General features: G+C 33.1%; 36 protein-coding genes (1 of these 36 running past the window's edge). 21 read left to right on the top strand and 15 right to left on the bottom strand.

Annotation, left to right across the window (positions count from 1 at the left end; all coding sequences use genetic code 11):
• From tyrS to G4D72_RS12695, 4 genes are all read right to left on the bottom strand, one after another.
• Positions 1 to 862, bottom strand: partial view of a tyrosine--tRNA ligase gene (tyrS, locus tag G4D72_RS12710; protein WP_166078107.1) — the 5' portion only. 437 nt of this gene lie to the left of the window's left edge; 862 of the gene's 1299 nt are visible here — the first part of the coding sequence; its start codon is at positions 860 to 862; its stop codon lies off the left edge, out of view.
• Positions 863 to 865: 3 nt separating this feature from the next.
• Positions 866 to 3286 carry an efflux RND transporter permease subunit gene (locus G4D72_RS12705; protein WP_166078106.1) on the bottom strand — a complete coding sequence of 807 codons (2421 nt, stop codon included), beginning with the start codon at positions 3284 to 3286 and terminating at the stop codon, positions 866 to 868.
• A gap of 125 nt (positions 3287 to 3411) precedes the next feature.
• Positions 3412 to 5643 (bottom strand): DUF5686 family protein, encoded by a 2232-nt coding sequence (locus tag G4D72_RS12700; RefSeq protein WP_166078105.1) that lies wholly within the window; start codon positions 5641 to 5643, stop codon positions 3412 to 3414.
• Between the two features lie 79 nt (positions 5644 to 5722).
• Positions 5723 to 6331: a superoxide dismutase gene (locus G4D72_RS12695; protein ID WP_166078104.1), complete on the bottom strand. Its 609-nt coding sequence runs from the start codon at positions 6329 to 6331 to the stop codon at positions 5723 to 5725.
• 499 nt (positions 6332 to 6830) lie between these two features.
• Between G4D72_RS12695 and G4D72_RS12690 the strand changes: the two genes are divergently transcribed.
• The 4 genes from G4D72_RS12690 to G4D72_RS12675 all read left to right on the top strand — a co-directional run bounded on the left by G4D72_RS12690 (position 6831) and on the right by G4D72_RS12675 (position 15589).
• Positions 6831 to 9974, top strand: a complete 3144-nt coding sequence (locus G4D72_RS12690; RefSeq protein ID WP_166078103.1) for a UvrD-helicase domain-containing protein — start codon at positions 6831 to 6833, stop codon at positions 9972 to 9974.
• Between the two features lie 26 nt (positions 9975 to 10000).
• Positions 10001 to 11194 carry a glycine C-acetyltransferase gene (gene kbl, locus G4D72_RS12685; protein WP_166078102.1) on the top strand — a complete coding sequence of 398 codons (1194 nt, stop codon included), beginning with the start codon at positions 10001 to 10003 and terminating at the stop codon, positions 11192 to 11194.
• A gap of 115 nt (positions 11195 to 11309) precedes the next feature.
• Positions 11310 to 12728: an OmpA family protein gene (locus G4D72_RS12680; protein ID WP_166078101.1), complete on the top strand. Its 1419-nt coding sequence runs from the start codon at positions 11310 to 11312 to the stop codon at positions 12726 to 12728.
• A gap of 68 nt (positions 12729 to 12796) precedes the next feature.
• Entirely contained in the window at positions 12797 to 15589 is a 2793-nt protein-coding gene (locus G4D72_RS12675; RefSeq protein ID WP_166078100.1) for a PD-(D/E)XK nuclease family protein, read from the top strand.
• 84 nt (positions 15590 to 15673) lie between these two features.
• Here G4D72_RS12675 and G4D72_RS12670 read toward each other — a convergent pair whose 3' ends face one another.
• Together G4D72_RS12670 and G4D72_RS12665 are read right to left on the bottom strand one after the other, a co-directional pair.
• Complete coding sequence (locus G4D72_RS12670; RefSeq protein ID WP_394367580.1) at positions 15674 to 16465, bottom strand: alpha/beta fold hydrolase; 792 nt, start codon at positions 16463 to 16465, stop codon at positions 15674 to 15676.
• 308 nt (positions 16466 to 16773) lie between these two features.
• Entirely contained in the window at positions 16774 to 18066 is a 1293-nt protein-coding gene (locus G4D72_RS12665; RefSeq protein ID WP_166078098.1) for an aminopeptidase P family protein, read from the bottom strand.
• 98 nt (positions 18067 to 18164) lie between these two features.
• Here G4D72_RS12665 and G4D72_RS12660 point away from each other — a divergent pair, with 98 nt between their 5' ends.
• The 6 genes from G4D72_RS12660 to G4D72_RS12635 all read left to right on the top strand — a co-directional run bounded on the left by G4D72_RS12660 (position 18165) and on the right by G4D72_RS12635 (position 26358).
• Positions 18165 to 20774, top strand: a complete 2610-nt coding sequence (locus G4D72_RS12660; RefSeq protein ID WP_166078097.1) for a VPS10 domain-containing protein — start codon at positions 18165 to 18167, stop codon at positions 20772 to 20774.
• Entirely contained in the window at positions 20771 to 21649 is an 879-nt protein-coding gene (locus G4D72_RS12655; protein WP_166078096.1) for a hypothetical protein, read from the top strand. Before G4D72_RS12660 ends, G4D72_RS12655 begins: the two co-directional genes overlap by 4 nt.
• A gap of 138 nt (positions 21650 to 21787) precedes the next feature.
• Positions 21788 to 22663: a succinate dehydrogenase cytochrome b subunit gene (locus G4D72_RS12650; protein WP_166078095.1), complete on the top strand. Its 876-nt coding sequence runs from the start codon at positions 21788 to 21790 to the stop codon at positions 22661 to 22663.
• Between the two features lie 7 nt (positions 22664 to 22670).
• Positions 22671 to 24680 carry a fumarate reductase/succinate dehydrogenase flavoprotein subunit gene (locus tag G4D72_RS12645; protein WP_166078094.1) on the top strand — a complete coding sequence of 670 codons (2010 nt, stop codon included), beginning with the start codon at positions 22671 to 22673 and terminating at the stop codon, positions 24678 to 24680.
• Between the two features lie 85 nt (positions 24681 to 24765).
• Entirely contained in the window at positions 24766 to 25527 is a 762-nt protein-coding gene (locus tag G4D72_RS12640) for a succinate dehydrogenase/fumarate reductase iron-sulfur subunit (RefSeq protein ID WP_166078093.1), read from the top strand.
• A 66-nt stretch (positions 25528 to 25593) separates the two neighbouring features.
• Complete coding sequence (locus tag G4D72_RS12635; RefSeq protein WP_166078092.1) at positions 25594 to 26358, top strand: nitrilase family protein; 765 nt, start codon at positions 25594 to 25596, stop codon at positions 26356 to 26358.
• Between the two features lie 9 nt (positions 26359 to 26367).
• Here G4D72_RS12635 and G4D72_RS12630 read toward each other — a convergent pair whose 3' ends face one another.
• Together G4D72_RS12630 and G4D72_RS12625 are read right to left on the bottom strand one after the other, a co-directional pair.
• Positions 26368 to 27966, bottom strand: coding sequence for an Ig-like domain-containing protein (locus G4D72_RS12630; RefSeq protein WP_166078091.1), 1599 nt, complete (start codon positions 27964 to 27966; stop codon positions 26368 to 26370).
• Positions 27967 to 28036: 70 nt separating this feature from the next.
• Complete coding sequence (locus G4D72_RS12625; protein WP_235922505.1) at positions 28037 to 28741, bottom strand: ComF family protein; 705 nt, start codon at positions 28739 to 28741, stop codon at positions 28037 to 28039.
• 40 nt (positions 28742 to 28781) lie between these two features.
• On the opposite strand from G4D72_RS12625, the gene G4D72_RS12620 reads away from it, so the two are divergent.
• Together G4D72_RS12620 and G4D72_RS12615 are read left to right on the top strand one after the other, a co-directional pair.
• Positions 28782 to 29597: a hypothetical protein gene (locus tag G4D72_RS12620; RefSeq protein ID WP_166078090.1), complete on the top strand. Its 816-nt coding sequence runs from the start codon at positions 28782 to 28784 to the stop codon at positions 29595 to 29597.
• 46 nt (positions 29598 to 29643) lie between these two features.
• On the top strand, positions 29644 to 31185 hold the full coding sequence (locus G4D72_RS12615) for a glycine--tRNA ligase (protein WP_166078089.1): 1542 nt from the start codon (positions 29644 to 29646) through the stop codon (positions 31183 to 31185).
• 78 nt (positions 31186 to 31263) lie between these two features.
• On the opposite strand, the gene G4D72_RS12610 is transcribed toward G4D72_RS12615, so the two are convergent.
• The 4 genes from G4D72_RS12610 to G4D72_RS12595 all read right to left on the bottom strand — a co-directional run bounded on the left by G4D72_RS12610 (position 31264) and on the right by G4D72_RS12595 (position 40049).
• Positions 31264 to 34158, bottom strand: a complete 2895-nt coding sequence (locus G4D72_RS12610) for an alpha-amylase family glycosyl hydrolase (protein ID WP_166078087.1) — start codon at positions 34156 to 34158, stop codon at positions 31264 to 31266.
• Between the two features lie 110 nt (positions 34159 to 34268).
• Positions 34269 to 35396: a SusE domain-containing protein gene (locus G4D72_RS12605; protein WP_166078086.1), complete on the bottom strand. Its 1128-nt coding sequence runs from the start codon at positions 35394 to 35396 to the stop codon at positions 34269 to 34271.
• A gap of 22 nt (positions 35397 to 35418) precedes the next feature.
• Complete coding sequence (locus tag G4D72_RS12600) at positions 35419 to 37014, bottom strand: RagB/SusD family nutrient uptake outer membrane protein (RefSeq protein WP_166078085.1); 1596 nt, start codon at positions 37012 to 37014, stop codon at positions 35419 to 35421.
• 11 nt (positions 37015 to 37025) lie between these two features.
• Positions 37026 to 40049 carry a SusC/RagA family TonB-linked outer membrane protein gene (locus G4D72_RS12595; RefSeq protein WP_166078084.1) on the bottom strand — a complete coding sequence of 1008 codons (3024 nt, stop codon included), beginning with the start codon at positions 40047 to 40049 and terminating at the stop codon, positions 37026 to 37028.
• 289 nt (positions 40050 to 40338) lie between these two features.
• On the opposite strand from G4D72_RS12595, the gene G4D72_RS12590 reads away from it, so the two are divergent.
• From G4D72_RS12590 to G4D72_RS12550, 9 genes are all read left to right on the top strand, one after another.
• Positions 40339 to 41358 carry a LacI family DNA-binding transcriptional regulator gene (locus G4D72_RS12590; protein WP_166078083.1) on the top strand — a complete coding sequence of 340 codons (1020 nt, stop codon included), beginning with the start codon at positions 40339 to 40341 and terminating at the stop codon, positions 41356 to 41358.
• A 208-nt stretch (positions 41359 to 41566) separates the two neighbouring features.
• Complete coding sequence (locus G4D72_RS12585; protein WP_166078082.1) at positions 41567 to 42973, top strand: MFS transporter; 1407 nt, start codon at positions 41567 to 41569, stop codon at positions 42971 to 42973.
• A gap of 10 nt (positions 42974 to 42983) precedes the next feature.
• Positions 42984 to 43640, top strand: coding sequence for a beta-phosphoglucomutase (gene pgmB, locus G4D72_RS12580; RefSeq protein ID WP_166078081.1), 657 nt, complete (start codon positions 42984 to 42986; stop codon positions 43638 to 43640).
• 75 nt (positions 43641 to 43715) lie between these two features.
• Positions 43716 to 46010: a glycoside hydrolase family 65 protein gene (locus G4D72_RS12575; protein WP_166078080.1), complete on the top strand. Its 2295-nt coding sequence runs from the start codon at positions 43716 to 43718 to the stop codon at positions 46008 to 46010.
• A 49-nt stretch (positions 46011 to 46059) separates the two neighbouring features.
• Positions 46060 to 48171, top strand: a complete 2112-nt coding sequence (locus tag G4D72_RS12570; RefSeq protein ID WP_166078079.1) for a glycoside hydrolase family 97 protein — start codon at positions 46060 to 46062, stop codon at positions 48169 to 48171.
• A 60-nt stretch (positions 48172 to 48231) separates the two neighbouring features.
• On the top strand, positions 48232 to 50067 hold the full coding sequence (locus tag G4D72_RS12565; RefSeq protein WP_166078078.1) for a glycoside hydrolase family 13 protein: 1836 nt from the start codon (positions 48232 to 48234) through the stop codon (positions 50065 to 50067).
• A gap of 64 nt (positions 50068 to 50131) precedes the next feature.
• Positions 50132 to 50998: an alpha/beta hydrolase gene (locus G4D72_RS12560; protein WP_235922504.1), complete on the top strand. Its 867-nt coding sequence runs from the start codon at positions 50132 to 50134 to the stop codon at positions 50996 to 50998.
• A gap of 3 nt (positions 50999 to 51001) precedes the next feature.
• The gene (locus tag G4D72_RS12555; protein WP_166078076.1) at positions 51002 to 52435 is read left to right on the top strand and encodes an alpha-amylase family glycosyl hydrolase; all 1434 of its coding nucleotides are present in this window, start codon (positions 51002 to 51004) and stop codon (positions 52433 to 52435) included.
• Positions 52436 to 52440: 5 nt separating this feature from the next.
• Positions 52441 to 52878: a retropepsin-like aspartic protease gene (locus G4D72_RS12550; protein ID WP_166078075.1), complete on the top strand. Its 438-nt coding sequence runs from the start codon at positions 52441 to 52443 to the stop codon at positions 52876 to 52878.
• On the opposite strand, the gene G4D72_RS12545 is transcribed toward G4D72_RS12550, so the two are convergent.
• From G4D72_RS12545 to G4D72_RS12535, 3 genes are all read right to left on the bottom strand, one after another.
• Positions 52841 to 54100 carry a TCR/Tet family MFS transporter gene (locus G4D72_RS12545; protein ID WP_166078074.1) on the bottom strand — a complete coding sequence of 420 codons (1260 nt, stop codon included), beginning with the start codon at positions 54098 to 54100 and terminating at the stop codon, positions 52841 to 52843. The two genes, G4D72_RS12550 and G4D72_RS12545, sit on opposite strands and share 38 nt — an antisense overlap.
• A gap of 72 nt (positions 54101 to 54172) precedes the next feature.
• Positions 54173 to 55189: a type I restriction enzyme HsdR N-terminal domain-containing protein gene (locus tag G4D72_RS12540; protein WP_166078073.1), complete on the bottom strand. Its 1017-nt coding sequence runs from the start codon at positions 55187 to 55189 to the stop codon at positions 54173 to 54175.
• A 167-nt stretch (positions 55190 to 55356) separates the two neighbouring features.
• Positions 55357 to 57671 (bottom strand): RCC1 domain-containing protein (locus G4D72_RS12535; protein ID WP_166078072.1); only part of this gene is annotated, 2315 nt, incomplete at its 5' end.

Below are 57671 nucleotides of genomic sequence, written 5' to 3'. Positions count from 1 at the left end.
AAGCATCAATGGTAGCTTTATCTAAGAATGTGAATATTTTAATGTATTTTTCAGCATCAACATCTGTAGTATTGAACCAAAATTGGTAAAATTCGTAGGGAGATGTTTTATCCGCATCCAACCAAATGTTTCCTTTTTCCGATTTTCCGAATTTCGAACCATCGGCTTTTGTAATTAATGGGCAAGTCATCGCAAACGCTTTTCCTTCCGTTTCAGAATCTACGTTCATTCTACGGATTAATTCTGTTCCGGTAGTGATATTTCCCCATTGGTCACTTCCACCCATTTGCAATTTACAATTATGGTGTTTGTGTAAATGATAAAAATCGTAGCCTTGAATTAATTGGTACGTGAACTCTGTAAAACTCATTCCTTCTCCTTCACCAGACAAACGTTTTTTTACAGAATCTTTACTCATCATGTAGTTTACGGTGATGCGTTTTCCTACTTCACGAACGAAATCAATAAATGAAAAATCTTTCATCCAATCGTAATTGTTCACTAAAACAGGCGCTTGTGCATCGGTAGCATTGAAATCTAAAAAGCGAGATAAAACACGTTTAATTCCTTCTACATTACGATTTAAAGTCGCTTCGTCTAATAAATTTCTTTCGTTTGATTTTCCAGATGGATCACCAATCATTCCTGTTGCACCGCCGACTAAAGCAAACGGCTTATGTCCGAATTTACGTAAGTGCATCAATAAAATGATCGGCACTAAACTTCCAATATGTAACGAATCTGAAGTTGGGTCAAATCCAATATAAACGGCTGTTGGTTCTTTTACAAGTTGTTCTTCAGTTCCTGGCATAGCATCATGAACTAAGCCTCTCCATTGTAATTCTTCAATTAAATTCTTCATGTTTTATTTCTTTATTTCTTCAACCACAGCGTCTGGGTCGTCATCATTTTCTAAAATATCTATTCTTGGTTCTTTCAATTCTTGTTCGTTAGCTAAACTTCTGTTTAATGATAAAACCAAACTTGGTAATAAAATTAAATTGGTTAACATTCCGAATAATAACGTGATAGAAACCAAGCCACCTAAAGCAACAGTTCCACCGAAATCCGATAAAGTAAATACCGAAAAGCCGAACAATAATACAAAAGAAGTATAAAACATACTTGGTCCTTCTTCGTTTAAGGTTGCGAAAATTGATTTTCTTATTTTCCAGTTATTTCGAACTAATTCTTGTCGATATTGCGCTAAGAATCGAATCGTATCATCTACGGAAAGTCCGAATGCAATTCCGAAAACTAATATCGTGGAAGGCTTAATTGGAATACCTAAATACCCCATTAATCCTGCCGTAGCTAAAAGTGGTAATAAATTCGGAATCAACGCTACAAAAATCATTTTTACCGAACGGAATAAGAAAAAGATTAAAGCACCTGTTAGTGCTAATGCAAAAATTAGCGATTCAATTAAGTTTTCTAATAAATAACTTGTTCCTTTTTGAAACAACAAGGCTTTACCTGTAATGGTTACTGTAAAACGTTCTTTCGGGAATAATTTATTGATTCGGTCATTTAATTTTTCTTCCACTTTTACCATTTCATCTGTGCTGACTTCTCTCATAAACGTTGAGATTCTTGCATATTGCCCAGTTGAATCAACGTAACTTTTTAGTGGATTGTTTTTACTGTCTTTCGACGAATTTTTCAAATAAGGTAAAATGAAAGCTTGTTCTTGTGAATTGGGTAAATCGTAAAAAGATGGATTTCCGTTATAATACGCTTGTTTCGAAAATTTAACTAAATTGACGATTGAAACTGGTTTTGAAAGTTCTGGAATCGCTTCAATTTCCGATTGTAATTCTTCCATTTTCTTTAATGTGGAAATTTTCATCACCCCTTTTTTACGTTTGGTGTCGATTAAAATCTCAACAGGTAAAACGCCTTTAAATTCTTTTTCGAAAAAACGAATGTCTTCAAAAAAAGCATTGTTTTTAGGCATGTCTTCCAAAATACTTCCCGAAATATTGATTTTATAAACTCCAATAATTCCAATGATTAAAATAGCAACTGCTACCGAATATACGCGAACATTGTGGAATTTTACTTGGTCGATGATCCAATTTTTGAAGTTCACTAAATAACCTCGTTCTAAGTGTTCCAAATGTTTTTCTTTTGGAAGCGGCATAAAACTGAAAAAAATCGGAATTACAAATAAACTCAACACAAAAAGCGCCATGATGTTTATAGAAGTGACGATTCCAAATTCCTGAAGCAGTTTGTTATCGGTAATGATAAACGTAGCAAAACCAACAGCTGTGGTTACATTGGTAATAAATGTCGCCGTTCCTACTTTCGTTAAAACACGTTGTAAACCTTTCGCTCGGTTACCATGCGCGCGTGTTTCTTGGTGGTATTTATTGGTTAAGAAAATACAATTCGGAATTCCGATAATGACAATCAGCGAAGGAACTAAAGCGGTTAAAACCGTAATTTCGTAGCGTAACATTCCTAAAAATCCAAAAGACCACATCACACCAATCATCACGACGAAAAGCGCCATCATTGTCGTACGGAACGAACGGAAAAAGAAGTAAAAAATTAGAGAAGTAACCAATAATGTAGCACCAATAAATAAGCCGATTTCACTAATAATGGCTTTGGCGTTTAAGGTTCTAATGTAAGGCATTCCCGAAACTTTAAGATCGGTTTTGGCACTTTTTTTAAACTCGTCAATAGCAGGAATTAGTTTATTTAAAACGAATTCTTTTCTTTCCGGTTTGTTTACAATGTCTTTTTTAAGATAAATTACACTTCTAACGATACCACTTTTTTTGTTAAACAATAAGCTTTCGTAAAAAGGCATTTTGTTTAATAAATCTTGTTTTTTTGAAGTTAAATAAGCAGCATCTGCGACTTTATTTTTATCGATAAATGGTTGAACTTGAAAGGTTTTTAAGGAATCGTTTTTGACTAAATTCTGAATTTCATTAAACGATAAAACACCATCTACTTCTTTGTTTTTGGCAATAGAAGCCATCATGTTGTTCCAAGCTTTAAATGTTTCTGGTTTAAAAACATCGGAACTTTTAACCGCAAAAATGATTACATTGCCTTCTTCTCCAAATTTCTTTAAAAAATCGGTGTAAGCAATATTGTCTTTATGGTCGTTAGGTAATAAATTGGCTTCAGTTTGTGTAAAACGGATGTATTTCCATTGCGTCCCCATAAAAACGGTGAAAAGCAAAATAAACAACAGCACCCAATGTCTGTTTCTTAAAAGCGTACGCGATACAAAATTCCAAAAACTGGTGTTTAACCACTTCGTCATACTATAAATTTAGGATGCAAAGGTAAGAATTATGGTGAAATATAGGCGAAGTTTGAGTTAAAAGATGGGAATTACGTAAATTTTTTTTAGCCTGTATATTAGATGAAATTGAATTAGAAATCAAATTAAATCCCCAAATTCAAGGTAAAAGATAATTTAATCGCAATATTTCTATCGAATGTAGGTAATTGATAAGGTCCATAGCGGTAATACGTAGATAACCCGAAACCTTTGAAGATGTTTTGCAATTCAAAACCGCTCTCGTAAAATCCTTTTTCCATGGTTTTAAAAACTATGCCTTGATGGTTTTCAGGATGTAAAAAATCACCAAAAGCGACTTTGCTTCCCAAGACTAAAGTAGGTTTGATGCTTTTTGAAATTTGAAATTTATTAAAATAGTGCTTCAATTGAAAAAACGAATACTTGTCTGAGAAAAATTCGTTAAAATACATCGTTTCAAAAGAGGTTTTATTGGCAAATGTAACCCGACTTAAAATAGCTTCTTTATCTAAATTATTAGGTGCCACACTATACAAATGTGAAAGCGGTGTGTTGCCAATGCTTATTCCACCTTGTAGTAAAAAAGTAGTTTTTTGACCCGATAAATGTTTTTTCTCTTGATATATTCGGGCATCAATTTTGGTGAATTCGATGTTGTCGCTAACTAAATTCGGAAAAGCGTGTGAGAGTTGCAACACGAACTTTGGAAACCCTTTTTCGACTTCTAAAATTTCCTGTGGTGCTTTTAAAAACGTACTATTCGGCGACCATTCGAAACTTAATGAAGCTAAGGTTAAATTATATACTTTATAGCTTTCATTTGGTTTTATAAATGTATACTCAAATAACGGATCAATTCTGGAACGTGTAATTTTAAGTAAAGTTTCAATTTTAGAAATGAATTTCGATTCTACATTTATTTCATACGATTGATGGTTGTAAAAAGTAGACACATTAAACGGTCGTGGATCGATAAGTTTATAGCGTCTGTTATCGGCCAAAAGGGCAATATCTGCAAACTCGGTTAAGTCATCTGTAAATGAACCAGAAACCCAAGTGTCGGTGTTTTTTGAAAGTCGGAATGCACTCCCAAATTGACTTTTAAACACACCGTCTTTTGTGCCATACGCACCATAACCAAACAATTTAAAATAGGGTGAAAGTCGGTCATTAGTTTGAAGTCCAACACCCAATCGGAAGCCTTCATAATTATTAAATTTAAAAAGATCACGGGCACGTACATCTATAAATCCGAAAGGAATTTGGCCGTTAATTAATTTTTTTCCAAAGTAAATTTTCTTTTCAATTTTTGTTGCTGTAACCAAACTGTCTAGCGTTTGATAGGTGTTTTGCGAACGATTGTCTAAGGTGTCATTCGCAATGGTAGTAAAAAAAACAGGGTTTGTTTTCGTGGCACTTTTATCAATATGAATTTGATAAAGTTGTTTGTTTGCTTTTTCAGTAAAGTTGTAATTGGTAAAATCTCGATCAATTTTTACGTATAAATCATTCGAATAATCATACTTTTTGGAAGAAGAATTCGTCATGTTTTCAAACTGAATGGTTTCTCCTAAAAAATCGATATTGTGCTTGCCTTTTCCTTTTGTAACTAATAAAGTTTGTGAAACAGGAAACCACGATTTTCCGTTATTAAACCAATTAAACACGGTTTCTGTTTTGATGTTGATGATGCTGTTTATCAAAAAAGTACTTTTGGTAATAGAAAAGGTTTGCATATTTACCGTTACAAAACCTTTTAACTTGTTTTTTCTAACATTCTTTTTCGATTCGAAATGCAATACAATTTCTTTTCCTTTTTCGGATGCAAGTGTATCTGTAATTTTAAAATTATATTTAGTAAAACCTTCTGTTGTAAATGGGTTTGGAAAAGTAAACTGTAAAATTTTTAAATTGTTTTTACTTAAGTCGAATGGCAGAAATTCTTGTCCTAGTAACTCATAAACGGGTTGTTTTAATCCAGCCATTTTTAGTCCGATAATATTTTCTTTTTTCTTTCCTTTAGTATAAGAAATGGTGGAAACTTTTTCGGTTTGATAAACGTGTTGTTTTGTGATTAATTTTTTGAATTTGTAAGAAGAAGAATCAAGCGTGAATCTTGTTTTTTTTCTGTTTTTAAAAAGGGTATCGATTTTTGCAGAAATTGCATCAGGTGAGGCAGAAATTATAGATTTTTCGTAAAAAGAATAACTAAAATCTATAGCTTTTAATTTGTTGTTATTTTGAATTCGGATAATATTATTAACAAGTTTTTGTGTGTTTTCGTCTTGTTTTATAGTTTTTCTTTGCGCCAAAGCACCAAAAGAACAAAAAAACAACATCCAAAACAATATCCTCATAAACTAGTAAATTAGTAGCAAATATACAGATAAAAAAAAAGCGCCCAATTACTTGAACGCTTTAATTTTATTTTTAAAATTATTTCGCTTCGTTGAAACGTCTTGTTACTTCATCCCAGTTAATTACGTTGAAAAAAGCTTCTACGTAATCTGGTCTTCTGTTTTGGTAGTTTAAGTAATACGCGTGTTCCCAAACGTCTAAACCTAAAATAGGTGCACCACCACAACCAATTCCTGGCATTAATGGATTGTCTTGGTTAGCTGAAGAACAAACTTCCACTTTTCCACCTTTTTGCACGCAAAGCCAAGCCCATCCAGAACCGAAACGTGTGGCAGCCGCTTTGGCAAATTCTGCTTTAAAAGCATCAAATGAACCATACGCAGCGTCAATTGCAGCAGCTAATTCACCAGTTGGTAAACCACCACCGTTTGGCGACATCACTGTCCAAAATAAATTGTGGTTGTAAAATCCACCACCATTATTTCTAACTGGCATGTTGTTCATGTCTAAATTAGCCATCATAGCTTCAATAGATTGGTTTTCTAAATCTGTTCCTGCAATGGCAGCATTTAAATTAGTAGTGTAAGCATTATGATGTTTCGTATGGTGAATTTCCATAGTTCTCGCATCAATATGTGGTTCTAATGCATCATATGCATAAGGTAATTGTGGTAATTCAAAAGCCATGATATATATTTTTAAATGATTAATTATAATTTTCAAATTTATAACTTTAACTTTGAAAATAAAAATTTAGACCGTTAATTAAAACACAATAGAGCAGTGCAAAATAAACTGTAAAGTTGTGGTAAAAATAAACTCATAGTCACATAGAATTTTTTGATGGAAGTGGAGACGCTTCGTTTTAAATAGTTCGCAATAGAATTGTAGTTAAAAAAATCCGTGTAAATCTGTGAAATTCGCGGCTAAAAAAAACAAACACATAGGCACATAGAATTTTTTGATGGAAGTGGAGACGTTTCACTTTAAATAGTTCACAATAGAATTGTAGTTAAAAAATCCGTGTAAATCTGTGAAATTCGCGGCTAAAAAAAATAAACACATAGGCACATAGAATTTTTTGATGGAAGTGGAGACGTTTCACTTTAAATAGTTCACAATAGAATTGTAGTTAAAAAATCCGTGTAAATCTGTGAAATTCGCGGCTAAAAAAATAAACTAAAATATGGCATTTCAACTCTATAACGCTTCAGCAGGTTCAGGAAAAACGTATACGTTAACAAAAGAATATTTAAAAATTTTGTTAGTCGCACCTTCTAACGATGCGTATAAAAAAATTCTAGCGATTACGTTTACCAACAAAGCGGTAGAAGAAATGAAAAGCCGAATTGTAGAAAGTTTAATTGCTTTTACTGAAGAGGAAGTTTCGGAAAAAACCGCCGATTTTATGCAAGAAATTGCTTCGGAAATTAAGCTCGATGTACATTCAATAAAACTCAAATCGAGAAAAATTTTAAAGAATTTAATTCATAATTACGCGGCTTTTGACATTTCTACTATTGATAAATTCACGCATAGAATCATCAGAACGTTTACACACGATTTAAATTTGCCTACGAATTTTGATGTCACACTAGATACGGATGAATTGCTAAAAAACGCCATTGATGTTGTAGTAGCGAAAGCTGGTGAAGACGAACAACTGACCAATATTTTAATCAATTTTGCTAAAAACAAAACCGACGACGACAAAAGTTGGGACGTGACTTTAGATTTATACGAAGTTTCAAAACTGATTTTAAACGAAGAACATTTTTTCAATTTTGGAAAATTAAGTGATAAATCGGTGGAGGATTTTTCTAAAATTGCCGAAAAAATCAAGTTGAAAATTGAAAATAATAAGCAAAAAGTTAAAGAAAATGCTAAAAAAATCTTAGACGATTTTACCACAAATAATTTAACCAAAGACGATTTTGATCGTGGGACTTTTTACAATCACATTGTGAATTTGTTTCATGAAAAAGCAACGGATTACGATTTTGTAAACGACAGAGAAATCACCGTTCCGAAAAAGTCGAAAAATTTAGAAGTTGTAGAAAGTTTTACGGCTTCTTGGAAACAGAAATTAAGTAGTGTTTACAGTGCTCAAAACGAAAATGCTTTATTCGATTTGATCATTAAAAATATGATTCCGTTATCGTTAATTAACCTAATTTATCAAGAATATAAGCAGTTACAAGCAGATCAGAATGTGCTATCGATTTCCGATTTCAATACGATCATTCACAATGAAATTAAAGACCAACCCGCACCATTTATATATGAGCGTTTGGGCGACAGATACCGTCATTATTTTATTGATGAATTTCAGGATACGTCGCAATTGCAATGGGAAAATTTTATTCCTTTAATTGATAATGCTTTGGCAAGTGAAGATTTAGACGGTACAAAAGGTTCACTAATGATTGTGGGTGATCCGAAGCAATCGATTTACAGATGGCGTGGTGGAAAAGCCGAACAATTTATCGATTTAAGTAACGACGAAAATCCGTTTTCAAACAAAGACAAACGGGTTAAAAATCTACCAAAAAATTACAGAAGTTATTCGGAAGTAATTGACTTTAATAATCAATTTTTCCAATTTCTTTCAGGCGAATTTACCAATGAAGCCTATCAAAAATTATATCAAGAAACCGCCAATCAAGAAGTCAACTCGAAAAAAGGCGGATTGGTTTCTGTGAGTTTTTTAAATGACGATATTGAGATAAACGATGAAATTGCCGATGATGAAAATATTACGGAAAAAGACAAGCAATATTTATCGAAAACTTTAGAGATTATTCAAAATTCTATTGCGAATGGATTTGAATATTCTGACATAGTTTTGCTTACGAGAAAAACTAGAAATGGTGTTTTGTTGGCGAATTTTTTAACCGAAAATAACATTCCTATTATTTCATCAGAAACCTTGCTGATTCAGAATGCTTCGGAAGTGAAATTCATTATTAATTTTTTGGAATATTTAGATAGCGCGAACAACCAAGAATCGAAAATAAATTGGTTGTATTTTGTTGCGAAAGAAAAAGTTTCAAAAGAAGCGATTCATCAGTTTATTTCTGAAACAAAAGATGTAACAGAAACCGATTTAGAAAAATATTTAGCCGATTTTGGTTGTGTAATTTCTTTCGAAAATTGTAGAAAAAAATCATTGTACGAAGCGGTTGAAAATATCGTTCATGTCTTTTTAAAAGAAAAAACCACGATTTCTTATGTGCAATATTTCCTCGATTTGGTTTTAGAACGAAATGTAAAATATCAAACTAGTATTGCCGATTTCTTAGAGTATTGGAAGAAAATCGGATTCAAACAAAGTATTCCTTCGCCAGAAGGAGAAAAAGCGATCCGAATTATGACCATTCATAAATCGAAAGGTTTAGAATTTCCTGTGGTAATTTATCCGTTTGCCGATGACAGTTTAACTCCGAGAAGCAACAATATTTGGATTCCAATGGATGATGAATCGGTTGATATGCCGCAAGCTTTGGTAAAAAACACGAAAGTTCTGGAAAAATACAACGACACCACCAACGAAATTTATCAAACCAAATCGCAAGAAGAAATTTTAGATACGATAAATGTTTTATATGTGGCATTAACCCGTGCCGAAGAACAATTACATATAATAAGTAGTTATGGAATAACAGGAAAAGGAGTTTTGTCTTCCAAAAAAACTTTGGCAACTTATTTTATTAATTTCTTAGAACAAAATGCTAATTTCTCTCTAGAGCAAAAAGACTATGTGTTTGGAAGTCCGAAAAGAGTTTCACAACCGAAATTATTTACACAAAATAAGGCTGAAATTCAAGCTGTAGCCAATGCTTTGGATTTTTCTTCCATTAAAATTGCGAAAAAAGAAGCCTTAATGTGGGGAACATTACAACAAGATGCGATTGAATTCGGAACTATTTTGCATCAGATTTTATCTTACATTATTACTGCAACCGATTTGGAATTTGCGCTAACAAAAAGTTTAGATGAAGGTTTAATTCAACATTCGCAAAAAACCATTTTCGAAGAAAAAATCAAGCAAATTATCCATCATCCTGAATTGGAAGATTTCTTTAATCCGAAGTATTCTGTTTTTACAGAACACAATATCATTTCGCCAAATGAAATCAATTTAAAACCCGACAGATTAGTAATTCATAATAAAGAAGCTTTTTTAATTGATTATAAAACAGGTGCTCCAGAAGAAAAACACAAAATTCAGGTTGAAAATTATGCACGTGTTATTGAAAAAATGGAGGTAAAAGTGGTTAAAAAAGTACTCCTATATATAGGAGAAGAATTAAATATTATACATTTGTAAAAAAATACAACTAACGATACCTTATTATGTACGGAAAAATTCAAGAGCATTTGCAAAATGAGTTAAATGCGATTCAACAAAACGGATTATATAAAAAAGAAAGAATTATTACTTCACCACAAGGTGCGGAGATAATTGTAAACGGAGAAACAGTTTTAAATTTCTGTGCGAACAATTATTTAGGATTGTCTTCTCATCCAGAAGTAGTACAAGCAGCAAAAGACGCTTTAGATTCTCATGGTTTCGGAATGTCATCTGTGCGTTTCATTTGTGGAACGCAAGATATTCACAAACAATTAGAAGCAGAGATTGCAGATTTCTACGGAACAGAAGATACTATTTTATATGCGACAGCTTTTGATGCCAATGGTGGGGTTTTCGAACCTTTATTAGGAGAAGAAGATTGTATCATTTCAGACAGTTTAAATCATGCTTCCATTATTGATGGGGTGCGTTTGTGTAAAGCAGCGCGTTATCGTTATGAGAATAATAATATGGAGCAGTTAGAAGAGCAATTAATTAAAGCTACAGAAGCGGGTCATCGTTTTAAGTTAATTGTAACCGATGGTGTTTTTTCAATGGACGGATTAGTAGCGCCTTTAGATAAGATTTGCGATTTAGCTGATAAGTACGATGCTTTAGTTATGGTAGACGAATGTCACGCTGCTGGTTTTATCGGTGCAACGGGTAAAGGAACGATGGAAGCAAAAGGCGTTATGGGTCGAGTAGATATTATTACAGGAACTTTAGGTAAAGCCTTGGGTGGTGCGATGGGTGGTTATACTACAGCTAAAAAAGAAATTATTGAAATTTTACGTCAGCGTTCGCGTCCGTACTTGTTTTCTAATTCTTTATCGCCAGCCATAGTTGGTGCTTCTTTAAAAGTATTTGAATTGTTAAAAAAAGACAACTCTTTGAGAGATCAGTTAGAATGGAATACCAATTATTTTAAAGAAGGATTGAGAAAAGCCGGTTTAGATTTTATTGATGGCGATTCAGCAATTGTACCTGTAATGTTATATGATGCAAAATTGTCTCAAGTAATGGCAGATGAATTGTTAAAATTAGGCATATATGTTATAGGTTTCTTTTTCCCAGTTGTTCCTAAAGAAAAAGCAAGAATTAGAGTGCAATTATCTGCTGCTCATACAAAAGAACATTTAGATAAAGCCATAGAAGCCTTTACAACAGTCGGAAAAAAACTAAATATTATTCAGTAAATTAGTAGTATTTAACTTTTAATTAGGAAAAAAAGCACAAAAGTTTTGTGAATTACAAAAAACATATTACTTTTGTTCGTATTATAACGCATTGTAATTAAATTAAATAAAAAGTATGAAACATCTTAACAAACTATTTGCTGGGGCGTTAATGTTAGCTGGTTTCGCAGCTAATGCTCAAGACAGCACAAACCCATGGGCAGTATCTTTCGGAGTTAACGCAGTTGACACAAAGATAAGCATGAAAGGAAATGACCACCTTAGATTCGAACAACTTTATGATGTTAAAGGTAACTTCAACATTGAGCCTTCAGTATCGTATGTAAATGTAACAAGAAATGTTGGAGGAAACTTCAGTTTTGGTTTAACTGGATCATTCAACAAAATTTCTAAATGGGTAAATTTAGCGAATGACGCTTCTGGAAACAGAACTTACAACACAGATGTTGTTGTTAATCCTGGTGATTTAAACTATTATGGAATTGATGGAGCTATTAACTATAGTTTTAAAAGTTTATTAAAATCAAAATGGTTTGACCCAAGTTTACACTTAGGTGGAGGTTATACTTTCTTCGGAGATGCTTCTGCTGGAACTGTTAACGGTGGATGGGGATTAAACCTATGGTTTGCTAAAAATGTTGCCTTATCATTAGGGTCTACTTTAAAATATGGTTTTGACGACAATAGAGTAGCAAACATTGATGTTCCAACACATATTTATCACCACGCAGGTTTAAAATTCCAATTTGGAGCTAAAGATAAAGACGGAGACGGAATTATCGACAAAGAAGATTCTTGTCCAGATGTTGCAGGTTTAGCTCAATTCCAAGGTTGTCCAGATTCAGATGGAGACGGAATCCAAGATTCAGCTGATGCTTGTCCAAATGAGGCAGGTTTAGAAGCTTTCCAAGGTTGTCCTGACACAGATGGAGATGGTGTTGCTGATAAAGATGACGCTTGTATCGACATCCCAGGTTTACCAGTTTTAGCTGGATGTCCTGATGCTGATGGTGATGGTGTTGCTGATAAAGACGATGCTTGTCCTACTATCAAAGGAGAAAAAGCTAACAAAGGTTGTCCATGGCCAGATACTGACGGTGACAAAGTTTTAGATAAAGACGATAAATGTCCTACTGTAGCTGGAACTGTTGCTAACAACGGATGTCCTGAAGTTTCTGACGAAACAATGAAAAAATTAAATGATTATGCAAAAACAATTTTATTTGATTCTGCTAAATCTACATTCCAACAACAAACTTACCCAGTATTACAAGCTATGGTTGCTATCTTAAAAGAGTACCCAACTGCTAAGTTTGCTTTAGAAGGTCATACAGATTCTGACGGTAAAGATGCTATGAACTTACAATTATCTAAAGATAGAGCTGCTGCTGTAAGAACTTATTTAGTTGATAATGGTATTGGAGCTGACAGATTAACTTCTGAAGGTTATGGAGAAACTAAACCAGTTGCTTCTAACAAAACTAAAGCTGGAAAAGCACAAAACAGAAGAGTAGAAGTTAAATTAGTAAAATAATTTTTCTCTTATATAATATTTAAAAAAAGGTCTCAATTTATTGAGGCCTTTTTTTTATCTTTATTGCCATGGATACATCTTTCTTATCTAAACTGGCAACAGAATTATTAAGTAATAATTCGGCATCTTTATTTGGAACAAACATCGTTTTGCCTAATAAAAGAGCTAAACTCTTTTTAATTGAAGAATTAAAAAAACAAGCATCAGCAACCTTTTTAGCACCTCAGATAATTAGCATTGAAACTCTAATTGAAGATATTGCACAACTTAGAGCGCTAGATCCTATCGAACTTTTATTTGAGTTTTATATTGTTTATTTAGAATTAACTGAAAAAAATAAACAACAAGATTTTGAAAAATTTTCAAGTTGGGCAGTTACTTTAATTCAAGATTTTAATGAAATTGATAGGTATTTAGTCAATCAAAATGAACTGTTCTCTTATTTGTTAGATATTGAACGTATCAAACATTGGACTCCAAATTTAAATAATCAAACTAAGCTAGTAGAAAATCATTTAGAGTTTTGGAAATTATTACCCGAATATTACGAAAAATTCACGCAACATCTTCTGAATAAAAAAGTTGGTTATCAAGGATTACTTTATCGAAAATCAGCTGAAAATATCATTGATTTTACAAAAAAAATTGAAAATAAAACTTTCGTTTTTGCGGGTTTCAATGCGTTAAATAATGCAGAAGAAACCATCATTAAATATTTATTAGAAACTAAAAAAGCGTCTGTTTTTTGGGATATTGATGCCGTATTTTTACGAGATGAATTTCACGATGCGGGTTTGTTTTTACGAAGAATAAAAAATTCGTGGAAACATTTTGAATCGCACCCTTTTAATTGGGTAATGACCGAGTTTTCCAAAGAAAAAAACATTGAAGTTATTGGAACGCCAAAATCAATCGGACAAGCTAAGATTGCGGGTAAAATTATTGAAAAAATTGCATTAGAAAATCCTTCTTTGCAGAACACTGCTGTAGTGTTAAGTGAAGAAAACATCTTAATTCCATTACTGAATTCTTTACCTGTTGAGGTAGAAAATTTAAACATCACAATGGGTTATCCAAGCAAGAATAATCCTGCACAAATATTGGTTTACAAACTTTTTAATTTGCACTTGAATGCACAAAATAGAAATCAAAAGCAAATTGTTTTCTATTACAAAGAAGTACTTGAAATTTTAAACAATCCTTTAGTGGTTTCAAGTGTCAATGCAAATGATGTAGTTAAAATCATAAAGAATTCTAATTTAACTTTCATTACAAGTAACCGATTAGCCGATTTATTTTCAAAATATAATTTACAAGAAAACAAATTAGTTACACTTTTGTTTTTTGATTGGAACGTTTCAGTAGCAGAAGTTTTAGAGAAATTAAAAGCAATTCTAATTTATATAAAAGAACATTTAAGTAATCAAAACGAGCAGGATAAAGTTACGAAAGCCTTTGTTTTTTCCATTTATAACATAATTATAAAAATCACTAACTATTACGAATCGTATCAAAATATTGAAAACTTAGAAGTTCTATTTTCTATTTATAAACAAGTAATTGATCAAGCGCAAGTTTCTTTTGAAGGCGAACCCTTACAAGGTTTGCAAATAATGGGAATTTTGGAAAGTCGTGTCTTAGATTTCGAAAATGTAATCATTACGTCACTAAACGAAGGAAAATTACCTGGCGGAAAATCAAATTCTTCTTTCATACCTCACGATGTGAAATTAGAAAAAGGTTTGCCTACATATAAAGAGCGCGATGCCATTTTTACCTATCACTTTTACCGTTTGTTACAACGAGCCAAAAATATTTACTTGCTGTACAACACGCATTCGGAAGGAATTGACGCTGGTGAAAAAAGCCGTTTCATTACACAACTAGAAATTGAACATTTACCAAATCATCATTTTAAAAAAACGTTTTATAACGCTATAAAACCAGATACCATTTATCAACCGATTGAGATTGTAAAAACTCAACCAATTTTAGACAGACTAAAAGAAATTGCTACAATTAAAGGATTTTCACCTTCCGCATTGACGAATTATTTGCGAAATCCTATTCAGTTTTATTACCAACGTATTTTAGGAGTTCGTGAAAATGAAGAGGTAGAGGAAAACGTAGCGGCAAATACTTTAGGTACGATCATTCACGAAGTGTTGGAACAAATGTATCAACCTTTTGAAGCCACAAATATTCAAGTAAAAACATCTGATATAGAGGTGATGATTCAGAATATTGAAACGTTTACACTACATAAATTTGTAGAAGTTTACAAAGAAGGAGAAATTAAAAAAGGGAAAAACCTTATCGCTTTCGAAGTGGCAAAACGTAATATTTATAATTTCTTAGTTCAAGAAAAACTAAGTATTGAAAACGGTGATGAGCTCTTTATTTTGTCTCTAGAAAAAGAACATTCTACAGAAATTTCACATCAAAATTTACCATTTCCAATTAAAATTGCTGGAAAAGTAGATCGAATTGAATTGAGAAATAACATCATTCGAATCATCGATTATAAAACGGGAAAAGTAGAGGCGAACAAATTAAAAATCAACACTTTTGAAGGCTTAACGCTAGATTTGGCTCACGATAAAATCATACAATTGTTGTGTTATGCTTTGATGTTTGACAAAGAGGAATCGAAAGGAAATTATAGTGTAGAAGTGGGGATTTTTTCGTTTAAAAACATGAAAAGCGGATTTTTACCTTTTACGTTTAAAATTGGGAACGGCAAAAACGCGATAAATGAAACACTTATTACGTCAGAATTTTTGAATAGTTTTACTGAAGAATTGGTCGTTTTAGTGCAAGAAATTTTAAACCCTGAGATTTCATTTAAAGAAGTAATTTAACTTTACCGCAAAGACGCAAAGTGAATCGCGAAGTTCGCAAAGTTTTTTTAAAGTTAAAGTGTAATTTTTTTGCGCTCCTTGCGGTTAACCTTTTAAAAAACCAACCAAAACCTTCTCCAATTCGGCTTGATTTTCAAGGTGACTCATATGTCCGTCATTGAAAGTCACTAGTTCAACATTAGTACCTTCAATTTGTGCTACATTTTCGTCATAATTTAAAACGGGATCTTTTTTTCCTAAGATTAGCAGGATAGGATACGGTGCGAAATGCAACAACACTTCACGGTCTTTTCGCAATTTCATGCCTTCTTGTGCGGCAATAATTCCTTGTAAAGGCGTTTTTAATGCTTCTTCACGAACCCATTCAATTTGTGGGGTTAATTTTTCTCGGTTTTCTTCTGAAAATAAATTAGCAATACTCATTCGAACAGCCGCCACATAATTTTGTTTTACCGCTTTTATCGCACGAGTTCTATTTGCAATTCGTTCCTCGCTATCGGCACGAGAAGTCGAATTTAACAACACCAAACCTTTCATGAATTCTGGATACAATTCCGCAAAAGCCAACGCGACATAACCACCCATCGAATGTCCAACAAAAACCGCTTTTCTGATTTTTAATTCCGATAAAACTTGATGAACCGCATCAGCCATATCGTCCATCGTGTGCACATAACCCAAACAATCGGTTTGTCCATGACCCAACAAATCTATACAAATTACACGATTTTTTTGAGCCAAAACGGGTGCTAAATAGTTCCACATCGTACTGTTTTCCAAAAAACCATGTAACAAAACTACCGTGTTGCCTTTTCCAGCATCGGAATAAGCAATTTTAGTGTTTTTGTAATGGGTATGTTTGTAATTGTTCAAAATTCGTTGTTCGTTGTTGAAACTTATTTGCAAAAGTATGATTTAACCGCAAAGCACACAAAGATTTTCGCTAAGTTCGCTAAGTTTTTACGATTCGTTTTTTCATTCCAATGTAATCACAAAGCCGCTTTCAACAAAAAAAATTTTCCAGTAAAATTGTAAAAAAATCCTAACACTTTAGTTTTTAAACACACTGATTTAAGAAATTTTAATAATTAATAAAATTTCTCCAATCTGCGTTCAAAAAAAAAACGGCTCACTTTCGCAAACCGCCTTTTAAACTTATAACCTTTTAAACTCTTAAACTAAATTTAAGAATTCATTATCGATTCAATTTCATCTGCTTCAATTGGAATGTTTTTCATTAAGTTGAAAGGTGCTCCAGTAGGTTGAATCACTACATCGTCTTCTAAACGGATTCCAAAACCTTCCGCTGGAATGTAAATGCCTGGTTCTACAGTGAAAACCATGTTGGCTTGCATTGGTTCGTGTAATAAACCGTAATCGTGCGTATCTAAACCTAAATGGTGCGACGTTCCGTGCATGAAATATTTTTTATAAGCTGGCCATTCCGGATTTTCATTCTGAACATCTGCTTTGTCGATTAAGCCTAAACCTAATAATTCTGAAGTCATAATTTTACCAACTTCTACATGATATTGTTTCCATAAGGTTCCTGGAACTAACATTTTTGTCGCTTCGTTTTTCACATTCAAAACGGCATTATAAACCGCTTTTTGTCTGTCAGTGAAACGTCCTGATACTGGAATCATACGAGTTAAATCTGATGAATAATTGGCATATTCTGCTCCAACATCTAACAAAATTAAATCACCAGCATTACAAGCTTGGTTGTTTTCTATATAATGTAAAACATTAGCATTATTTCCAGATGCAATAATAGGAGTGTAAGCAAAACCTTTAGAACGGTTGCGTAAAAATTCGTGTGCTAATTCGGCTTCTATTTCATATTCTGTCACGCCAGGTTTCACGAACTTTAATAACCTACGAACCCCTTTTTCTGTTATATTACAGGCATTTTGAATTAAATCTAACTCAATTTGATCTTTCACGGAGCGTAAACGTTGTAAAATTGGATTCGATTTTTCGACTTTATGTGCTGGATATTCGTTTTTCCACCATTTGATAAAACGGTCTTCACGAGTTTCTGTTTCAACTGCTGCTCTGTAATGTTCGTTGGTGTTTATGTACATCGTGTCGGCGTACATCATAACCTCTTTCAATACTTTATGAAAATCTTGTAACCAATATACGGATTTGATTCCAGCTACTTCAAAAGCGCGTTCTTTTGTTAATTTTTCACCTTCCCAAATGGCAATGTGCTCATTCGTTTCTTTTAAAAATAAAATTTCTTTCAAATGCTCGTAAGGTGCATCCGGAAACAATAATAATATACTTTCTTCTTGATCAACACCAGATAAATAGAAAATATCTCTGTGTTGTGCAAAGGGTAAAGTACTATCTGCTGAAACGGGGTAAATATCATTCGAATTAAAAACCGCTACTCCGTTTGGCTTCATTTTCGCCATAAAGTTTTTACGATTTTTAATAAAAAGTTCGCTCTTAATTGGTAAGTATTTCATTAGAATTGATTTTTAAATAACAGAATTCAAAAATAATAACTTTCAAACGAATACATATCAAAATTTTCTTTTAATTTTGAACAAACCAATTTATAAAAATGAAAAAAATCGTCTATTTAGTTTCTCTTTTGAGTTCTGTTATTTCTTTTTCACAAGATAATACATTTCAAGCTGTAACATTTCAAAATATCGGACCCACAATTATGAGTGGTCGGGTGGTTGATTTAGCTGTAAACGAAAATAATCCAACAGAATTTTATACAGCTTATGCAACTGGTGGTTTATGGTATACTAACAATAACGGGACAAGTTTTGAGTCGGTTATGGATGCTGCTCCCACTCAAAATATAGGTTGCGTTGCGGTCGATTGGAAATCAGGTTTAATTTTGGTTGGAACCGGTGAAGTGAATTCTTCTCGTTCTTCTTATGCTGGAATTGGCGTTTTAAAATCAACAGACAAAGGAAAAACTTGGACAAATATTGGCTTGCCAGATAGTCATCATATCTCTAAAATATGGGTTAACCCAAATAATAATGATGAAATTGTGGTTGGCGTTTTAGGTCATTTGTATTCGAAAAATGAAGAACGTGGTGTATTTAAAACTACAAATGGTGGAAAAACATGGTCAAAAACCTTATACATTAATAACGAAACAGGTATCATCGATTTGAGTTTTGCGCCAAATAATCCGAAAATTATGTTTGCTGCGGCTTGGGAACGCGAACGAAAAGCTTATGATTTTAAAGGCAATGGGATAGGTTCGGGGATTTATAAAAGTGAAGATGCAGGAACAACTTGGACCAAAATTGACAGCAATTCAGGATTTCCAGTAAATAGTGGAATTGGAAGAATTGGGTTATCCTCGTTTAACGAAAACATTGCTTACGCGATTGTAGACAATCAGAACATGCGACCAAATGCAAAAAGTGCCAAATCATCAGATGCGAATACAAATTTATTTGAGACTGAAGTGATTGGCGCTGAAATCTATAAAACGATTGATGCAGGAAAAACATGGAAAAAAACTCATACTAAATTCATCGATGACGCTTTTTACTCTTATGGGTATTATTTTGCTGATATCACAGTTGACGAATCGAATGAAAACAGCTTATATATTTCAGCAGTTCCCTTGCTTTTTTCAAATGATGGAGGAAAATCATTTAATGTTATCAGTAAAGATAACGTTCACGCTGATCATCACGTATGTTGGGTCAATCCTAAAAATCCAAACCACGTTATTAATGGAAATGATGGTGGTGTAAACATTACGTTCGATAATGGCAAACACTGGATAAAATGTAACAACCAAGCGGTAGGTCAATTTTACGCCATTAATGTAGATAATAAAGAAAATTATGAAGTATACGGTGGCTTACAAGATAATGGGGTTTGGGCTGGTCCAAATAATTACGTGCATAATGTAGATTGGTTACAAGATGGAAAATATCCATACGAATTTTTAAGCGGTGGCGATGGGATGCAAGTTCAAATAGATACAAGAACAAATGATTTAGTTTATGCCGGTTCTCAATTTGGTAATTACACAAAAATTGATAGAAAATCGGGAAAAAGAACTTACATAACACCAAGAGCAGATAAAAAAGAAGCACCTTATCGTTTCAATTGGCAAACACCTATTTTATTATCTTCTCATAATCAAGACATCATTTATTTTGGGGGTCAATATGTGTTTCGTTCTATGAATCAAGGAAAAGATTGGGAGAAAATTTCAGATGATTTAACAAATGGAAAAGTAGAAGGTAATGTGCCTTTCGGAACCATAACTTCTATAGCTGAAAGTAAATTCAAATTCGGACAATTGGTAGTTGGAACGGATGATGGGAATATTCATGTTACGAATACTAGTGGTACAACTTGGACGAAAATTTCTGCTGCATTACCACAAGGATTATGGGTGTCCCGTGTGCGATTTTCGAACTTTAAAAAAGACAGAATTTATATCACATTAAACGGTTATAGAAATGATAATTTCACAACTTATGTTTATGTGTCTGAAGATTTAGGTACAACTTGGAAAGCGTTAACAGAAAATTTCAATCAGAATGCTGCGAATGTAATTTTAGAAGATACTGAAAACGAAAATATATTATATTTAGGAACCGATAATGGTTTGTTTATTTCTATTGATAGAGGTACTACTTGGCAAGATTTTTCAACAGAAATTCCGAATGTTGCGGTTCATGATTTAGTAATTCAAAACAGAGAAAGAGATTTAATTGTTGGAACCCACGGTCGTTCATTATATAAAGTAAATGTTGCGAATATTCAACAAATCAATGAAACGGTAAATACGAAAGGAATAGCATTATTCAAAATTGATGAGCTTTTTTATTCTAAAAATTGGGGAAGTAAAAATTACAATTGGGGTAGTGAAAGTGTGCCGAATATAGAACTTTGGTATTATTTAAAAGAGGTTTCTAATGTGGCGATTACGATAAAAAATAGCGATGGTGTTGTGGTATTAAATCGTCAAATTAAAGCAGAAAAAGGAATGCAAAAAATCGATTACGATTTAAGTATCGATGAAAAAACAAAAACAGCAATTGAAAAGAAAGATTCGAAAGTAAAAATCAATCTTGCTGCCAATTCAATGTATTATTTACCTGTAGGAAAATATACCGTTGAGCTAGAGGCTAATGGGAAAAAAGAAACCCAAACTTTACTAATAAAAGAGAGAAAATGAGAATAAAACTTTTTGCATTAGTAGCGTTTTCAATCTTAAATTTTTCATGTACTGATGAAGATGATACTCAAATTGTAGTAGAAGAGCCACAATTAATTATAAAATTCAAGTTCGATCCTACTCAAATCAGATTAAATAATTTAGGACAACCTTCTACAGTTTCAGCTGGAAATGCGGCTCAATCGCCAATGTTTAACAGTATTAGTGCTCATTATTTAGAGTTCACCCCAAATGCCTTAACGCAAGTTGGACAAGGTGCAGTTTTATATTCTGGACCCTCAACAACTTTAGGTGGTGCGAATGCGATTGATTTCAGTCAGGCTATTGTTGTGGGTGAAGGTGAAGCGTTTTTATCCATTCCTTTAAAAAATCTTCCTCAAGGAAGTTATGAATATGTAAGAGTTTCTTTATCCTACCAAAATTATAACATCAATGTTAGAGCAAGTGGAACAGATTACGTAGGAACAATAGCTAGTTTTGTAGGATATAACAATTACATCACTACCCATACTGTAAGTGGAAATCCGTTTGTAGTAAACGATGATAAATTACAAGGATATTGGGCATTTGCGATTCCTTCTGTTGGGTATACAACATCAGGTCAATCCACAGGTGTAACAACCGTTCCAAACCCAATTGCTGCAACCTCTCCAATTCCTTCTGGTTCGTGTTTAGTTACTGGAAAATTCGCCAATAATTTTGTTGTTACGGGAAATGAAACAAAGAATGTTGAAGTGCAGTTATCCTTGTCAATTAACAACAGTTTTGAGTGGCATGAAGTTAATGTTGACGGAAAATTCGAGCCAGCAGCAGGTGAAAATGTTGTTGATATGGGTTTAAGAGGTTTGATTCCAAGTTTTAGGGTTATAAATTAATACATAAACCGCTGATATTCAACAAAAGTTAAACTCATTTAAAATCATTATAAATTATCTTTCAAAGGTTGTAAGTGTTACTTATAACCTTTATTTTTGCTATCATTATTCAAACTCTAATTAACTTTAACTATAATTATGGCAAAATCAGCATTTTTAAAGTCATCAATTGCAAAAAAATATTGGATGGCACTTACTGGATTGTTCTTATGTTTGTTTTTAGTTGGGCATTTATTAGGTAACTTACAATTGTTAATGGGCAACAACACAGAAGCCGCTTTACAATTTAACAAGTATGCTTTGTTTATGACGACTAATCCAGCAGTAAAATTACTTTCTTACTTAACTTACATTTCAATTATTTTCCATGCTGTTGATGGGATTTATTTAGCAATTCAAAACAAAAAAGCTCGTCCGGTTGCTTATGCGATGAGTAATCCATCAAAAAACAGTAGTTTTTCTTCAAGAAACATGGCGGTTTTAGGAACAGTAGTTTTAATTTTTATCGCTACTCACATGGTAAATTTTTGGTATAAAATGAAATTTACAGATCAAATTCCATTACAAACTATTTCTGTGGATAACGGTATGGGTGGTAAGCAAGAATTTATCATTACAGCCGATTATGGTCAGAGTAAATTTATGCCAAAAGAACAATTGGATGGTAAAAATTTAGTGCAAGTAGGCAATAAAATTTATATCACCAAACCAATTAAAGTTGAGTTCGCAGAAGGGTATAAAGATTTACATAAGGTAACTTATGAGTTTTTCAAAAGTAAAGCAAAGTTATTTAATGTTATCCCAAATGAAGGGTTAGTATTTACTTTGTTTTATGTATTGTCTATGGCGTTTTTAGGGTTCCATTTATGGCATGGTTTTCAAAGTGCCTTTCAATCTTTAGGGATTAATGGTAAGTTTACACCAGCTATTAAAGTTTTCGGAAAAGCATTTTCTGTTATAGTTCCTATACTGTTTGCTATTATTCCAATTTACATTCACTTTATTTCAAAATAAAAAACATATGGCATTAGATTCTAAAATTCCTCAAGGTCATATTTCAGAAAAATGGACCAACCATAAGAATAATCTTAAATTAGTTGCTCCAAATAATAGACCAAAAATCGATGTAATCGTTGTAGGAACAGGTTTAGCTGGTGCTTCGGCAGCTGCTTCTCTTGGAGAAATGGGTTACAACGTAAAAGCATTTTGTTTTCAAGATTCACCACGTAGAGCACACTCAATTGCAGCTCAAGGTGGGATAAATGCGGCTAAAAACTATCAGAATGATGGTGACAGTACGTATAGATTATTTTACGATACCATAAAAGGTGGAGATTACCGTGCACGTGAAGCTAACGTTCACCGTTTAGCTGAAGTGTCTTCTAATATTATCGACCAATGTGTGGCTCAAGGTGTTCCTTTTGCTAGAGATTATGGTGGATTATTAGATAACCGTTCGTTTGGTGGAACGCAAGTACAACGTACTTTTTACGCTGCTGGACAAACTGGTCAACAATTATTATTAGGTGCTTATTCTGCCTTATCTAGACAAATTGGTTTAGGAAATGTAAAAATGTACAACCGTCACGAAATGCTAGATATTGTAAAAGTTGATGGAAAAGCGCGTGGTATTATTGCTCGTAATTTAATTACAGGAGAGTTAGAACGTCATTCAGCTCATGCCGTTATTATAGCATCTGGAGGATATGGAAATGTATATTTCTTATCTACTAATGCGATGGGAAGTAACGTAACTGCTTCATGGAAAGTACACAAAAAAGGAGCGCATTTTGCAAATCCATGTTTTGTACAAATTCACCCAACTTGTATTCCAGTTCATGGAACTAACCAAGCGAAATTAACATTAATGTCAGAATCATTACGTAATTCAGGTCGTATTTGGGTTCCAGCGAAAAAAGAAGATGCAGAAGCGATTAGAGCAGGAAAATTAAAACCTACTCAAATTGCAGAAGAAGATAGAGATTATTTCTTAGAAAGAAAATACCCAGCTTTTGGAAACTTAGTACCACGTGATGTGGCTTCTCGTGCAGCGAAAGATGTATGTGATGCAGGTCATGGTATTGAGGCAAATGACACTAATGAAGGAGTTTATCTAGATTTTGCCTCTGAAATTATTACAAAAGGAAAACAAGCAGCCTTCACACAAGGTGATCATAATCCATCTGATGCTAAAATTCAAGAATTAGGTAAAAAATGGGTAGAATCTAAATATGGAAACCTTTTCACGATGTATGAAAAAATTACAGATGAAAATCCATATGAAACACCTATGAAAATTTATCCAGCCGTTCACTACACTATGGGTGGAGTTTGGGTAGACTACAACTTAATGTCATCTATTCCAGGATGTTTCGTAGCTGGTGAGGCCAACTTCTCAGATCACGGAGCTAACCGTTTAGGTGCTTCTGCTTTAATGCAAGGTTTAGCAGATGGATATTTCGTATTGCCTTACACGGTTTCTAATTATTTAGCGGACGAAATTAGAACAGGTAAAATTTCAACAGATACTCCAGAATTTGTGGAAGCTGAAAATGCAGTTCGTCAATCGATTGAACAATTGATTAATAATAAAGGTACCAAATCTGTAGATTATTTCCACAAGAAATTAGGTTTAATTATGTGGAATAAAGTAGGAATGGCTAGAAACGAGAAAGGATTAACAGAAGCTATTGAAGAAATCGGACAATTAAGAGAAGATTTCTATGCAGATGTTCGTGTTCCTGGTGCGGCTAATGAATTAAATCAAGAATTAGAAAAAGCACTTCGTGTAGCTGATTTTATTGAATTGGGACAATTAATGGCTAAAGATGCTTTATTACGTAAAGAATCTTGTGGTGGACACTTCCGTGAAGAATATCAAGATGCTGAAGGAGAAACACTTCGTGATGACGAAAACTTCGCTTATGTAGCTGCTTGGGAATACAATGGAAGTGATGCAAGTAAATCAGTGCTTCATAAAGAAGAATTGAAATATGAGTTCATCAAAATTGCAGCTAGAAACTATAAATAAAATAAGTAATTAGTTATAGTGAATAGTAATTAGAATTTACACTAATCGCTTCTTACTTGTCACTTATCACTTTAAAAATAAAATTATGAGTGCTAAAAAAAATATAAATATCAACCTTAAAATCTGGCGTCAAAAAAATGCTAGTACGAAAGGTAAAATGGAAACATACAAATTAGATAATGTTTCTACAGACAGTTCTTTTTTAGAAATGTTAGACCAATTGAATGAGCAATTAATCAATAACCAACAAGAGCCAGTTGCTTTTGATCACGACTGTCGTGAAGGTATTTGTGGAATGTGTTCATTATATATTAATGGTCGTGCACATGGTCCGGATACAGGAACTACAACTTGTCAATTACACATGCGTAAATTTAAAGATGGAGAAACTATTTTTATTGAGCCATGGAGAAGTAAAGCGTTTCCTGTTGTAAAAGATTTAATGGTTGACAGAAGTGCTTTCGATAGAATTCAACAAGCTGGTGGTTTCGTTTCAGTAAATACTTCAGGTCGTACTATTGATGCTAATGCTACACCAATAAGAAAAGAAGATGCAGATAAAGCTTTTATGGCTGCTGCATGTATTGGATGTGGTGCATGTGTGGCTACTTGTAAAAATGGTTCAGCGATGTTATTTGTTGGAGCAAAAGTATCTCAATATGCATTATTACCACAAGGTAAAGTAGAAGCTACAGAAAGAGTATTAAATATGGTACGCCAAATGGATGAAGAAGGTTTCGGAAACTGTACTAATACTGGTGCTTGTGAAGTAGAATGTCCGAAAGGAATTTCTTTAGAAAACATTGCTCGTATGAACAGAGAATATTTAAAAGCAAGTGTGTTGTAAAACCACTTCACATAAATTTAAAAAAACGCATTCATTTTTGAATGCGTTTTTTTTATATTTACAATTATGAAAACAGCACTTATTCAAACCGATATTGTTTGGGAAAATCCATCTGAAAACAGAAAAATTTTAGAAGAAAAAATTGATGATCTAATAGAAAATGTCGATTTAATTATTCTACCAGAAATGTTTACTACGGGCTTTACCATGCATCCAGAAGTAGTGGCGGAAACTATGGAAGGTGAAACTTTATTATGGCTTAAAGAAATAGCAGCAACTAAAAACTGTGCCATTACAGGTAGTTTAGTAGTTGCAGAAAATGAAAATTATTATAACAGAATGGTTTTTGTTTTTCCAAATGGAGCAACTCAACATTATGATAAAAAGCACTTGTTTACTTTAGCAGGTGAAGATCAGGTTTACACTTCTGGAAAGGAAAAAGTAATCGTAAATTATATGGGTTGGAAAATTTGCTTACAGGTTTGTTATGATTTAAGATTTCCAGTTTTTTCCAGAAATACAGAAAATTACGACCTACTTATTTATGTAGCCAGTTGGCCAAAAGTCAGAACAAATGCCTGGGATATTTTACTAAAAGCAAGAGCGGTTGAAAATTTATCTTATGCCATAGGTGTGAACCGAATTGGAACAGATAACAACAATTTAGAATATATAGGACATTCGCAACTTATTGACGAGTTGGGGAATTATATGATTGAACCCACAGAAAAAGAAGGTGTTTTTATTGCTTATTTAGACAAAAGCAAAATGTTGGAAACTAGAAATAAATTGAACTTTCTAAACGATAAAGATACTTTTAATTTTGTTTAAATTTCAAAATCAATCCAACTCTAATTCTTGGTCTACATCCCAATTGGCACGAACTCCAATTAATGCAGGAAAATATATCATGGTTTCGGGTTGTGTTTTAGTTTTGAAATTTCCAGTATCCCAAATTTTATTTTTGTTGTCATCATAGAACAAACGCACCTGATAATTGCTAGGTTGAATGCCTTCGAAATAAATTTCAGTTTCTTTTGTAGCGTATTTTTCATTAATTATATCGCCAGAACTGTTTAAAATTTGTAATACATATGGGAATTTTTTTATGTTCTTTAGTCGTAATTTCAAGTTACCAAAATCACTTAATTCCCCTTTAGTAAATTCAAATTTTAAGCTATCGTTTTGCGTGTCGTAAATGTCTTCAATGGCGTCAGGTAATAGTTCAACGATGTATTTTTCGTTTTCTTCTTGTTTAAAGTCGAAGGTTATTAATTGTTCAAAATCGTCAGTGGTTATTTTAAAAGGAACCGAAGAACTGTCTTTTTTTCTCAAAAATATTTTTTCTGAATTTATTTTTTTTACGGGTGTGGTAGCAACTAGTGATAATTTCTCATCAAAATTAAATTTCTTATTAGGAAAAAGAGTAATATTTAAAGAGTCGGCTACTTTTAATTTTTTTAATTTAACAGTGTATTCTTTTGCGTAATTATCAGATTTCACAATCACATTCAAAGAATCTTTAGCATCATTTGGAACAAAAACTTGTAAAGTATCCGATTTTCTATTCTCAGATTTCGCAAATCTAAGCGGTGTTTCTATATTATTTTTCTTAGTGTAAATTTGAATGTTTTTCACATCTCCTTCATAACCTAGAAATAATTTATTATTACTTTCTAATGTAGGAGAATACGTTTTAATATCGTTTTTTTCAGAAAATAATTTTAAAGTAAACGTGCTATCGGTCGGTATTTTAATTTTTTCTTTTTTGAAAGCAATCTTTTCCGATTTTGATTGATAATTGTAATTGTTGTTTTTGTCTTTTAGTGCTACTAAATAATACTCGCCTTCTTTTATGTTTTCAATCTTAAAAGCTGTGTTTTTTTCTAAAGTATTGGTAATATAAATGGGTTTCTTTTTATATACTAAAGAGTCGTTATAAGTAGCAGCGTCGTACAACATCACGGTAACAAATTCATCAGTTTTTACATCGAAAGCATCTTTTATGTTTCCAGAAATTTGTAATGAATCGACAAAAGTTCCTGTAGAAAACACATATTTAAATTGCGAATACGGAATGCCTTCATTATAATCTGTAATACTTTGTCCGAAATTGAAACTGTAAGTTGTATTGGGTTTTAAATCTTCATTTAAAGTAATTGAAATAAATTTACTAGCGCTTCCTTGTGGAACAATAGTTGGACTTTTTTCCATTGGTGGAGAAATAATCAACTGTTTGTTTATGTCTTTTACTTTAATATATTCACTAAAGTCGATTTTTATTTTATTGCCTGCAAAATTTGTTTGATAATTTTTCGGATTGCTTTTTACAATTACTGGAGCAATACTGTCTTTTGGTCCGCCAGTGATGGTTCCTCTTTTAGCGCAACTGATAAAAAATACAGAAATTATTATTAAAATTAAGCCGAATTTTTTCATGAATTGGTATCTGTTTTAGGATTGCAAAGTAACAATTATATTCAGTTGCATCATAATATTTAAATAAATTTTATGATTGTGAATAGGCAATAGTTAAAATACTGATTTTAGTATCTTTAATCTTTAAAATTTCTCTTGCGCAGGCTTCTATAGTTGCTCCAGTAGTAAAAACATCATCGATAAGTAAAAGATGTTTGCCTTCAATTTTTTCAGGATGTTGAATTGAAAAAACATCTTTATTTTGTGCCAACCTATTTTCTTTTGTTTTGTCTGTAACCGATTTTAAATTTTTAGTTTTGATTAATACTTTTTCTAAAGTTTCAATTTTTGTGTTTTCTTCAATTGCCTTGCAGAAAGTTAGTACCTGATTATATCCGCGTTCTTGTAGTCTTTTTTGATGTAAGGGAACAGGGATGATGTAATCTATTTTATCTAAAATCGTATTTTTTTCATTTTCATTACAATACAAATTACCCAAAAAAGTTCCTACTTCTTGCCTGTTTTTATATTTTAAATTGTGAATTAAGTTTTGTGTAATGCCTTTTTTGTTAAAGTAGAGTAGTGATGCTGCAGATTCATAAGGTAGCAAACCATAAAATTTTTTGTCAATTTCAGTGCTTTCAATTTGATGATGTTGTGTAAATGGTAATTGGTGTAAGCATTTCGTGCAAATTACAGATTCGTTTTTTAGTAATAACGCATCACAACCGTTACAGAAATTCGGGAAAAGCACATTTAACAGATTTTTTTGTATTTCATCGAATATTTTTACCATCTCATAAACATTAACATATATTTAGGAAAAATAATAGAGTATGTCCTCAAACAGAAATCACACCTATAAACTAGCCATATTAGCCCTATCTATATTTCTTTTAATAATTCTTTTTAAAAGTTATAAAGATACTAAATCTTCAGAAGAACTGCAAGAAAACCTAAGGCAGGAAAGTTTGTTGACACAAAATCAGTTGTCTGAAATCATAGAAAAGTACGATTCTATATCTATGATTTATAACAATTATGAGGATAATTTCGCTACCATCAATACCAAGGTAAATTCTGACAAAAACACTAAGAAAGATTTAGATTTCAAAAACTTATCCGACCTAAATCAACAAATAGAAAATATTAAAGATTCTATCAATATATTAAAGGAAAGGTTACAAGAAATTGAGAAAATTAAATCATTAGTAAAACCTGCAGAGAAAAAAAACTTAATCGTGCCTGCCATTTCTTTCTCAAGTTCAAAGTTTGAAATAACCAATTTACAAGTGAAAGGTGTTAAGTTTTTAAATGAAAACGCCTCACCAAGTAAAGCAAAAGCGATTGAACAAATTAGAGTTTGTTTTACTATTGATAAAAATGAGTCAATTGCTAACGGTGAAAAAGAGCTGTTTGTTCAGGTTATTAATCCAAAGAACGATATTGTATCTGTAGAAGGTTTAGAATATGAAAAAAACAACACTATTTTAAGATATAGCAAATTAGCTAAATTTGATTACAGACAAAGAGTTACTGATGTTTGTAGTTATGTAGATTTAGAAAAAAATAAAACTTATAAAGGACGATATATAATTAACTTGTATTCTGGTACTACTAAAATTAGTTCTACTATTTTCAATTATAATTAATTAGAATTTCCTTTTGTAATTCCGTTGCTATTTTTACTTTTGCAGTATGGCAAAACAAGAAGACTTATTTAAGAATGTAGTTTCGCATGCAAAAGAATACGGATTTATTTTCCCTTCTAGCGAAATTTACGATGGTTTAAGTGCAGTATACGACTACGCACAAAACGGTGTAGAACTAAAAAAGAACATCAGAGATTATTGGTGGAAATCCATGGTGCAAATGCATGAAAATATTGTAGGTTTAGATGCCGCAATATTAATGCATCCAACCACTTGGAAAGCTTCAGGACACGTTGATGCGTTTAACGATCCATTAATCGATAATAAAGATTCTAAAAAAAGATATCGTGCAGATGTATTAATTGAGGATTATGCCGAAAAATTAAACATCAAAGCTCAGAAAGAAATCGAAAAAGCAAAAGCACGTTTCGGTGAGGCTTTTAATGAACAAGAATTTATTACCACTAATCCTAGAGTGGTAGAATACCTTTCCAAAAAGAACGAAATTTTAGCTAGAATGGCTAAAAGTTTAGACACAGGTGATTTAGACGATGTGAAGCTTTTAATTGAAGAATTAGAAATCGCGTGTCCAGATTCTGGTTCTCGTAATTGGACAGAAGTTCGTCAGTTTAACTTGATGTTTGGTACGAAATTAGGCGCTTCTGCAGATACAGCAATGGATTTGTATTTACGTCCAGAAACCGCTCAAGGTATTTTCGTTAACTTTTTAAATGTTCAGAAAACGGGTCGAATGAAAATTCCTTTTGGAATTGCTCAAACCGGAAAAGCCTTCAGAAATGAGATTGTAGCCAGACAATTTATTTTCCGTATGCGTGAATTTGAACAAATGGAAATGCAATTTTTCGTGAAACCAGGTGAAGAAATGAAATGGTACCATTACTGGAAAGAAACCCGATTAAAATGGCATGTTTCCTTAGGATTAGGTGCAGAAAATTATCGTTTCCACGACCACGAAAAATTAGCACATTATGCGAATGCAGCTGCAGATATCGAATTTAATTTTCCATTCGGATTTAAAGAATTAGAAGGAATTCACTCGCGTACTGATTTCGATTTAAAAGCTCACGAACAATTTTCTGGTAAGAAATTACAATATTTTGATACTGAAGAAAATAAAAATTATGTACCTTATGTTGTAGAAACTTCTGTTGGTTTAGACAGAATGTTTTTAGCCGTTTTTTCAAAAGCATTACAAGAGGAAACATTAGAAGATGGCTCAACAAGAACCGTTTTACGTTTGCCTTCCGTTTTAGCACCAACTAAAGCAGCAATCTTTCCATTAGTGAAAAAAGATGGCTTACCGGAAATTGCTAAAGAAATTATGGAAGAATTAAAATGGGATTTCAGCGTAGCTTATGATGAAAAAGATGCAGTAGGTCGCCGTTACAGAAGACAAGATGCCTTAGGAACACCATTTTGTATCACAGTAGATCACCAAACTGTAGAAGACAAAACAGTAACTATTCGTTATAGAGACACCATGTTACAAGAACGTGTAGCTATTGCCGATTTAAAAAACATAATTGATCAAGAAGTTTCAGTAAGAAACTGGTTAATGAAAATGTAATCATAAATCATGTAATAAAAAAACGCCAAACTTCATAAGTTTGGCGTTTTTGTTTTTGTAAATCTAATTTTAGATTAATTACTCTTTAATTAATTTTTTGCTTACCGATACATTATCTGCATTGGTGATTTTTACAATGTAAATGCCTTTTGATAAGTCAGAAATAGATATTTCTTTATTGGCAACACTGTTGTTTTCCGTTTTAATTAATTGTCCGGTTATAGAATATATTTCCACTTTTTTAGCATCTACAGAAAGCATGAAAGCATTAGAAGTTGGATTTGGATACAATTCTAATTGAGACAAGCTATTAAAACTTTCGTTTGATAAAACAGCTGAAGGTTGATTTCCAAAAATTCTAAATTCACCAGCAGGTATTGTTATTTGCATGTTTGTAGCACTTACCGTAGTAATAGAATTATCCATTAAATTATACCAATTTCCTGCATAAGGAAAATCTGCAGTAATGTTTTGTGAACTTGTATATAAGTTCGCTAATATTACCACATTTTTAAGTTGAGTAGGTAACAAAGAATTATCGAAAATATAAATACGTTGTTTTAAATTATCGTTACTTTCTGGACTAATCGCAAATTCACCATTAAAAACAGTTTCTTCTTTTTTAAGTTTAATAAATTTCGAATAATCTGCATAAACAGTACTTCTTGGAGTTGTAGTTAACCAATTCTCCGCCCATTGTGGTTGCAATTTAGTTGCTAATTTACAATCACCAGGTGTAGCATCAGTTTCGCTATTTACCACTCCATTTTCGCAAGAATAAATTGAATCATCCATGGCCAATTCTTGGAAATGCCATATCATTTTTGGACCAGGAATTAATATACTAACCGCACCTAAAGCCGACATTCTTTTTAAAGCATTTGCTTCGTTGTTTAAAACAGGATTAGTTCCAGTGTTGTTTCCAAACGTTTTAGCTTCATACATTAGGCGGTCTTTATCATGACTTTCAGCATATCCTAGTAATCTTTTTCCTGAGAAACCTCTACTTAGGTGGCTCATTCTAGAAATGTTACCTGTAGTATTAGAATAACCCATGGCTAATTCTTTGTATTGTGTGAACATTTCTCCCCACATCATAATTCCTTTTCCTTCACCTAATCGGTAATTTGCCCATTGTTGTTCTTCGAAGTCAGATCCTAAATGCTCAAAAATTACATAGTGATTTGGATCTACAGCCCAAGAGTTATCAGCATATAATCTTAATACATCTACTCGGTCAGCTTGGTACCCATTAGTACATGTTTCATTTGTTCCAGTACAATTTTGCGTAAATCCTTTTGTTAAATCCCATCGGAAACCATCAATTTTAAATTCAGTAATCCAATGTTTTATTGTTTTATTTACATATTCGCGAGTTAAAGCGCTGGTATGATTAAAATCTTCCCCAACACTATAACTGTGGCGTGCAGTAGTATTAAAATATGGATTGTCGGTATTTGGTGGTCCCCAACCATCTTGTACTCCGCCGCTTGTATCATTCATCCACATTCTAACCATAGGATTTCTACCAAATGCATGATTAAAAGCGATGTCTAAAATAACAGCGATTCCGTTTTGGTGGCATAAATCCACAAACTCTTTTAATTTATTTGAAGTACCATAATATTTATCTAATGCCATATGAAAAGAGGTATTATATCCCCAACTTTCATTTCCTTCATATTCCATCACAGGCATCAATTGTATTGCATTAATTCCTAAGTTTTTAAAGTAATCAATTTTATTTATTAAATCTTGGTAATTTCTATTCGCGTCAAAATCTCTCACCAAAACTTCATATACAACCAATTTATCTTTATTAGGTTTTGTGAAGTTAGTTACTTGCCAATTGTAAGGTGTTTGGCCAGTTTGTAAAACCGTTACTTCACGTTCTTGTCCGACTGGATATGCCGGCATTCCAGGATAAGAAGCAGCAGGAATTCCTCCATCGTCAAATGGTGAAAGCACTAAAGTAGAACATGGGTCAGCAGTTTTAACTAATGCCGGTGAATTTGTAGTTGGTGTTTGGTCTACCACCCAATATTGATAAGTATAAATTTGTCCAGGTGTTAATCCTGTTAATTCATACCAAAATTTTGTGCCAGTAGTATTTTTCTTCATAGCATAAGTGCTATTTGGTTGCCAATTATTAAAACTTCCTGCAACGTATATGAAATCTTTACCAGGAGCTTCAATTACTAAAGTGGCTTTAGTAGCATCTGATGTATTGTAATTAATTCCAATTTCTAATCCTGCAGGTAAAGCTTGTAGTACGGTTGTAGGATTAACAATTACATTAAATCTTTTAGTTAGTGTAGTTGCACCTTGAGTAGCAGATAATTCAAACTGTGTATTTGTAGTAATATTTGTTACAGTGAAAGCATAAGTTGTAGTTGTTTGTGACGCTGCGGGTAGAGTTACACCATTTGCTTTTAAGATGTAACTTGCAGTTCCATTGGTGTTGTTTGCAGAAATGGATACGTTTCCACCAGAGTTTTGTACAATATTAGAGTTTTGTGCTGGTGATACCAAATTAAAATTGAAAGCACCAACTTCTGATAAAATATCTTGAGATTTTTTATCTCCTGTTCCGTCTTTTGCTTTAACTAAAAATCCAATTCTACCTATACCAGTAAATCTGTTATAAAAGGCGTTTGGTGTTAAAGTCATTGTATAAGTGTCCGGTCCGGAATTGTAGGTAAATCTGTTCGTTTCGGATGAATTAGTCCAGGTACCATTGGTTGGACAATCTGCAATATTTGCATCATTATTATCAAAAGACCAAGCCCAAATATATAAAGCATTACCTGTAACACCCCATGCTGCTTCATTAACAGAAGATCCATTTATTGTTATGGTAATACTCTGATTGTCTTCAAAAACCGTTGGTGCAATGCTTGAAGTTACTGTTTGTTGTTGAGCAAACAAGAAACTTGTTAGAAAAAGCATACCAATTTGGGTTATTTTTTTCATAGGTTTATTTATTAATTTTTATGATTTTATGAAGGGAAATTCATGTGTTTATTAATTAAAAATTGAGCTATACCTAAATATAGCTCAATTTTAATTTTAGTTTTTTACAATTAGTCTACAGAAATTACTTTTGTTACTGTATTCACTTTGAATAATCTAATTCCAGTAGGACCAACATATCTGAAATTGCTATCACCATCCATTGCGTTGATTAATTCTGAATCTATTGTATATCCATCGTTAGCGAATGAAGGGTAGTTTCTATTTGGTGATCCCCAACTGTCACCACCATCATTTGCAGACCAAATTCTGAAAGTTTCATTATTTGTTAAGTTTACAGGAACCTCGTAAATACCATTTGAAACAACTGGTAATTCTGTTTCGTTACTTCCTGTCCATGACCATCCACCTGGAGTTGCAGCTCCAACCATCCAGTAAGAAACTGGTTCGATACCAGAGTTAACAGTGCTTTTTGCAATACCAATAGTTTTGTTAGTTTGATCAATTTTAATTCTATATGTATCTGGTGTACCAGTGAAATTAAAAGTTGAAGTTGGATCGTTTGAATCTGTTAAGACAGACACGATTTTGTAATTTTGTCCAGCGTAAAATGAAAAGTTTTTAACCGATCCTGTATTACCACTTGTGTCATAAATTCCAAATTTTCCATTAACAAAGCTAGCTTTTGCAGATAATACATCATCGTTACAAATTAAAGTTAAAGGATTTGACCATGTTGAGTTTGCTGAAAGTGCTGTTCCCATTGCAAATTTTCCTAAACAACCATAGCAAGTTACTATGTATGTAATAACATTTGAATATACTGGATTTGTTCCGGCTACTGTTGCTTTAATTCTGATATCAACAGGGCTTTGTACAAAAGGTGTTGCGCCTGCTGTTAAAGCAGCAAGGTTCAATTGATCAGCTGTGATAGTAATGTTTCTGTTAGTTGTACTTCCTAAAGTTTGAGCATTAGAAAAGTCTGATCCATTTGGTGCTAATTCAACTGTATAAGTTACACTTGCTGGAGTTGAATAGTTGTATTCGTTCCAAGTAAGTGCAATTCCAGGATTGTTTGGACTGGATTCATTTAAGGTAATCGCTTCACCGTTTGTTGGTGTGATGATTGTAAATGATGCATCTTTCTGAGTTAAATAAGCTAAGTTTTGTTCGTCTTCACAAGAAACAATTGTCATTGTGAAAATGCTTAATACTAAAGTTTTAAATATATTTTTCATAATAATTAGAAATTTAAGATGATTAATAACCTGTGTTTTGAGTTAAATTAGGGTTTGCTTGTAAACTTGTAGCAGGTATTGGAAATAATTTAAAGTGTGGAGCAATAGATATTCCTGATTGTCCGTTTCCTTTCCACGCCCAATTGTAGTTATTCGTATACTTGTTGAAACGAATTAAATCTTGTCTTCTATGACCTTCCCAGTGTAATTCTCTTGATCTTTCATCTAATAAGAAATCAAGTGTTAAATCTCCTGCAGAAATATTATTAGAAGAATTATTATTGGCTCTTTCTCTTAATGCATTTACATAAGTTAAAGCTTGACTAGTAGTAGCTGTGCTAGCTCCTCTTACCGCGCATTCAGCATACATCAAATATACGTCTGCTAAACGGAATAAAGGAAAGTCTGTATCCACAAAAGTTTGGTTAACACCAGGTGTTCCTGTAGACGTTCTATTAGAATATTTTGCTAATACATGTCCTTGAGCTTGTATTGCTATATTGGCAATGTCAATTGGTCGAGATCCAGAAATTATAGTGTTTCTTTCATCAGTAGCAAATGCACCACCGTTAAATTTTTCAACAAATTGTTTTCTAAGTCTTAAGGCACCACCCCATCCACCGGCACCAACACCCATAGATACTCCATTTTGTTCAACTGAACCAACTTGTCCATTAATCATAACTGTTGTTGGCCCGAAGTTTTGCGTAACATTTCCATCTGATTGTAATGAAAAAATCATTTCGCTTGATGTGTGATTATCTGCTGTAAAGTTATGTAAGTAGTTGTCTTCTAAAACATAACCGCCTCCAATAATATTTTCACACATAGTTGCACATTCATTATATTTATTTTGACCAATATACACTTCTGCATTTAAGTACATTTTAGCTAAAATCATCCAAGCGAAAGCTCTATCAACTCTACCATATTCATTTGTTCTTGGTGCTTTTAAATTTGGTGCAATAGCAGTTAGTTCACTTTCGATAAACGTGAACAATTGTTGTCTGTTATATTCAGGTCCTGCTTGTCCTACAATATCATTTTCAGTGTTAAAAGCTGCTTTTCCATACATATCCATTAAGTGATAGTAAGCTAAGGCTCTTAACGCTCTTGCTTCGTTTCTGTAATCAGAAATATTAGCAAGTAATGTAGCATCATTAACGCCACGTCCACTTAATTTTTCAGAAGTTGTTTGTCTTAAATACTCGTTACAAAATGCAACTTGAGCCATTGAACGCGCAAACATTCCTAAAACGATTGGGTTGTTTGAAGTCCAAGTGTTTCTTTGGATTTCAGCTACACCTGGATCGTTTTCATAAGACCAAATTACTTCATCAGTACTTAAATTTTGTAAATACCATAAACATCTTCCATACTGACTAGTTCCAGCATCTAAACCAGAAATGTTTGAAGAACCAGCACCAGTTAATCCTGTTAAAGATAAATTGGCATACACACCTGCAATTCCTTGTCTGTATGAAGCTGGATTACTAAAAAAGGCTTCGGAAAGGAATATGTCATCATCTTCTGGAACAACATTTAAATCATCTGTACAAGATGTAAATAAAATTGTAATCCCAAATAAGGCAATTAAATTTGTTTTAAACTTTTTCATAATCATTTTTATTAAAATTTAACATTTACACCTAACAAGATTTGTTCTTGTCTTGGATAAATAGTATTGTCTATTCCACCAAATACTTCAGGGTCTAAACCAGAATATTTAGTAAATAGTAAAAAGTCAGGATTTTGAATTCCTGCAGTAATTCTCACTACTGCTTTTCTAGTTTCTGTTTTTTGGAAAGTATATCCTAAAGTAATATTATCCACTCTTAAAAAAGAGGCGTCTTCAATATAATAATCTGAGAAGATTACATTGTTTCCTGCACTTGCAAAATTACTCTCAAAAGTAGCAGAAGGAACGTTTGCTACAGTACTACCAACATCTTGTAAAAAGTTAGTGTAAGCGTTGGCTGAGTTAACGTTATTGTATGCTTTATTCCCAATACTTGCTCTCATGTTGAAAGATAAGTCTAAGTTTTTGTAACTCATGCTTGATTGAAAACCTAATAAAGCTGCTGGGTCTGGGTTTTTGTATATGTATCTGTCGTTTTCATTTACAAGATTATCACCATTGATATCAGCAAAAGCTCCTTCTATAGGTGTTCCATTTGGGTTGTACAGTTGTTTATATACATAATATGAAAACGGAGTCCAACCTTCACTGAAAATTTGAATATTTCCACCAGTTCCTCCACCAATTCCTCCAACTAATAAGTTGTTTCCAGCTGGAAGTTCTTTAATTCTTCTTTCGTAAGTAGACGCGTTGAAGTTTACATTCCATTTGAAATTCCCTTCTCTTAAGATATCTGCATTAATATTAAACTCGATTCCTTTTGTTGTAAAACTTCCAGAATTTTGTGCACCTTTATTAGAAAAGTTAGAACCATCTGCAAAAGGAGCATCATTATATAATAAGTCCTCAGATAATTTATAAAATACATCTACGCTACCAGTAATTCTATCATTCCATAAACCATAGTCTAAACCTGCGTTATAGTTTGTGGTTTCTTCCCATTTTAATTGGCTGTTAAATGCTAATGGTAAACCTAAAATGATTGGTGTATTTCCAAATACATATTGAGAATCTGGGTTACCTGTTTGGTATCTTGGAATAAAGAAATCGTTTTGCCCTAAATCTTGCTGCCCAGTAATACCCCAACCTGCACGTAATTTTAAGTCGGAAATTACTTTGCTTTCAGTAAATAAATCTTTGTTTACTTTCCAAGCAATGGATGCTCCAGGGAAGTTACCATATTTTTCATTAGAAGGGAATCTAGATGATCCGTCTCTTCTGTATGATAGAGATAGTATATATTTGTCGTTTAATGTAAAGTTTGTTCTTCCGAAGAATCCTAACAGTACTAAATCTGGTGCGGTGAATGTATCTTCGTTTCTATTTGGATCAACTACGTTACCTGAAGAATATCTTACTTGTTCAAATTTTTGATAAGAATAACCTGCTGTTGCATCTAATTCTAAACCTCCAAACTTTTTCGTATAATTTAAATAACCATCAAATAATTTGTTGTTTAATTCTGAAGAATACGTTTCTCTAGATCCTAATTTGTTGTTTTCTATTGTTCCGTCTAAAATACTGAAAGCAACTGATGAGTTTTTTGATGTAGTATTTCTACCAGAACCGCTAGATTTGTCTATTCCAGCATTTACAACTGCTCTCAATTCAGGTAAAAAATGAAATTTGTAATCTAATTGAACATTACCATAAATTCTATTCACATCTGAGATACTGTTGTTAAGTAAGATGTTACCAACTGGGTTTCTTGTTCCTCCCGCAGCTAGTTGATTAGTTGTAGTATTTGATAAGAATTCAGTAAATCCTCCCCAAGCTGTATTTCCACTGTATACTGGTTTGGTTGGATCCATTCTTAATGCGGCTCCAATTGGTGTAGCTGCGAATTTATTTCTTTCATTTGCGTAGTTAGCATTCACGTTAACTTTTAAATGATTTTTGAAGAAACTTGGGCTTAAGGCTAAACTGAAATTAGATCTATTGAATTTATCAGTTAAAACTAAACCTTCTTGATACGTGTTACTTGCAGTTACTCTTGTTGGTATCACGTCAAATAAACTTCCACCAACATTTAATGTATTTACAACATAATCAGTTCTTTTGTAAATCTCATCTTGCCAATCGGTGTTGTACAATAGTCTTCCTTCAATAATACCTGGTGTTGAAGGGTTATCAACTGCGGTAGAATTCGGATCATCAACCCCTAATGCATTCGTTAAATTTGGGAAATATTTTTCAACAGCCGATACAAATTCAGACGCTCCTAAAACATCAATTTTTCTTCTGTTTTGTCCAGAACCATATTGAAAGTTGTATTCTACATTTAGTTTTTTACTTCCTTTTTTTGTAGTAATTAAAATAACACCATTAGAAGCACGAGAACCATAAATAGCTGTAGAAGCAGCGTCTTTTAAAACGGTTATAGATTCAATAGTTGATGGGTCAATAGAAGCTAAAAAGTTTCTAGAACCCGATGGCGTTCCTTGGTTAGAGTTTTGTAATGGTAATCCGTCTACCACAATTAATGGCTCATTGTTAGCCGTTAAAGAAGCTCCACCTCTAATTCTAATTGCAGAACCAGAACCTGGACCACCACCAGTTGTGATTTGAACACCGGCAACTCTACCGTTTAAAAGATTTTCTACCGTTGGTGTAGCACCTTTATTAAAATCTTTGCTACCAATTTGTGTTACAGCACCTGTAGCGTCTTTTTTCTTAACTTTACCATATCCTACTACAACAACTTCTTCAATTCCTTGTCCTTCTTGTTCTAGAGCAATTGAAATGCTTTGTTGGTTAGTATATGTAACAAGTTTTGTTTTATAACCTAAAAAAGCAAATGATACTACATCACCATTTTTTACGTTTTTTAAAGTAAATGCACCTTGTTCATCTGTAATAGTGCCTGTTGAAGTTCCTGAGATTGAAACCGTAACTCCAGGCATTACTTGATTATTTAATGCATCTGTTACTTTACCAGTTAATGTGTTTTGTGCTAAAACACTTAAAGGTAATACGAGCATAAAAAAGAGTAATTTTTTTAGCATTGTTTTCATACAAATTATTTAAATTAATAATAGTTTTAGTTGCTTATATATTCACTTCAAAAGTTAAATTTATGTAAAAAAATGATTATTCAAACTTAAACAAATTATAAATCGCAACGAAAACGTTTTCGTGTTGAAAACTTTGTATTATTTTGAATATAAAGTGGTTAAAATTAGTGACTGTGTAATTATTTTTTTAAGTTTTTGAGATAATCATTAAAAGGAATTTATATGCATTTTAAAAAAATAATGTACCTTGTAAACCTGTATTAAATTTAAAAAAAATCACAACCATAAAATGAGAAGAAAAGTTACGCTAAAACAAATTGCTAAAGAACTAGACATTTCTATTTCAACGGTTTCAAAATCATTACGTGATAGCCATGAAATTAGTGAGGAAACTAGAGCTAAAGTTCAAGCATTTGCAAAATTATATAACTATAAGCCAAATAATATTGCTTTAAGTTTAAAAAACAAAAAAACCAAAACTATTGGTATCATAATTCCAGAAATTGTACATCATTTTTTCGCCACGGTTATTAGTGGAATTGAACATGTAGCGAATGAATATGGTTATAATGTTATAGTTACGCTTTCAGATGAATCTTTTGATAAAGAGGTAATTAACTTAGAAATGCTTGCCAGCGGAAGTACAGATGGTTTTATTATGTCACTCTCCAAAGAAACCCAATTAAAAAAAGATTTTCACCATTTAGAAGAAGTCATCAATCAAGGCATGCCAATTGTTTTGTTTGATAGAATTACTAATGATGTATTTTGTGATAAAGTAATTATAGACGATCAATTAGCAGCTTATAATGCTACGGAATTTTTTATCACAAATAATTATAAAAATATTGCCTTACTTACAACAGTTGATTATGTAAGTGTGGGAAAACTTCGTACAGAAGGATACTTAAAAGCCTTAGCAAATTACAACGTTAGTCCACAAGAAAATTTAATTATTAAGATTGAAGATATCGACCATTGTCAAGATCAAATTGTCGATTTGATTTCTAATAACGATATTGATGCTGTTTTTGCTGTGAATGAATTGTTTGCCGTTACCGCTATAAAAGCAATTAATAAAGTCGGGAAAAATGTACCAAATGACATTGCTGTTATCGGTTTTACAGATGGTATCATATCACAATTTTCTACACCAACCATAACTACTGTAAGTCAGAATGGAATTAAAATGGGTGAAAAAGCTGCCAAAATGCTTATCGAAAGATTAGAAAAAGAAGAAGAAGACGAACAATACACTACAGAAATTATAGAAACTGACTTGATTTTTAGACAATCTACGAAAACGTAATAGTTTTTTTAAAACACTAAAAATCAACACATTGAATTAAGTAAAAAAGGTTATTTGGTGTGTTTTTTAAAAATTATTTTTAGATAATTCAAAATAATTTACTTTAATTTGTGTCAATCAAAGCTTATATTTCACTTCAAAAATTAAGTATAGTTTTGATAAGCATGTAAAAAACGCTTATCGTAGTATTAACAACTAATTACGATAAATGGAAAAGCGTAAGTTAAGTTTCTGGGAAATTTGGAACATGAGTTTCGGTTTCTTAGGGATACAGTTTGGTTTTGCCTTACAAGGCGGCTTTATGTCCAGAATTTTTCAAACTCTTGGAGCAGCCGTAGATGACATTCCCGGATTATGGATTGCCGCACCTTTAACTGGTTTATTGGTGCAACCTATTGTAGGATATTTGTCCGACAACACATGGAGTCCTAAATACGGAAGGAGAAAACCATTCTTTCTTATCGGAGCAATTATAGCTTCAATTACCCTATTTTTTATGCCTCATTCTCCTGCGCTTTGGATTGCAGCAGGTTTGTTATGGGTGTTAGATTCATCAATCAATATAAGTATGGAGCCTTTCCGTGCTTTAGTTGCAGATAAATTACCAGAAACACAACGCTCAAATGGTTTTATCATCCAAACACTAATTATTGGTATAGGAACATGGATTGCAAGTAACTTACCTTGGTTGGTAAATAAATTAGGGATTTCTAATGAAGCTAACGCCGGAATTATTCCCGATTCTGTTATTGTAGCTTTTTCTATCGGAGCTTTCGTGTTCTTAACTAGTATTCTCTTTACCATTTTTACTACTAAAGAAACACCTCCTGAAAATTTAGAACAGTTTCTTCAAGAAAAGAAAGCCTCTCGTTTTATTCCAGATTTACTACTTAGTCTGAAAGAAATGCCTTCTACTATGAAAAAACTAGGATTAATTCAGTTTTTCAGTTGGTTTGCCTTTTTTACAATGTGGAGCTTATCGATGCCAGCTCTAACAGAACATGTGTTTCATTCTCCAAAACCAGATGTTAAGTTGTATGCTAAACTCAATGCTGCAGAAGAACCGTTAGTAAACGCTAAAAAGGAAATAATATATCTGAATGCAGAAAAAGAAAAGGAATACAAAGCAAAAGATAAAGTTTACAATAATGCGGCCGATTTAGTCGGATCTGCAACTGGAATTTATGGTTTATCTTCTATGGCTTTTGCTTTATTATTAACGTTTTATACCATGAAAAATAAAATCAATAGAAAATTCATCCACATGGCTTCTTTAGTTCTTGGTGGTTTAGGATTTATCTATATGTTTTATGCCACTCCTGAAACTTTATTATATGCTTTCATACTTATTGGTTTTTCTTGGGGAAGTATTCTCTCTATGCCATATGCCATGTTATCTAGTTCTGTTAATCCGAATAAGATGGGTATGATGATGGGATTGTTCAATATGTTTATTGTAATTCCACAAATTATTGCGGCTTTAGGAGGAATTAATTTTCTGTATAAACTTATTGGAGAAGCACATATCAATGCCATGCTGTTAGCTGGAATTTCACTAATTATTGCAGGTTTATGTAATTTGTTTATTACAGACAAAAATGCAATTTCAGGTTAAAAATAAAAAAATGAATAAAAAAGCATTTATATTCGACCTTGATGGCGTAATTGTCGACACAGCCAAATTTCATTTTTTGGCATGGAAAAAATTAGCCGATAGTCTGAATATCAATTTTACGCACGAAATTAATGAACAACTTAAAGGCGTAAGCCGAGTTCGTTCGTTAGAAATTATTTTAGCAGAAGGAAATGTGCAAGCAACTCCAGAAGATAAAAACAAGTGGTTAATCCAAAAAAACGAAGACTATTTGGCGTTTGTACATCAAATGGATGCTTCAGAAATTTTACCTCGTGTAGAAGAAGTACTTCAGTTTTTAAAAATTAATAATCAATTTGTAGTATTGGGTTCGGCAAGTAAAAATGCCCGTCCAATTTTAGAGAAAGTAAACATTTTGCATTATTTTGATGCAATTGTAGATGGAAATGATGTAACCAATGCCAAACCAGATCCAGAAGTTTTTCTGCAAGGCGCCAATAAAGTTAGTGTAGCTTACGAAAATTCAATCGTTTTTGAAGATTCTGTTGCAGGTATTCAAGCAGCAAATACAGCTGGAATGACAAGTATTGGCATTGGTGAGAAAGAAGTATTACACGAATCGGATTTTTGTTTCAGAGATTTTACGGAAATGAATAACGATTTTATAATGCAATTAATTAATAAATAATAATGTGCCAATTTAATCAATATACACTTTGCCAATTGGCTTGTTGAAAATTGAAAATTGTCTAATTGAATCGAAATGAATCAGGATTATATCGTACCAAATAATTGGTCAATCATAGAAGAAGGTTTTGAAGCGGACAGAGTAAAGTCTTCCGAAAGTTTATTTAGTATAGGTAATGGCGCTATGGGGCAACGTGCCAATTTTGAAGAGCAGTACTCAGGTGCTACTTTTCAAGGTAGTTACATTGCTGGCGTGTATTATCCAGATAAAACCAAAGTAGGCTGGTGGAAAAACGGATATCCAGAATATTTTGCAAAAGTACTTAATGCACCAAACTGGATTGGAATTCATGTAGAGATAAATGGTGAAAGTTTAGATTTGGCAAAATGCAAAGCTATAACCAACTTTCGTCGTGAATTAAACATGCAAGAAGGTTGGTACCAACGTTCTTTTGAAGCGACTTTACAAAATGAAGTAGAAATTGCTGTGCATGTTACTCGTTTTTTATCTTTAGACTTAGACGAATTAGGGGCAATTAAATATGAAGTAACTCCAATTAATTCCGATGCAAAAGTAGTATTCAAACCGTATGTAGATGCCGGAATTGAAAACGAAGACACCAATTGGGAAGAAAAATTCTGGGAAACACTTGAAATTAAAAATGAAGAAAATAGTGCATTTGTAGTAGCACGTACTTTAAAAACAAAGTTCACCGTTGCTACTTTTATGCAAAATCAAATAATAGTAAACAACGAAATTGCCGATGTAAAACCTGTTGAGGTTACAAAGGAGCCTTCTAAAATTACGTTTTCTTACGAAGTTGCCGCTACTCAAGGACAAACCGTAAGTATTCAGAAGTTTGGAGGCTACACGATTTCAACCAATCATAAAGAAGAATACCTTATTTCCGCTGCCAAACAAGTTTTAGCTCAGGCAACCACTCTTGGTTTCAATGCGTTATTAGACAATCAAAAATTAGCTTGGGCTAAAATTTGGGAAATGAGTGACATCACCATAGAAGGCGATACCAAAGCACAACAAGGTATTCGTTTCAATATTTTCCAATTGAATCAAACCTATTTAGGGAAAGATTCTCGTTTGAATATCGGTCCAAAAGGATTTACAGGAGAAAAATACGGCGGTTCTACCTATTGGGATACCGAAGCATATTGTATTCCATTCTACATGGCTACCAAAGATCAAAATGTAGCCAGAAGTTTGTTAGAATATCGCTACAACCAATTGGATAAAGCCATAGAAAATGCTGAAAGAAATTTAGGTTTCAAAAACGGTGCAGCTTTGTATCCAATGGTAACGATGAATGGCGAAGAATGTCACAACGAATGGGAAATTACATTTGAAGAAATTCACCGAAACGGAGCCATCGCTTTTGCCATTTATAATTACCACAGATTTACTGGCGATTACAGCTATATTCCAGAAAAAGGCTTAGAAGTTTTAATCGGAATTGCTCGTTTTTGGCACCAAAGAGCAACGTTTTCTTCAAGCAAAAATCAGTTTGTAATTTTAGGCGTAACTGGTCCGAATGAATATGAAAATAATGTGAATAACAACTGGTATACCAATTATATCGCTAAATGGTGTATCAATTATGCATGTGCTCAAATTGAAAAAGTAAAATCGGAATATGCTGCTGATTACGAAAGAATTATGAGCAAAGTAAATTTAAATGATGCTGAATTACAATCGTGGAAGAATACGGCCGATAACATGTATTTTCCTTTTTCGGAAGAATACGGTGTGTTTTTACAACAAGATGGTTTCTTAGACAAAGAATTAGTAAAAGTATCCGATTTAGATCCATCGCAACGACCAATCAATCAGAAATGGAGTTGGGATCGAATTTTACGTTCGCCATACATCAAACAAGCCGATACCTTACAAGGTTTTTATTTCTTTGAAGAGGATTTTACCAAAGAAGCTCTTGAAAGACATTTCGATTTTTACGAACCATTTACCGTTCACGAAAGTTCGCTTTCGCCTTGTGTGCACTCCATTCAGGCTGCCGCTTTAGGTAGAATGGAACAAGCCTACACGTTTTATTTAAGAACATCTCGTTTAGATTTAGACGATTACAACAAAGAAGTACACGAAGGTTTACACATCACTTCCATGGCCGGAACTTGGATGAGTATTGTAGAAGGTTTCGGAGGCATGCGCGTAAAAAATAACCAATTGCATTTTGAACCAAGAATTCCAGAACAATGGAAAGGTTATTCGTTTAAGGTAAATTTCAGAAATGCGATTGTTAAAGTAGCGGTCAACCACACGGAAACAAAAGTAGAAGTTGAAGGCAATCAGGATGTAGAAATCATCATCAATGGTGCGGCACAGCTTGTAAAAAATTAATATAAATTATAGTCATGCTGAATTTGTTTCAGCACTAAACAACACAATTATGAAAAATGTTTTTTCAGTTTTTCTTGTTCTACTGTCTGTATTAGGCGTTTCAGCACAAGAATTTCAATCGCCTAACGGAGCTTTCAAAATGTCGTTTTCTTTAGGAAATGATGGTACACCTATGTATCAACTTTTTCTAAATAATAAAGAAGTCATTAAAAAAAGTAAACTGGGTTTAGAATTACAAAAAGATAAAAAATCCTTACTTAACGATTTTAAAGTTGTAGATACCAAACAAAGTACGTTTAACGAAACTTGGCAAACCGTTTGGGGTGAAGAAACCAAAATTCAAAATCACTACAATGAATTGATGGTAAAACTAAAACAAAATGAAACGGATAGAGAAATCATCGTTCGTTTTCGTTTGTTTAATGAAGGTTTAGGATTTCGATACGAATTTCCAGAGCAAAAAAACTTAATTTATTTCGTAATTAAAGAAGAAAGAACCGAATTTGCCATGACTGGAAATCACACGGCTTTCTGGATTCCAGGTGATTACGATACGCAAGAATACGATTACACAGAAAGTAAGTTATCTGAAATTAGAAGCTTGTTCAAAAGTGCGGTTTCGGAAAATGCTTCGCAAAAACAATTTTCTGATACTGGCGTGCAAACGTCTTTAATGATGAAATCGGCAGACGGAATCTACATTAATATTCACGAAGCGGCTCTGATTAATTATTCGTGTATGCATTTGAATTTAGACGATAAAAATTTCGTATTTCAATCGCACTTAACGCCAGATGCTAAAGGAAATAAAGGTCACATTCAAGCGCCAAGCGTTTCGCCTTGGAGAACGATTATTGTTAGCAAAGATGCCAGAGAAGTTTTAGCTTCAAGAATGACCTTAAACTTAAACGAGCCTTGTAAAATTGAAAACACCTCTTGGATTAAACCCGTAAAATACGTTGGAGTTTGGTGGGAAATGATTACTGGCAAAAGCTCTTGGGCTTACACAGAAGATTTTCCAGCCATTCAATTAGGCGTTACCGATTATTCAAAAGCGAAACAAAGTGCCAAACATGCGGCAAATACCAAACACGTTAAAGAATATATCGATTTTGCAGCTCTTCACGGATTTGATGGGGTTTTAGTGGAAGGTTGGAATGAAGGCTGGGAAGACTGGTTCGGACATGAAAAAGATTATGTATTCGATTTTATTTCTGCGTATCCCGATTTTGATGTGAAAGGGATTCACGAATATGCGAAATCAAAAGGTATTAAAATGATCATGCATCACGAAACTTCTGGTGCAACAAGAAATTACGAGCGTCATTTAGATAAGGCGTTTCAGTTCATGAAAGACAATGGTTATGATGCGGTTAAAACAGGTTATGTAGGTAATATTTTGCCTTTAGGTGAACACCATTACAGCCAATCGATCTTAAATCATTATCAATATGTAACAGAAAAAGCAGCGGAATATAAAATTATGGTAAACGCGCACGAAGCGGTTCGACCAACAGGAATTTGCAGAACGTATCCAAACATGATAGGTAATGAAGCCGCTCGTGGTACAGAATTTCAAGCGTTCGGCGGTTCAAAAGCGAATCATACCACCGTTTTACCTTTCACCAGATTAATGGGTGGACCAATGGATTACACACCAGGAATATTCGAAATGGATATTGCTAAATTAAATCCAGGAAATAATTCACACTGTAATACAACCATTGCGAATCAACTAGGATTGTATGTGGTGATGTATAGTCCGCTTCAAATGGCTGCCGATTTACCAGAAAATTACAACCGCTTTTTAGATGCGTTTCAGTTTATTAAAGATGTTCCTGTAGATTGGAGTACTTCAAAATATTTAGAAGCAGAACCAGGATATTACATCACAACGGCTAGAAAAGATAAAAATTCTAACAATTGGTTCGTTGGAAACGTTAACGGATTAAACAAAAGAACATCTACTATTTCTCTAGACTTTTTAGAAAAAGGGAAAAAATACGAAGCAACTATTTATGCCGATGCCAACGATGCGCATTATAAAACGAATCCGCAAGCGTATAAAATCACAAAGCAAAAAGTAACAAGTAAAACAAAACTACAATTAACAACTGCCGCTGGTGGTGGTTACGGAATTAGTATTGTTGAGGTGAAATAATAAATGCTAAACCCTGTCAGTGTTTTACACACGGATAGGGTTTTTTTAATGTAACATAAAATGAAAAAAATAATTTACTTAGTTCTACTTTTACTTGTCAATTTTTCTTTTGCCCAAATCGATAGAGTAGAACCACCTTTTTGGTACGAAGGCATGAATCACAATCAAGTTCAGATTTTGTTTTATGGTAAAAATATCGCTCAAAATACGGTTTCTGTTTCTAATAATGTAGTGATTACTCAGGTGCAAAAAACAGAAAATCCCAATTACGTTTTCGTAACGATTGATACAAAAAATGTTGCTGCTCAGGAGTTAATTTTTACCTTCAAAAACGGAAAAAAAGCCTTCACTCAAAACTATTCGATAAAAAAACGTAAAGAAAATTCTCGTAATCGCAAAAGTTTTGACAGTTCAGACATGATGTATTTAATCATGCCAGATCGTTTTGCCAATGGAAACGAAAAAAACGACTCTACGCCAGAGTTACAAGAAAAAGGCAATAGAAATTTACCTGGTGGTCGTCATGGTGGCGACATTCAAGGAATCATCAATAATTTAGAGTATTTGCAGTCGTTAGGTGCTACGGCACTTTGGAGTACACCTTTATGTGAAGACAACGACAAAGGCTATTCGTATCATGGTTACGGACAATCAGATGTGTATAAAATTGATGCCCGTTACGGAACAAATGAAGACTATGTTCGTCTTTCTGCCGAAATGAAAAAGAAAAATTTGAAGTTAGTTATGGACTATGTAACCAATCATTGGGGCGCCGAACACTGGATGTTCAAAGATATGCCAACTTATGATTGGTTCCATCAGTTCCCAGGTTACAAACAAAGTAATTACAGAATGACTACACAATACGATACTAACGCGTCTGCAATCGATTCAAAACTTTGTATGGATGGTTGGTTTGTGCCTAGTATGCCCGATTTAAATCAGTCGAATCCTTTGGTGTTGAAGTATCTGACTCAAAATGCCATTTGGTGGATTGAATATGCCGATTTAGATGGTTTCCGTGTAGATACCTATTCGTACAACGACAAAGAAGGAATTTCAAAATGGACAAAAGCAATTACAGACGAATATCCGTATTTTAATATTGTTGGAGAAGTTTGGATGCACGATCAAGCGCAAATTTCGTATTGGCAAAAAGACAGTCCGATTGCAAAAATTCAGAGCTATAATTCGTATTTACCAAGTGTGATGGATTTTACCTTACACGATGTATATGGCAATGTTTTTAATGAAGACAATCCAAGTTGGAACGACGGAATGATCAAGTTTTACGAGAATTTTGTAAACGATTTTTTATACGATAATCCCAACAATCTCTTAATTTTTGCTGAAAATCACGATACTGGTCGATTCAATCAGAATTATAAAAACGACATTAGTAAGTATAAAATGGCCATGACAATTTTAGCTACGATGCGAGGCATTCCTCAATTGTATTACGGTTCAGAAATTGGAATGGCAGGCGATAAAGGAAAAGGTGATGCCGATATCAGACAAGATTTTCCTGGTGGATGGAATTCAGATAAAAACAACGCTTTTTCAGCTTCAGGTAGAACCGAAGAACAAGCTAAATATTTCGATTTCACGGCAAAAGTTTTCAATTGGAGAAAATCGAAATCTGTAATTCACAATGGAAAATTAATGCATTATCTTCCAGACAATAATGTGTATGTATATTTTCGTTATAACGATACCGAAAGTGTAATGGTTGTGGTGAATAACAGTAAAGACAAACAAACTTTAAAATTAGACCGTTTTCAAGAACGTTTAGGTTCGTATACAAACGGAAAAGATGTGATTTCAGAAAAGAATTTCGAGTTGAAATCGGAACTTTCTATTGATGGTAAATCAAGTATAATTTTAGAATTAAAGTAAGTACATGAAATTTTGGTGTTTCATATTGTTGAGTTGTATGGGTTTTTCTCAAGAAAATATACAAATGATAGATTTGAAAAATTCTGATGATTTTATAGGACAAATCAAACGTATTGAAAGCTTTCCTTCTCAACACATAGAGGCCAGAACAGTTGATGTTTGGTTACCTACAAATTATACAACAACCAAAAAATATCAAGTATTGTACATGCACGATGGGCAAATGCTTTTTGATGCAAAAACCACATGGAACAAACAAGAATGGGGTGTCGATGAAAAAATCGATTCCTTAGTTCAAAAGAAAGCAATGAAAGAAGTAATTGTGGTCGCAATTTGGAACATTCCAACACAAAGACATTTGAATTATTTCCCACAAAAAGCCTTAGATTTTCTTTCGGATTCAGATAAAAAAACAGTACTCGAAGAAGCTAAAAAGAACACTATAGATTATACACAAATTTCTTCTGATAACTATTTGAAATTTATAGTAACTGAGTTAAAGCCTTTTGTGGATAGTCATTTTTCTGTGTACACAGATTACAAAAATACCGCTATTATGGGTTCGAGTATGGGCGGATTAATTTCTATGTATGCACTTTGTGAATATCCAACTGTTTTTGGAAAAGCGGCCTGTTTGTCAACGCATTGGATTGGCTTAAAAAACATGGAAAACAATCCTATTCCAAATGCTTTTTTCGCTTATTTGCAACAAAAATTACCCAGTCCAAAAACCCATAAAATTTATTTTGATTTCGGAACGGCTACTTTAGATGCAGCTTATGTTCGATATGAAAATGAGGTCAATGTAATTTTAAAAGCAAAAGGTTTTGACGCTTCTAATTCGAAAAATTTGAAATTTGAGAACGCAGATCATACCGAAAATTCTTGGAACAAACGTTTAGAAATACCTTTACAATTTTTATTTAAATAATTTATGAAAAAATTCGCAATTTTGGCTTTAGTAGCCTTAACTTTTATAAACTGTAAAACTTCTCAAACACAACCCGTATTTCTACCGCCAGAAGGTCATTATTTAGACGAAAGTAGTTTTGAAAATTCGGTTATTTACGAAGTGAACATTCGTCAATATTCGCCAGAAGGTTCATTTAATGCGTTTACTAAAGACATTCCAAATTTGAAACAATTGGGTGTTAAAATCATTTGGATGATGCCGATTTTTCCTATTTCACAAACCAAAAGAAAAGCAACTGGTGGCGATAATAGCAAATTTGCTTCAGAAATGCCAGTAGCGGAACAACATAAATATTTAGGAAGTTATTATGCGGTTTCGGATTTCAAAAAAGTTAATCCAGAATTTGGTTCGATGGAAGACTTCAGACAATTAGTGAAAACCGCTCACGAAAATGGTATGTATGTGATTTTAGATTGGGTGCCGAATCATACCGGTTGGGATCATGTTTGGATTAAAGAACATCCTGAATATTATACTAAAAATGAAAAAGGGGAAATTATTGATCCTATCAATCCTGAAACTGGAAAATCTTGGGGTTGGACAGACGTAGCCGATTTAAATTACGACAATCAAAATCTAAGAAAAGAAATGACTGCCGATATGAAATATTGGATTCAGAAAGAAGGTATTGATGGTTTTCGTTGTGATGTTGCCGGAAATGTTCCCACCGATTTTTGGCAAAAAGCAATTCCAGAGTTGCGTGCTGTGAAAAATATTTTTATGTTAGCAGAAGCTTGGGAACCGGAATTATTGAAAAGTAATTTATTTGATATGGCTTATGCTTGGGACGGGCATCATACTAGTAATAAAATCGCACAAGGCAAAGAAAATGTTTCGGCTTGGGATAAATATATGGTAGAAAAAAATAAGAAATACGAAGCCAACGATATATTGATGAATTTCGTAGACAATCACGATGAAAATTCTTGGAACGGAACGATTCAAAGTCGATTGGGAAAAGCGGAAGAAGCTATGACTGCTTTAAGTTATGTTACACCAGGAATGCCTTTAATTTATAGTGGAAACGAATACGGTTTGAAACACAGTTTAAAGTTTTTTGAAAAAGATTCCATTCCGAAAACAAAAGGAAAAGAATGGGAATTGAGAGCAAAATTAGGACAATTAAAAAACGGAAACCTAGCTTTAAATGGAGGTAAAAATCCGGCTTCTTATAAAAGAATTGCCACCAATAATGATACTAAAATTTTAGCTTTTGAACGTGAAAAAGATGGTAAAAAAGTAATTTATATTGCAAATTTATCCGACCAAACGCTTGAAACAAAAATTGATTTGAAAGGTGATTTTACTGATTATATGTCGGGTTACAACATTCAATTTAGAACAGATTCACCAATTGGTTTAAAAGCTTGGCAATATTTAATTTTAACTAATTAATTCTAATGAAAGATTTACCTGCGTTTTTAAAATCGGAAAAATATAAAAAAATTAAATTTAAGTTTTTAAAAACGCAGCATTTACTTATAAAAGCGAAAGTAAATGGAGTTCTTGGAAACTTCATTTTAGATACCGGTGCATCAAATACTTGTGTAGGTTTAGAATGTATAGAAAAATACAATTTAGAAGCAACTTATCATTCTCACACAGCTGCCAGTGCAAGTTCTACTTCTATGTTTACTAAAATTGCTAAAGACAATAGCCTCCAAATTGGTTCTTGGAAGCAGCCATCAGCTACTTTAATACTCTTCGATTTATCTCATGTTAATGAAGCGTTATCGCAACAGAAAATTAAACCTGTAGATGGAATTATTGGTGCAGATGTATTGCTGAGCGGAAAAGCTATTATTGATTATCCAAATCAGTATTTGTATTTGCAGTAGCTGCAAGCAATCTTTGTTTTTTAAACGAATAGTATGCAATAATCGCACTGAATAGCATTAGAATTCCACCTAAAACAAAAGGCGCGCCAGGAAAATGAACGGCTGCATTTTTGTTGGTAAAATTGTAAAACACATTCGACATTAAAGGCGGACCGATAATGGATGTCACACTCATCAAACTGGTTAAGGTTCCTTGTATTTCACCTTGTTCGTTGGCAGGCACATTTTCTGTAATAACTGATTGTAAAGCCGGACCCGAAATTCCTCCTAAACAATACGGAATTAGAAAGGTAAACATCATCCAACTTTCTGTAGCGATAGCAAATAAAAACATCCCTAAAGTATATAAAACTAGACCGTAAAGAATACTTTTTTCATTCCCAATTTTCGGATTGATATATCGTATCAAACCACCTTGAACAATTCCGACTAATAAACCAATAATTCCTAACGAAATACCTACCATTTTTTCATCCCATTTGAATTGGTACATGGTAAAATAACTCCAATTGCTATGAACGGCATGCGAGCCTATGTAAACTAAAATAATTGAAATGAACAAACCGAATATTTTTGGGTATTTTTTCAAATTCAAAATTGCACGGATTGGGTTGGTTTTGCTCCAATCTAATTCTCTTCTATTTTCTTTCGGAAGTGATTCTGGCAATACAAAATACCCATATAAGAAGTTAATGAAACACAAAGCTGCTGCTGCGTAAAAAGGCACTCTTGCACCAAATTGTCCTAACAAACCACCAATTACTGGCCCGATTATGAAGCCAATTCCGAAAGCGGCACCAATCATTCCGAAGTTTTTAGCTCGGTTTTCGGGTGTGCTAATATCGGCAATATAGGCTGTAGCTGTGGTGATACTAGCGCCTGTAATTCCAGCAATAATTCTTCCAATAAACAAAAAAGTAATTGTAGGGGCGAAGGCTAAAAACAAATAATCTAATGAAAATCCTAAAAGCGAAAATAAAATAATTGGTCGACGCCCATATTTATCACTTAAATTTCCAATTAGTGGCGACAATAAAAACTGTGTAAAAGCATAAGCAAATAACAACCAACCTCCAATTTTTGAGGCGTCACTCAAATCACCCTGAATTAATTCTTGAATCAATTTCGGAATTACTGGTATGATAATTCCCCAACCTGTAATGTCTATTACCAAGGTTAAAAATATAAATCCGATCGCTGCTTTTTTCTCTTTTTTCTCCATAAAACAAAGTAACAAAAAAAATCCCAAACTCTATTGAATTTGGGATTTACATAAATCTTGATTTTTTTGAAATTATTTTTGAAAATAAACTAAAGCCGCATCTAAAAGTTGTTTTTTCATTGCAACAACACTTTCTATTCCTTTAACATCATACTTTATTCCATTAATTTCAAGACAATAATTATTTCTTGAACTAAGAATTTTACAGATGATCTTTTTGTTATTGTCATCGACTAAAATATTGAAACTATTTTTTTGATCTCTATAAGAAATTCTATCCGCATCAATTTCTTTTCTATGAATTAGAATGGTTTTAATTGTGTGATATATTTTTAATTCTTCTGCTGTGGTTATAATTAAGCTCCCGTTTTTAGATTCCTCTTCAATTACTTTTTTTAGTGCTTTTTGTATGGATGAAGAATTAATTTGTTCTCGAATTTTTAATTTTATTGGGTCGGTCATTCTTTTTCCGTTCATTCTATTGAAAATGGATTTGATGAAATCATCAGAAGGATCGTATAATTCATTGGCAAAAGCGGCTGAAAAACCTTGTAAGAAATAGAAATCAGTAGCTTCTTCTAACAATTCTTTTATATCAATATTGTTTTTGTGTAACTTGGATAAGTTGTCTATTAAAGTGTCATTTATTTCATTAAAATTGAAAAATAAAAAAGGAGTTACATTCAAACTCGTTTCTTTATTTGCTTCATTTGCACTATAAACTCTCCATTCTAACCCGTTTGTTAATATTCCTATTTTACAGCTTGGAGTGTTAATAAAATAGCCGTTCAACTGCCAGGCTTCTTTATCTGTCAATGTTTTACCGTACTTTTTACATTCAACAATAATTTCTGGATTTTTACTTTTTACCAATAGACCAATATCAGCTTTGTCATTTTTTTGTCCCCAACCAGCATTAATTTCCGTTAGCATATCGTCCATTCGACTGTAACCTAAAACTTCAATTATTGGTTCGATAAGATATTGTCTCGTTTGAGCTTCATTGGTGCATTTTTCTTCAAGTTTACTAAAATCAATTTTAGCAAGTGATTTTTTAATAACGTTTGCTATTTGTTTATTTATAGGCATATTTGAAATTGATTAAATTGAATTTATGCTAAAGATAGAAAATTCTTTCAATTTTAGTTTTAAGAAATAAGAATAAAAACTTAACACAATAAAAAAATCCCAAACTCTTTTGAATTTGGGATTTTTTGTTCAACTAAATTTACTATTCCTAAAAAAGGATTTTTGAATTATTGTTTTATAATTTTCAATGTTTTTATTTTATTATCTGATGTAACTTTTACTACATAAGTTCCACTTGATAAACTCGTTACATCAATAGATGTTTCGTTTTTGTTTACTGGTATTGAAATTAATTCTTGCCCTAATAAATTAGAAATAGTAATACTAGTAATTTCTTTATCAAATGAAAAGTTTAATGTATTTGTAACAGGATTTGGGTATATTTTTAATTCGGTTACTTCAAAATCTTCACTAGATAAATTAGTTGTTGGGCAGTTAATTGGTGTCGGAACACTACGTTGTGTGTAAGTTCCGTCACCAAGTTGACCAGAATTATTACGTCCCCAAACGTACATTGTGCCATCGTTTTTAATAGCTGAAGTGGATGAAACTCCCGCATCAATGGTTAACCAATCCGTAGCTGATCCTATTTGTACAGGAGTAGCGGCGCTAACTGTATTCCCATTACCCAATTGTGAATAAGCGTTCAAACCCCAAGCCCAAATACTGCCGTTATTTTTTTTGGCCACTGCATGAGCACCACCTGCACCGATTTGTTGCCAATCCGTAGCAGTTCCAATTTGTATAGGTGTTGTTCTATTTGTGATAGTTCCGTCTCCTAACTGGCTGTATTGGTTGTCACCCCAAGCCCAAAGCGTTCCGTTCGTTTTAATGGCATATGAAGTCCCATTCCCAGCACATACTTTAGACCAATTGGTAGCAGTACCAATTTGAACTGGCGCATTACTATTATTTAAATTACCAGTCCCTAATTGTCCTTTATTATTGTATCCCCAAGCCCAAAGCGTTCCGTTTGATTTTATTCCTAAACTATAGTCATAACCAGCAGAGATATAAATCCAAGTGTCAGTCCCAGCTTGTGTTGGTTCGAAGTAATTAATTCCAGACGAAACCCCGAGTTGTCCATATCCATTCGAGCCCCAAGCCCAAAGTGTTCCATTGGTTTTTATAGCCATGGTATGACCTGTACCCGCTGAGACCGATTGCCAATTATTCTCTGTTCCGATGCGGATAGGAGATAAAACAGCACTTCCTGAAGTTGAATTAATATTTCCAATATTTTGTCCCCAAGCCCAAAGAGAGCCATCATTTTTAATAGCCATACCTGTAAAAGCGGTTTCAGAAACACTTTGCCAAACATTTTCATTCCCAATTTGTACAGGATAATTTCGGCTTGTGTTGGTACCATCTCCTATAGAACCGTTTACATTGGAACCCCAAGCCCATAATGTGCCATCCGATTTAATAGCTGTAGCTCCCAAAGCAGCAGAACTTAGTTGAGCAAAACAGGTTTGAGTTGCAGTTACAAAAAAGCCTCCAGAAACCCAATCGGATTGTGTTTGTCCACAATTCGATTTTACCCAAAAATAGTAAGTAGTATTTGGTGACAAATTATTTAAAACTGCAAAAGTATTTGTGGTAGTTCCAGTAATTGCATTTGCAGAAAAAGGATCGTTGACAGTACTATAAGCATAAATATAACCATTACTTGGTGCAGGATTTGGTGCTACCCATGCAATGTTAACGACTGTTGCAGACTCAGGATCCGTAAATAACTGTGTTGGAACATTGCAAACTGTTGTTGAGTATGTAGTAAATGAAGGACCAGCAATCCAGTTGGATTGTGTTTGTCCACAATTCGATTTTACCCAAAAGTAATAAGTAGTATTTGGTGATAAATTATTTAAAACTGCAAAAGTATCTGTGGTAGTTCCAGTAATTGCATTTGCAGAAAACGGATCATTAACAGTGCTGTACGTATAAATATAACCATTACTTGGTGTAGGTGTTGCTTCTACCCATGCAATGTTATTAGATGTCGATGTTAAACCATCATAAAATAATTGTGTTGGAGCATTGCAAACTGTTGCTGTTGCAGTGGTAAAAGAAGGTCCAGCTACCCAATCGGTTTGTGTTTGTCCACAATTTGATTTTACCCAAAAATAGTAAGTAGTATTTGGTGACAAATTATTTAAAACTGCAAAAGTATTTGTGGTAGTTCCTGTAATTGCGTTTGCAGAAAACGGAGCATTGACAGTACTATAAGCATAAATATAACCATTGCTTGGTGCAGGATTAGGTGCTACCCATGCAATGTTAACCACTGTTGCAGATTCAGGATCTGTAAATAACTGTGTTGGAACATTACAAACTGTTGCTGAGTATGTAGTAAAAGAAGGACCAGCAATCCAGTTGGATTGTGTTTGTCCACAATTCGATTTTACCCAAAAGTAATAAGTAGTATTTGGTGATAAATTATTTAAAACTGCAAAAGTATCTGTGGTAGTTCCAGTAATTGCAT

This window comes from Flavobacterium difficile (assembly GCF_011392115.1).
Classification (GTDB): Bacteria; Bacteroidota; Bacteroidia; order Flavobacteriales; family Flavobacteriaceae; genus Flavobacterium; species Flavobacterium difficile.
Note: the sequence above shows the minus strand (reverse complement) of the source record. Positions and strands in the feature narration are given on the sequence as shown.

Excerpts from the sequence above, each read along its gene's own strand:
- G4D72_RS12705 (WP_166078106.1), bottom strand. The coding sequence starts at position 3,286 with ATGACGAAGTGGTTAAACACCAGTTTTTGGAATTTTGTATCGCGTACG.
- G4D72_RS12700 (WP_166078105.1), bottom strand. The coding sequence starts at position 5,643 with ATGAGGATATTGTTTTGGATGTTGTTTTTTTGTTCTTTTGGTGCTTTG.
- G4D72_RS12695 (WP_166078104.1), bottom strand. The coding sequence starts at position 6,331 with ATGGCTTTTGAATTACCACAATTACCTTATGCATATGATGCATTAGAA.
- G4D72_RS12690 (WP_166078103.1), top strand. The coding sequence starts at position 6,831 with ATGGCATTTCAACTCTATAACGCTTCAGCAGGTTCAGGAAAAACGTAT.
- kbl (WP_166078102.1), top strand. The coding sequence starts at position 10,001 with ATGTACGGAAAAATTCAAGAGCATTTGCAAAATGAGTTAAATGCGATT.
- G4D72_RS12680 (WP_166078101.1), top strand. The coding sequence starts at position 11,310 with ATGAAACATCTTAACAAACTATTTGCTGGGGCGTTAATGTTAGCTGGT.
- G4D72_RS12675 (WP_166078100.1), top strand. The coding sequence starts at position 12,797 with ATGGATACATCTTTCTTATCTAAACTGGCAACAGAATTATTAAGTAAT.
- G4D72_RS12665 (WP_166078098.1), bottom strand. The coding sequence starts at position 18,066 with ATGAAATACTTACCAATTAAGAGCGAACTTTTTATTAAAAATCGTAAA.
- G4D72_RS12660 (WP_166078097.1), top strand. The coding sequence starts at position 18,165 with ATGAAAAAAATCGTCTATTTAGTTTCTCTTTTGAGTTCTGTTATTTCT.
- G4D72_RS12655 (WP_166078096.1), top strand. The coding sequence starts at position 20,771 with ATGAGAATAAAACTTTTTGCATTAGTAGCGTTTTCAATCTTAAATTTT.
- G4D72_RS12650 (WP_166078095.1), top strand. The coding sequence starts at position 21,788 with ATGGCAAAATCAGCATTTTTAAAGTCATCAATTGCAAAAAAATATTGG.
- G4D72_RS12645 (WP_166078094.1), top strand. The coding sequence starts at position 22,671 with ATGGCATTAGATTCTAAAATTCCTCAAGGTCATATTTCAGAAAAATGG.
- G4D72_RS12640 (WP_166078093.1), top strand. The coding sequence starts at position 24,766 with ATGAGTGCTAAAAAAAATATAAATATCAACCTTAAAATCTGGCGTCAA.
- G4D72_RS12635 (WP_166078092.1), top strand. The coding sequence starts at position 25,594 with ATGAAAACAGCACTTATTCAAACCGATATTGTTTGGGAAAATCCATCT.
- G4D72_RS12630 (WP_166078091.1), bottom strand. The coding sequence starts at position 27,966 with ATGAAAAAATTCGGCTTAATTTTAATAATAATTTCTGTATTTTTTATC.
- G4D72_RS12625 (WP_235922505.1), bottom strand. The coding sequence starts at position 28,741 with ATGGTAAAAATATTCGATGAAATACAAAAAAATCTGTTAAATGTGCTT.
- G4D72_RS12620 (WP_166078090.1), top strand. The coding sequence starts at position 28,782 with ATGTCCTCAAACAGAAATCACACCTATAAACTAGCCATATTAGCCCTA.
- G4D72_RS12615 (WP_166078089.1), top strand. The coding sequence starts at position 29,644 with ATGGCAAAACAAGAAGACTTATTTAAGAATGTAGTTTCGCATGCAAAA.
- G4D72_RS12610 (WP_166078087.1), bottom strand. The coding sequence starts at position 34,158 with ATGAAAAAAATAACCCAAATTGGTATGCTTTTTCTAACAAGTTTCTTG.
- G4D72_RS12605 (WP_166078086.1), bottom strand. The coding sequence starts at position 35,396 with ATGAAAAATATATTTAAAACTTTAGTATTAAGCATTTTCACAATGACA.
- G4D72_RS12600 (WP_166078085.1), bottom strand. The coding sequence starts at position 37,014 with ATGAAAAAGTTTAAAACAAATTTAATTGCCTTATTTGGGATTACAATT.
- G4D72_RS12595 (WP_166078084.1), bottom strand. The coding sequence starts at position 40,049 with ATGAAAACAATGCTAAAAAAATTACTCTTTTTTATGCTCGTATTACCT.
- G4D72_RS12590 (WP_166078083.1), top strand. The coding sequence starts at position 40,339 with ATGAGAAGAAAAGTTACGCTAAAACAAATTGCTAAAGAACTAGACATT.
- G4D72_RS12585 (WP_166078082.1), top strand. The coding sequence starts at position 41,567 with ATGGAAAAGCGTAAGTTAAGTTTCTGGGAAATTTGGAACATGAGTTTC.
- pgmB (WP_166078081.1), top strand. The coding sequence starts at position 42,984 with ATGAATAAAAAAGCATTTATATTCGACCTTGATGGCGTAATTGTCGAC.
- G4D72_RS12575 (WP_166078080.1), top strand. The coding sequence starts at position 43,716 with ATGAATCAGGATTATATCGTACCAAATAATTGGTCAATCATAGAAGAA.
- G4D72_RS12570 (WP_166078079.1), top strand. The coding sequence starts at position 46,060 with ATGAAAAATGTTTTTTCAGTTTTTCTTGTTCTACTGTCTGTATTAGGC.
- G4D72_RS12565 (WP_166078078.1), top strand. The coding sequence starts at position 48,232 with ATGAAAAAAATAATTTACTTAGTTCTACTTTTACTTGTCAATTTTTCT.
- G4D72_RS12560 (WP_235922504.1), top strand. The coding sequence starts at position 50,132 with ATGATAGATTTGAAAAATTCTGATGATTTTATAGGACAAATCAAACGT.
- G4D72_RS12555 (WP_166078076.1), top strand. The coding sequence starts at position 51,002 with ATGAAAAAATTCGCAATTTTGGCTTTAGTAGCCTTAACTTTTATAAAC.
- G4D72_RS12550 (WP_166078075.1), top strand. The coding sequence starts at position 52,441 with ATGAAAGATTTACCTGCGTTTTTAAAATCGGAAAAATATAAAAAAATT.
- G4D72_RS12545 (WP_166078074.1), bottom strand. The coding sequence starts at position 54,100 with ATGGAGAAAAAAGAGAAAAAAGCAGCGATCGGATTTATATTTTTAACC.
- G4D72_RS12540 (WP_166078073.1), bottom strand. The coding sequence starts at position 55,189 with ATGCCTATAAATAAACAAATAGCAAACGTTATTAAAAAATCACTTGCT.